This window comes from Pseudomonas extremorientalis (assembly GCF_024584605.1).
Classification (GTDB): domain Bacteria; phylum Pseudomonadota; class Gammaproteobacteria; order Pseudomonadales; family Pseudomonadaceae; genus Aquipseudomonas; species Aquipseudomonas extremorientalis.
This window is the reverse complement of sequence record NZ_CP089519.1, coordinates 5740001-5796236: the sequence shown is the minus strand read 5'-3', so window position 1 is coordinate 5796236 and position 56236 is coordinate 5740001. Positions and strand designations below refer to the sequence as shown.

At 60.7% G+C, this 56236-nt stretch carries 53 protein-coding genes and 1 tRNA gene (2 of these 54 cut by a window edge); 24 read left to right on the top strand and 30 right to left on the bottom strand.

The features are described 5' to 3' along the window. From LUU92_RS26345 to LUU92_RS26335, 3 genes are all read right to left on the bottom strand, one after another. Positions 1 to 661, bottom strand: partial view of a flavin monoamine oxidase family protein gene (locus LUU92_RS26345; protein ID WP_071490480.1) — the start only. The gene continues 1022 nt to the left of window position 1, outside the view; 661 of the gene's 1683 nt are visible here — the first part of the coding sequence; it begins with the start codon at positions 659 to 661; its stop codon lies beyond the left edge, outside the window. A 167-nt stretch (positions 662 to 828) separates the two neighbouring features. Further along, entirely contained in the window at positions 829 to 1275 is a 447-nt protein-coding gene (locus tag LUU92_RS26340; RefSeq protein ID WP_010206997.1) for an Lrp/AsnC family transcriptional regulator, read from the bottom strand. Between the two features lie 37 nt (positions 1276 to 1312). After that, positions 1313 to 2182, bottom strand: a complete 870-nt coding sequence (locus LUU92_RS26335) for a LysR family transcriptional regulator (RefSeq protein WP_257102849.1) — start codon at positions 2180 to 2182, stop codon at positions 1313 to 1315. 112 nt (positions 2183 to 2294) lie between these two features. Between LUU92_RS26335 and LUU92_RS26330 the strand changes: the two genes are divergently transcribed. After that, on the top strand, positions 2295 to 2720 hold the full coding sequence (locus LUU92_RS26330; protein ID WP_257102848.1) for a VOC family protein: 426 nt from the start codon (positions 2295 to 2297) through the stop codon (positions 2718 to 2720). A 44-nt stretch (positions 2721 to 2764) separates the two neighbouring features. Here the strand turns inward: LUU92_RS26330 and LUU92_RS26325 are convergent. From LUU92_RS26325 to rpsU, 5 genes are all read right to left on the bottom strand, one after another. Beyond that, positions 2765 to 2841, bottom strand: a tRNA-Ile gene (locus tag LUU92_RS26325). A 16-nt stretch (positions 2842 to 2857) separates the two neighbouring features. After that, positions 2858 to 6601: an EAL domain-containing protein gene (locus LUU92_RS26320; RefSeq protein ID WP_257102847.1), complete on the bottom strand. Its 3744-nt coding sequence runs from the start codon at positions 6599 to 6601 to the stop codon at positions 2858 to 2860. Between the two features lie 121 nt (positions 6602 to 6722). Then, complete coding sequence (gene rpoD / locus LUU92_RS26315) at positions 6723 to 8573, bottom strand: RNA polymerase sigma factor RpoD (protein ID WP_071490246.1); 1851 nt, start codon at positions 8571 to 8573, stop codon at positions 6723 to 6725. A 67-nt stretch (positions 8574 to 8640) separates the two neighbouring features. Then, the gene (dnaG, locus tag LUU92_RS26310) at positions 8641 to 10614 is read right to left on the bottom strand and encodes a DNA primase (RefSeq protein ID WP_071490245.1); all 1974 of its coding nucleotides are present in this window, start codon (positions 10612 to 10614) and stop codon (positions 8641 to 8643) included. A 445-nt stretch (positions 10615 to 11059) separates the two neighbouring features. Further along, a complete protein-coding gene (gene rpsU, locus LUU92_RS26305; RefSeq protein WP_002551877.1) occupies positions 11060 to 11275 on the bottom strand; it encodes a 30S ribosomal protein S21 in 216 nt (71 codons plus the stop codon). Positions 11276 to 11477: 202 nt separating this feature from the next. Here rpsU and tsaD point away from each other — a divergent pair, with 202 nt between their 5' ends. Further along, positions 11478 to 12503 carry a tRNA (adenosine(37)-N6)-threonylcarbamoyltransferase complex transferase subunit TsaD gene (tsaD, locus tag LUU92_RS26300; protein WP_257102846.1) on the top strand — a complete coding sequence of 342 codons (1026 nt, stop codon included), beginning with the start codon at positions 11478 to 11480 and terminating at the stop codon, positions 12501 to 12503. A 24-nt stretch (positions 12504 to 12527) separates the two neighbouring features. On the opposite strand, the gene plsY is transcribed toward tsaD, so the two are convergent. Beyond that, the gene (gene plsY, locus LUU92_RS26295; protein ID WP_038843023.1) at positions 12528 to 13097 is read right to left on the bottom strand and encodes a glycerol-3-phosphate 1-O-acyltransferase PlsY; all 570 of its coding nucleotides are present in this window, start codon (positions 13095 to 13097) and stop codon (positions 12528 to 12530) included. 74 nt (positions 13098 to 13171) lie between these two features. Between plsY and folB the strand changes: the two genes are divergently transcribed. Continuing rightward, positions 13172 to 13525 carry a dihydroneopterin aldolase gene (gene folB / locus LUU92_RS26290; RefSeq protein WP_071490243.1) on the top strand — a complete coding sequence of 118 codons (354 nt, stop codon included), beginning with the start codon at positions 13172 to 13174 and terminating at the stop codon, positions 13523 to 13525. Then, a complete protein-coding gene (gene folK / locus LUU92_RS26285; RefSeq protein WP_071490242.1) occupies positions 13516 to 14034 on the top strand; it encodes a 2-amino-4-hydroxy-6-hydroxymethyldihydropteridine diphosphokinase in 519 nt (172 codons plus the stop codon). The genes folB and folK overlap by 10 nt, the downstream gene beginning before the upstream one ends. A gap of 72 nt (positions 14035 to 14106) precedes the next feature. On the opposite strand, the gene LUU92_RS26280 is transcribed toward folK, so the two are convergent. From LUU92_RS26280 to LUU92_RS26230, 11 genes are all read right to left on the bottom strand, one after another. Then, positions 14107 to 15339 carry a multifunctional CCA addition/repair protein gene (locus LUU92_RS26280; RefSeq protein ID WP_092242295.1) on the bottom strand — a complete coding sequence of 411 codons (1233 nt, stop codon included), beginning with the start codon at positions 15337 to 15339 and terminating at the stop codon, positions 14107 to 14109. Positions 15340 to 15402: 63 nt separating this feature from the next. Beyond that, positions 15403 to 16968: a SpoVR family protein gene (locus LUU92_RS26275; protein ID WP_071490240.1), complete on the bottom strand. Its 1566-nt coding sequence runs from the start codon at positions 16966 to 16968 to the stop codon at positions 15403 to 15405. Then, entirely contained in the window at positions 16965 to 18236 is a 1272-nt protein-coding gene (locus LUU92_RS26270; protein ID WP_257102845.1) for a YeaH/YhbH family protein, read from the bottom strand. Before LUU92_RS26270 ends, LUU92_RS26275 begins: the two co-directional genes overlap by 4 nt. 113 nt (positions 18237 to 18349) lie before the next feature. Beyond that, positions 18350 to 20272 (bottom strand): PrkA family serine protein kinase, encoded by a 1923-nt coding sequence (locus tag LUU92_RS26265; protein WP_071490239.1) that lies wholly within the window; start codon positions 20270 to 20272, stop codon positions 18350 to 18352. A gap of 285 nt (positions 20273 to 20557) precedes the next feature. Next, positions 20558 to 20887 (bottom strand): thiosulfate sulfurtransferase GlpE, encoded by a 330-nt coding sequence (gene glpE / locus LUU92_RS26260; RefSeq protein ID WP_092242303.1) that lies wholly within the window; start codon positions 20885 to 20887, stop codon positions 20558 to 20560. Positions 20888 to 20896: 9 nt separating this feature from the next. Next, positions 20897 to 21748: a symmetrical bis(5'-nucleosyl)-tetraphosphatase gene (locus tag LUU92_RS26255; protein ID WP_222540526.1), complete on the bottom strand. Its 852-nt coding sequence runs from the start codon at positions 21746 to 21748 to the stop codon at positions 20897 to 20899. Next, positions 21748 to 22128 (bottom strand): Co2+/Mg2+ efflux facilitator ApaG/CorD, encoded by a 381-nt coding sequence (gene apaG, locus LUU92_RS26250; RefSeq protein ID WP_034109652.1) that lies wholly within the window; start codon positions 22126 to 22128, stop codon positions 21748 to 21750. Before apaG ends, LUU92_RS26255 begins: the two co-directional genes overlap by 1 nt. A gap of 100 nt (positions 22129 to 22228) precedes the next feature. Continuing rightward, positions 22229 to 23041, bottom strand: coding sequence for a 16S rRNA (adenine(1518)-N(6)/adenine(1519)-N(6))-dimethyltransferase RsmA (rsmA, locus tag LUU92_RS26245; protein ID WP_071490236.1), 813 nt, complete (start codon positions 23039 to 23041; stop codon positions 22229 to 22231). Then, positions 23038 to 24027, bottom strand: a complete 990-nt coding sequence (gene pdxA, locus LUU92_RS26240) for a 4-hydroxythreonine-4-phosphate dehydrogenase PdxA (RefSeq protein WP_257102844.1) — start codon at positions 24025 to 24027, stop codon at positions 23038 to 23040. Before pdxA ends, rsmA begins: the two co-directional genes overlap by 4 nt. Beyond that, on the bottom strand, positions 24024 to 25352 hold the full coding sequence (locus tag LUU92_RS26235; protein WP_071490234.1) for a peptidylprolyl isomerase: 1329 nt from the start codon (positions 25350 to 25352) through the stop codon (positions 24024 to 24026). The genes pdxA and LUU92_RS26235 overlap by 4 nt, the downstream gene beginning before the upstream one ends. After that, the gene (locus LUU92_RS26230; protein WP_257102843.1) at positions 25327 to 28104 is read right to left on the bottom strand and encodes an LPS-assembly protein LptD; all 2778 of its coding nucleotides are present in this window, start codon (positions 28102 to 28104) and stop codon (positions 25327 to 25329) included. Before LUU92_RS26230 ends, LUU92_RS26235 begins: the two co-directional genes overlap by 26 nt. A gap of 130 nt (positions 28105 to 28234) precedes the next feature. Here LUU92_RS26230 and LUU92_RS26225 point away from each other — a divergent pair, with 130 nt between their 5' ends. The 3 genes from LUU92_RS26225 to LUU92_RS26215 are packed head-to-tail and all read left to right on the top strand — an operon-like array spanning position 28235 to position 30700. Then, complete coding sequence (locus LUU92_RS26225; RefSeq protein ID WP_071490232.1) at positions 28235 to 29260, top strand: aminoglycoside phosphotransferase family protein; 1026 nt, start codon at positions 28235 to 28237, stop codon at positions 29258 to 29260. Continuing rightward, positions 29257 to 29931, top strand: coding sequence for an N-acetylmuramate alpha-1-phosphate uridylyltransferase MurU (murU, locus tag LUU92_RS26220; protein ID WP_071490231.1), 675 nt, complete (start codon positions 29257 to 29259; stop codon positions 29929 to 29931). Before LUU92_RS26225 ends, murU begins: the two co-directional genes overlap by 4 nt. Position 29932: 1 nt before the next feature. Then, positions 29933 to 30700 carry a TerB family tellurite resistance protein gene (locus LUU92_RS26215; protein ID WP_257102842.1) on the top strand — a complete coding sequence of 256 codons (768 nt, stop codon included), beginning with the start codon at positions 29933 to 29935 and terminating at the stop codon, positions 30698 to 30700. Positions 30701 to 30703: 3 nt separating this feature from the next. On the opposite strand, the gene LUU92_RS26210 is transcribed toward LUU92_RS26215, so the two are convergent. Further along, positions 30704 to 31678, bottom strand: a complete 975-nt coding sequence (locus tag LUU92_RS26210) for an alpha/beta hydrolase family protein (RefSeq protein WP_257102841.1) — start codon at positions 31676 to 31678, stop codon at positions 30704 to 30706. 77 nt (positions 31679 to 31755) lie between these two features. Between LUU92_RS26210 and LUU92_RS26205 the strand changes: the two genes are divergently transcribed. The 14 genes from LUU92_RS26205 to LUU92_RS26140 all read left to right on the top strand — a co-directional run bounded on the left by LUU92_RS26205 (position 31756) and on the right by LUU92_RS26140 (position 46597). Next, positions 31756 to 33750, top strand: a complete 1995-nt coding sequence (locus LUU92_RS26205; RefSeq protein ID WP_071490228.1) for a PAS domain-containing sensor histidine kinase — start codon at positions 31756 to 31758, stop codon at positions 33748 to 33750. An 18-nt stretch (positions 33751 to 33768) separates the two neighbouring features. Then, complete coding sequence (locus LUU92_RS26200) at positions 33769 to 34398, top strand: response regulator (protein ID WP_071490227.1); 630 nt, start codon at positions 33769 to 33771, stop codon at positions 34396 to 34398. A gap of 225 nt (positions 34399 to 34623) precedes the next feature. After that, complete coding sequence (locus LUU92_RS26195; RefSeq protein ID WP_058424775.1) at positions 34624 to 35736, top strand: ABC transporter ATP-binding protein; 1113 nt, start codon at positions 34624 to 34626, stop codon at positions 35734 to 35736. Positions 35737 to 35779: 43 nt separating this feature from the next. Continuing rightward, positions 35780 to 36820: an ABC transporter substrate-binding protein gene (locus tag LUU92_RS26190; protein WP_071490226.1), complete on the top strand. Its 1041-nt coding sequence runs from the start codon at positions 35780 to 35782 to the stop codon at positions 36818 to 36820. Positions 36821 to 36889: 69 nt separating this feature from the next. Continuing rightward, positions 36890 to 38137: an ABC transporter permease gene (locus tag LUU92_RS26185; RefSeq protein ID WP_257102840.1), complete on the top strand. Its 1248-nt coding sequence runs from the start codon at positions 36890 to 36892 to the stop codon at positions 38135 to 38137. A 12-nt stretch (positions 38138 to 38149) separates the two neighbouring features. Then, positions 38150 to 38974 (top strand): ABC transporter permease, encoded by an 825-nt coding sequence (locus LUU92_RS26180; RefSeq protein WP_015886162.1) that lies wholly within the window; start codon positions 38150 to 38152, stop codon positions 38972 to 38974. Positions 38975 to 39129: 155 nt separating this feature from the next. Further along, positions 39130 to 40278, top strand: a complete 1149-nt coding sequence (locus LUU92_RS26175; RefSeq protein ID WP_257102839.1) for an iron-containing alcohol dehydrogenase — start codon at positions 39130 to 39132, stop codon at positions 40276 to 40278. A gap of 84 nt (positions 40279 to 40362) precedes the next feature. Next, positions 40363 to 41037: a ribulose-phosphate 3-epimerase gene (gene rpe, locus LUU92_RS26170; protein ID WP_071490223.1), complete on the top strand. Its 675-nt coding sequence runs from the start codon at positions 40363 to 40365 to the stop codon at positions 41035 to 41037. Next, positions 41034 to 41852, top strand: coding sequence for a phosphoglycolate phosphatase (locus LUU92_RS26165; protein WP_071490222.1), 819 nt, complete (start codon positions 41034 to 41036; stop codon positions 41850 to 41852). The genes rpe and LUU92_RS26165 overlap by 4 nt, the downstream gene beginning before the upstream one ends. 70 nt (positions 41853 to 41922) lie before the next feature. Beyond that, positions 41923 to 43404, top strand: a complete 1482-nt coding sequence (gene trpE, locus LUU92_RS26160; protein ID WP_071490221.1) for an anthranilate synthase component I — start codon at positions 41923 to 41925, stop codon at positions 43402 to 43404. Positions 43405 to 43413: 9 nt separating this feature from the next. Beyond that, positions 43414 to 44007, top strand: a complete 594-nt coding sequence (locus LUU92_RS26155; protein WP_071490220.1) for an aminodeoxychorismate/anthranilate synthase component II — start codon at positions 43414 to 43416, stop codon at positions 44005 to 44007. Positions 44008 to 44016: 9 nt separating this feature from the next. Next, on the top strand, positions 44017 to 45066 hold the full coding sequence (gene trpD, locus LUU92_RS26150) for an anthranilate phosphoribosyltransferase (protein WP_071490219.1): 1050 nt from the start codon (positions 44017 to 44019) through the stop codon (positions 45064 to 45066). Beyond that, positions 45063 to 45899, top strand: coding sequence for an indole-3-glycerol phosphate synthase TrpC (gene trpC / locus LUU92_RS26145; protein ID WP_071490218.1), 837 nt, complete (start codon positions 45063 to 45065; stop codon positions 45897 to 45899). The genes trpD and trpC overlap by 4 nt, the downstream gene beginning before the upstream one ends. After that, entirely contained in the window at positions 45899 to 46597 is a 699-nt protein-coding gene (locus tag LUU92_RS26140) for a lipoate--protein ligase family protein (RefSeq protein WP_222540515.1), read from the top strand. The genes trpC and LUU92_RS26140 overlap by 1 nt, the downstream gene beginning before the upstream one ends. Here LUU92_RS26140 and crp read toward each other — a convergent pair. Further along, positions 46594 to 47238: a cAMP-activated global transcriptional regulator CRP gene (crp, locus tag LUU92_RS26135; protein ID WP_071490216.1), complete on the bottom strand. Its 645-nt coding sequence runs from the start codon at positions 47236 to 47238 to the stop codon at positions 46594 to 46596. The genes LUU92_RS26140 and crp overlap by 4 nt on opposite strands. 247 nt (positions 47239 to 47485) lie before the next feature. Between crp and LUU92_RS26130 the strand changes: the two genes are divergently transcribed. Further along, complete coding sequence (locus LUU92_RS26130) at positions 47486 to 47908, top strand: OsmC family protein (protein WP_003210947.1); 423 nt, start codon at positions 47486 to 47488, stop codon at positions 47906 to 47908. A 55-nt stretch (positions 47909 to 47963) separates the two neighbouring features. Here the strand turns inward: LUU92_RS26130 and coq7 are convergent, their stop codons facing one another. From coq7 to hemJ, 6 genes are all read right to left on the bottom strand, one after another. After that, a complete protein-coding gene (gene coq7, locus LUU92_RS26125) occupies positions 47964 to 48611 on the bottom strand; it encodes a 2-polyprenyl-3-methyl-6-methoxy-1,4-benzoquinone monooxygenase (protein ID WP_015886151.1) in 648 nt (215 codons plus the stop codon). Positions 48612 to 48727: 116 nt separating this feature from the next. Further along, positions 48728 to 49066: a histidine triad nucleotide-binding protein gene (locus tag LUU92_RS26120; RefSeq protein WP_071490214.1), complete on the bottom strand. Its 339-nt coding sequence runs from the start codon at positions 49064 to 49066 to the stop codon at positions 48728 to 48730. Positions 49067 to 49112: 46 nt separating this feature from the next. After that, positions 49113 to 49901: an SDR family NAD(P)-dependent oxidoreductase gene (locus tag LUU92_RS26115; RefSeq protein ID WP_071490213.1), complete on the bottom strand. Its 789-nt coding sequence runs from the start codon at positions 49899 to 49901 to the stop codon at positions 49113 to 49115. Between the two features lie 63 nt (positions 49902 to 49964). Beyond that, complete coding sequence (locus LUU92_RS26110; protein WP_257102838.1) at positions 49965 to 50927, bottom strand: DUF805 domain-containing protein; 963 nt, start codon at positions 50925 to 50927, stop codon at positions 49965 to 49967. A 69-nt stretch (positions 50928 to 50996) separates the two neighbouring features. Next, positions 50997 to 51959, bottom strand: coding sequence for an NAD(P)H-dependent flavin oxidoreductase (locus tag LUU92_RS26105; protein WP_257102837.1), 963 nt, complete (start codon positions 51957 to 51959; stop codon positions 50997 to 50999). A gap of 24 nt (positions 51960 to 51983) precedes the next feature. Beyond that, positions 51984 to 52412, bottom strand: a complete 429-nt coding sequence (gene hemJ, locus LUU92_RS26100; RefSeq protein WP_071490210.1) for a protoporphyrinogen oxidase HemJ — start codon at positions 52410 to 52412, stop codon at positions 51984 to 51986. 136 nt (positions 52413 to 52548) lie between these two features. Between hemJ and argC the strand changes: the two genes are divergently transcribed. Together argC and erpA are read left to right on the top strand one after the other, a co-directional pair. Then, entirely contained in the window at positions 52549 to 53583 is a 1035-nt protein-coding gene (gene argC, locus LUU92_RS26095; RefSeq protein ID WP_071490209.1) for an N-acetyl-gamma-glutamyl-phosphate reductase, read from the top strand. A gap of 165 nt (positions 53584 to 53748) precedes the next feature. Then, entirely contained in the window at positions 53749 to 54099 is a 351-nt protein-coding gene (erpA, locus tag LUU92_RS26090; protein WP_003176443.1) for an iron-sulfur cluster insertion protein ErpA, read from the top strand. Between the two features lie 67 nt (positions 54100 to 54166). Here the strand turns inward: erpA and LUU92_RS26085 are convergent, their stop codons facing one another. Continuing rightward, positions 54167 to 55258, bottom strand: coding sequence for an anhydro-N-acetylmuramic acid kinase (locus LUU92_RS26085; RefSeq protein WP_222540512.1), 1092 nt, complete (start codon positions 55256 to 55258; stop codon positions 54167 to 54169). Positions 55259 to 55260: 2 nt separating this feature from the next. Then, positions 55261 to 56236 carry the 3' portion of a peptidoglycan DD-metalloendopeptidase family protein gene (locus LUU92_RS26080; RefSeq protein ID WP_222540511.1) on the bottom strand. Its footprint extends 443 nt past the window's final position, so 976 of the gene's 1419 nt are visible here — the last part of the coding sequence; its start codon lies off the right edge, out of view; the stop codon is at positions 55261 to 55263.

Here is a 56236-nt window from a genome sequence, read left to right as displayed (position 1 = left end):
GCAGGAACGACAACTTGGCGAACGCCTTGGAGGTGGCGACGAAGTCGTAGAAGGTGCGGTCGTCCCATAGCGGCACCAGCTTGTTCCACAGCTCCTTGAGGCGCGGCACGTCGCGGTCGCGGATGGCCTGCTGGATATCACCGAACTGCGAACCGGCTTCCAGCGCATCGGCCCAGGCGTCCGCGACTTCCTGGAACAGTACCGGCAAGTCGGAGAGCTTTTGCGCGTAGTGGGTCTGGCCTTCAAGGTCGATGACCGTGCTGCCGGAGGCCGGGGTCAGCGGGTTGGGGAAAGGTTTGGTTTCCAGGCCGAGCTTGTCCACATAGTGGTAGAACGCCGTCGACGACACCGGAAAGCGCATGCCGCCCAACTCGGCGATGATACCTTCGGCGCCTTCAAAGGCCTGAGAGCGCAGGCGGCCGCCCATTTTCGAGGCTTCGTACACCACCGGCTTGAGGCCCAGCTTCATCAGTTCGTAGGCGGCCACCAGACCCGCGATGCCGGCGCCGACGATCGCCACTTCGGCGCCGTGGTGGGCGGCGGGGATGCTGCCCAGGCCCGCGGGATGTTCGATCCAGTCATCGAAGGCGAACGGAAAGTCCGGGCCAAAGATAGTGATGGGTTTCTTGCCGTCGGCGGGGTGGCGATTGGTCTTGCTGATGGTGCTGGACGGAATGCTCATGGCTGACCCTTACTGGCGACCTGGCGGGCGTGACCCGCTGAGTATAGGAAAAGATGGCAGCCAGTTTAGGGAGCGTAGCGTTCGTTAATAAGACGCAATGTGTCGTCGGATTGATCTGTTTTTAGTCGAAATGACGAACCTTTTGATCAGATTGGTTGACCGCGATCCAATTTGTTACTCAGGATGATCGACGTAGTGGTTTTCTCCACCCCGTCCACACTGCCGATCTGGTCCAGCAATTGGTCCAACTGTTCGGGCGAATCCGTGCGCAGCCAAGCCACGTAATCGAACTCTCCACTCACCGCGCACAACTGCTGCACCTGGGCCATGGCACTCAACCGGCGCAACACTTCCTTGCCCGAGCGCGCTTGTACGGTGATCCCGACGTAAGCCTGCAAACCACCATCAACCACGCGTTGCCCAAGGCGCACGCCATAACCGGTGATCACCTGGGTTTTCTCCAGGCGTGCCAGGCGCGACGTCACCGTGGTGCGCGCGATGCCCAACTGCCGGGCTAGCATGGCCACGCTTTCGCGGGCGTTGATCTGCAGGGCGGCGATCAGTTGGCGGTCGATTTCATCTAGGGCGGGCAAGGCGAGGGCTCCGATAGGCGGGCAATGGGTTGGCATCTTACAGGTTGGCGTCGGCGAGCAGGCAGCGCGTGAACAGTTGCGGTACGGGCAGGTGGCGTTGACTGTAGCGGCTCAGCAGGATGATTTCGCGGTAAAAGGTCCGGCTGCCCAATGGGATGATTCGCACGTTGGGCGAGCGTTCCAGCCACAACCCGGCCTGAGGAATCAGCGATACACCCAGGCCGCACTCGACCATCTTGACGATGGCCTCCAGCTCATCCAGCTCCAATGCTACCTGCACGTCAAGTTTATGTTCCTTGAGGAATCGGCTGACCAGGCGACCGCCAAATGAAGTGCGGTCATAGCGCACATGGGGCTGCGTCGCCAGCAACTGCAACGGGTCATCACCCGCCAACGTGTGAGGCACGATCAGCGCGAACGGCTCCTTGCGCAGCACCTGCACGTGCAGTTCCTTGGGCAGGTCGAAGGGCGGGCGGATGATGATCGCCGAGTCCAGCTCACCGGCGTCCACCTGGCTCAACAACTCCAGGGACACGCCCGGTATCAACTTGCACTCCACCGTCGGTGCCGCCTGACGCAAACGCACCAGTGCCTGGGGCAACAAACCGGTTTGTGCAGTGGTGATGGCGCCCACCTTCAACTCACCCCGGTACTCATTGGCATCCACCGGCACCGCCATGCGGTTGAAGGTCTCCAGGATCTCTCTCGCCAGTGGCAAGGCGCGCAGTCCCGCCGCATTCAACGTGGCCTGGCGCCCGGTACGGTCGAACAGCGGCACACCGAGCGCCTGCTCCAACTGACGAATCTGCGCACTCACCGCCGACTGCGTCAGCCCGATATGCATACCGGCCGCCGCGAATGTGCCGTGACGGGTTACTGCGATAAAGGTCTTCAGTTCACGCAGCATGGGCGTCTCGATTGATCGAAATAATTTGAGCTCGGCGCAAAAACTATCGTCTTTTCATCGTTGGCAGCAAGGCTAAAATCGAGGCACTTAACGCCCATAGAGGTTTGACCTGATGACACTTGCACCTTTCCACCTGGCAATCCCGGTATACGACCTCGCCGCTGCGCGGAACTTCTACGGTGACGTCTTTGGCCTCGAAGAAGGACGCTCAAGCGATCATTGGGTCGACTTCAACTTCTTCGGCCACCAACTGGTGATCCACGAACACCCCAAGACCGCCTCCCAGGAATCAGCCCACACCAACGCAGTCGACGGCCACAACGTACCCGTGCCGCATTTTGGCGTGGTGCTGGGTTGGGAAGATTGGCACGCCTTGGCGCAGCGGCTGCAGGCCAGGGAAACTCGGTTTGTGCTGGAACCACATATTCGGTTCAAGGGGCAGGTGGGGGAGCAGGCGACGTTGTTTCTGTTTGATCCGTGTGGGAACGCGCTGGAGTTCAAGGCGTTCAAGGATATTGGGCAGTTGTTTGCGAAGTGAGGCGGCCAGACACACGAAAGCCGCGCAATGCGCGGCTTTCGAATTGGTGGGCCCAGTAGGACTTGAACCTACGACCAATGGATTATGAGTCCACTGCTCTAACCAACTGAGCTATAGGCCCTGTAACAGGTCGCGGATTATAACGATGGTTTCCCCGCTGTGCCATCCGAAAAATCCTCAATGCTTATACGAAGAAACGTAGCAGCAAAAAGCTCCGGCGGTAGCGGCAGGCTGACGATGTAGCCTTGCATCTGTTCGCAGCCTTCCGCAGCGAGGAAGGCCTGCTGTGCGGGGTTCTCCACGCCTTCGGCGATGATGGTGAATTGCATGCTGTGGCCCAGGGCGATGATGGCGCGCACGATGGCGGCGTCGTGGGGGTCGTCGGGCAGGCCGCGGACGAAGGATTGGTCGATCTTCAGGTAATCCAGGGGCAGGCGCTTGAGGTAGCTGAGGGAGGAGTAGCCGGTACCGAAGTCATCGATTGCCAGTTGTACGCCGAGGTCTTTGAGTTGGTGCAGCACCTCCAGCGCTTCTTCGGCCTGGCTCATGATGAAGTTTTCGGTGATCTCCAGTTGCAGGCAGCCCGGGTCGAGTTGGTAGTCGCGCAATAGCTGTTCGATGCGCGCCAGCAAGCCGGGGTGACGCAGTTGGGCGCCGGCCAGGTTCACCGACAGTGGGCCGAACTCGTCGAAGGTGCCTTGCCAGGCGTGCAGTTGTCGGCAGGCCTGTTCCAGCACCCAATCACCGATCTGCAGGATCATGCCGTTCTCTTCGGCGAGGGCGATGAAGTGTTCGGGCGGTACGTCGCCAAACGTGGGGTGATGCCAGCGGATCAATGCTTCGGCACCGATCAGTTCCTGGGTGATCAGGCTCCGTTTCGGCTGGTAGTACAGGGTCAGTTCGTTGCGCTCGATGGCGCGGCGCAGTTCATGTTCCAGCGCCACGCGCTCGTTGGCCTGGGCGGTGAGGTCGCGGGTGTAGCTTTCGACCCGGTTGCGCCCCTTGGCCTTGGAGCGATACATCGCGGCGTCGGCATTCTTGACCAGGGTGGCGACGTCGGTGCCGTCCTGCGGGTACAGGCTGGTGCCGATGCTGGCGCTGATAAAGAACTCGTGCTCGCCGGCCTGGAACGGCGGTGTAAAGCAGGCCAACAGCTTATTCGCCAGGTATTCGGCGTCACTCGCGTGTTGCAGGCCTGGGAGCAGGATGATGAATTCGTCGCCGCCGAGGCGTGCCACGGTGTCGATGTCGCGCAGTTGTTCCTTGAGGCGGACGGCGATGTCTTTGAGCAGCAGGTCGCCGATCGGATGGCCGAGGCTGTCGTTGATGTGTTTGAAGCGGTCCAGGTCAAGAAACAGCACGGCGCCCTGTTTGCCGGTTTCCTGGTGACCGTTGAGGGCGGCCTGCAGTCGGCTTTCGAACAGCGTGCGGTTGGGCAGGCCGGTCAATGGGTCGTGATGCGCCTGGTAGTCGAGGCGGGCCTGGGCCAGTTTGAGGCTGGAGATGTCGGCGAACACCGCGACGAAGTGCGTGATCAACTGGTCGCGGTTGCGCACGGCACTGATGGTCAGCCAACTGGGGTACAACTCGCCGTTCTTGCGACGGTTGGAAATCTCGCCTTGCCAATGTCCGTGGGCGGTCAATTGATGCCACATCGCCGCATAAAACGCGCTGTCATGCAGCCCGGAAGCGAGTAGGCGCGGGGTATTGCCGAGGGCTTCGGCCTCGCTGTAGCCGGTGATTTCACTGAAGGCACGGTTGACGGCGCTGATGTTCTGCCGGGTGTCGGTGATCAACACACCTTCGGCTGTGCTCTCGAACACGGTGGCAGCTTGTTGCAGTTTTTCCTGCATCAGTTGGCGTTCGGTGATGTCTCGGGCGATGGTCAGCATGCAGTCGTCATCGCCAATCGGCAGTGGGCGGCTGGATAGCTCGCACAAGCGAATCTGACCATCGCTGCGGCGTATGTGGCAGATGAAGTCGCGCACAAAGCCATCGCGCTGCATCAGTTCGAGCATGTGTTTGCGTTCGTTGAGGTCGACCCAGATGCCCAGGTCCAAGGTGGACTGATCGACGGAGGCGGCGCTGTTGAAACCTGTGATCCGGCTGAAACCATCGTTCACTTCTATCAGCAGGCCATCGCGCTGGCGGCTCAACAGCAAGCCGTCGGGGGAGGCGTGGAAGGCCTTGGCGAATTTCTCCTCGGAGGTTTGCAGCTGTTGCTGGGTTTCCTTGAGTTGGGTGATGTCGCGCACCACCACCACGATGGCCTCTGTAGTGTCGAGTTGAAACGGTTCGGCGGAAATCAGACCGGTGAAGGCCTGGCCATTGCTGCGCAGGAAGGGCATTTCCAGGTTGCGGATGCTGGTGGTCTGCAACCGCTGCAGCAGATCGGGGCCTGCGCCCTGGATGCCCCAGATGTTCAGCTCGGTAGCGGTTTTACCCACGACATGTTCGGCTGTCAGCCCGACCTGGTCCTCGAACGCTTTGTTCACCTCCAGCAGGCAGCCGTCGGACAGCCGTGCAATCACCAGGATGTCCGGGCATTGCTGGAACACCGAGGCGAACTTCTGCTCAGACAGTTGCAGGGCCTCTTCGGTGCGCTTTGCCTCACTGATGTCGATCATCAAGCCGCGCAGCACGGGCTCATGGCCGTGCTCGATCAGGCTGACGATATCACGCACCCACAAGCAACGGTTGTCAGCGGTGATGACCCGGTAATCAACGCTGTGGTCACGGTTGGCGCGGGTTTCGCGTTGGCAGTAGGATTCGGTGCGAATCAGGTCGGCGGGGTGAATGATGTTGCGCCAGAAGCCCGGAATCAGCCAGTGGGCCCGTGGGTAACCCAACAGTTCCTCAGCGTGGGGTGATACATAGCTGTAGGTGAAGTCGGTGACGCTGGCTTCCCAGGCAATCGCGGACAAGCTCTCCACCAGGCCGCGATAGTGGTACTCGCTGCTGCGCAGTTCCTGTTCGAGGGCTACGCGGCGGGAGATTTCCGAACTGAGCCGGCGATTGATCCGGATTACCACGGCCAGTACGGTGCTCAGCAGCAACACGGCGGGCAGGCCGTAAGTCAGCAAGTCGGTCCAGAAGGTGCGATGGTCGGTAAAGCTGCCGACCCAATGTTGCTGGATCGCGTCGGTTTCCTGCGGGCCAAGGTCGGCCAGTACCTTGTCGAGGATGCCCACCAGCATTTTGTTGTCGCGTGGTACGCCCATCGCCAACTGATAGCGGTAGGGCGTTTCGCCGCTGACGTACAAACCGTCGAGCTTGAGTTGGCGCAGGCTCCAGACGCTTGAGGCGAGGTCGCCGACGACCGCATCCACTTCGTCCGTGGCCAAGGCTTGCAGCGTCGAACTCACATTCGGCATGGCCACCAGGTTGAGGTCGGGATGGTGCGTGCGCAGCAGTTCATGGGGCGCGTAGTTTTCCACCACGGCAATCTTCAGCCCGTAGAGATCCTTCAGGTTGCGCGGTCTGGCCCCGCCTTCGTGGGCCAGGATGACGATGGGGAAATCCAGGTACGGGCGAGTGAACGCCATGTAGCCCTGGCGTTCGGGTGTGGACATGATGCCGGGCAGCAGGTCGAGCTGGTTGTTGCGGGCCAGCTCCAGCACCGCGCTCCAGTTCACCGGTTCGATCAGCTTGACCCGTATGCCCAGGCGATCCTGGATCAGGCGCACGTAATCCGCCGCCAAACCTTGGTAGCGACCTTCTTCGTCACGGTACTCAAAGGGTGGCCATGACGCGTCCACCCCCAGGCGCAGCTCCTGATGGTCCGCCAACCAGCCACGCTCATCATCAGTGAGAGTCAACGCGCCAGCCGTTGCGGTCCAGGTCAGCAGCGACAGCAGTAACACAGTCGGCAATCTGGGCATAACGGTCTCGTTATGGCACGGGGAATGTTTCGAGTGTAGACGGGCATTGCGGGGGAGGGGCGTTGCGAGGGATTTTATCTATACAAAACAAAACCCCCGGCCTGGGCCGGGGGTTCTGGTGTCACTCGTCGAGGAAGGAGCGCAGATGCTCGCTTCGCGTCGGGTGGCGCAACTTGCGCAGCGCCTTGGCTTCGATCTGACGGATCCGCTCGCGGGTCACGTCAAACTGCTTACCGACTTCCTCAAGGGTGTGGTCGGTATTCATGTCGATGCCGAAACGCATGCGCAGTACCTTGGCTTCACGGGCAGTGAGGCCGGACAGTACGTCGCGAGTCGCTTCTTTAAGACTCTCAACGGTGGCGACATCGATTGGCGACTGCATGGTCGAGTCTTCGATGAAGTCACCCAAGTGGGAGTCTTCGTCATCACCGATCGGGGTTTCCATGGAGATCGGCTCTTTAGCGATCTTCAATACCTTACGGATTTTATCCTCAGGCATTTCCATGCGTTCGCCCAGCTCTTCCGGGGTCGGTTCGCGACCCATTTCCTGCAACATCTGCCGGGAAATACGGTTGAGCTTGTTGATCGTCTCGATCATGTGCACCGGAATACGGATGGTGCGGGCCTGGTCGGCGATCGAGCGAGTGATCGCCTGACGGATCCACCAGGTGGCATAAGTCGAGAACTTGTAGCCGCGACGGTATTCGAACTTGTCCACAGCCTTCATCAAGCCGATGTTGCCTTCCTGGATCAGGTCGAGGAATTGCAGGCCACGGTTGGTGTACTTCTTCGCGATGGAGATCACCAGACGCAGGTTGGCTTCAACCATCTCTTTCTTCGCGCGGCGGGCCTTGGCCTCGCCGATCGACATGCGACGGTTGATGTCCTTGATCTCGGCTATCGTCAGACCGGTTTCGGTCTCAAGCGCAGTCAGCTTCTGCTGGCAACGGATGATGTCCGGCTGCAGGCGACCGATGGCTTCAGCGTATTTCGCCTTGCCTTTGGCCAGTGCGTCGGTCCAGCTTTCGTCTACTTCGTTGCCCGGGAACTGGCGCAGGAAGTCGGCACGCGGCATGCGGGCATCACGCACGCACAGTTGCATGATTGCGCGCTCTTGGGCACGCAGACGCTCCAGGGCACTTCGAACACGCTCAACCAGGCCTTCGAATTGCTTCGGCACCAGCTTGATCGGCATGAACAGCTCTGCCAGGGCCACCAACTCGGCAATTGCCTGCTTGTTGGCGCGACCGTGCTTTTTCAGGGCCTTGCGGGTGATTTCCATTTGATCGGAAACCGCACCGAAACGCTGGGCAGCGATGATCGGGTCCGGACCGCTTTCGACTTCGTCTTCATCGTCGCCGCTGGCTTCAGCGTCGTCGTCTTCGGAATCGTCGTCCGCTTTCGCAGCCTTGGCATCGACAGGCGGCGGTACTTCGGCGGCAGGCGGCGCAATGCCGTCATCCGGGTCGATATAACCGCTCAGGACGTCGGACAGGCGACCACCTTCGGTGGTGACGCGGGTGTACTCGGAGAGAATGTGGTCAACCGTGCCTGGGAAGTGCGCGATTGCGCCCATCACTTCACGGATACCCTCTTCGATACGCTTGGCGATTTCGATTTCGCCTTCGCGTGTCAGCAGCTCGACGGTACCCATTTCACGCATATACATGCGCACAGGGTCGGTGGTACGACCGATATCGGTCTCCACAGCAGCCAGCGCGGCAGCCGCTTCTTCTGCGGCAGCCTCGTCGGTATCGGCGTCCGCCAGCATAAGGGAATCCTTATCTGGCGCAGCTTCGAATACGTTGATCCCCATGTCGTTAATCATGCGGATGATGTCTTCCACCTGCTCTGGATCTGAAATATCCTCAGGCAGGTGGTCGTTGACCTCCGCGTAAGTCAGGTAACCCTGCTCACGACCGAGAACGATCAACTCTTTGATACGTGACTGCTGTTGCGCTTTTCCGGACATAACACCCTATCCACTGAAGGTCTTGGCGGGCAAAAAACAAGCCGAGGATTATACCCGAGCTATGACCTCACACGCCAGCTGAGGTCGGGTTTGATGCGGAAACATTCTGTTTTAAGAGGTCGCGCATCTGTTTTGCTATCTGAATTTGCTCTTCAGCCGACAATCCCGGCTGCCTTGCTCTCTTGATGAGTTCATCGAGGGTCTGCGTGTGCTGACCCGCAGATAACCTAGTAATGGTGTCTAAAAACTGTTGTTCAAGGTTGTCACCGTCAATTAGCCACTCCTTTTCCGCGAGCGCTTTGAGCAAGCGGCCTTGTTCGGTGCCATGCCAGCGAGCCATCAATTGAATTGAGTTTAGCTTAGGATTTTTCTGTACCGCCTCGATCAGGGCGATCAGTACCTGGGCGTAGGTGTTGCTCTCGTTGGCAAAGTGATCGGCGCTCTCGACCTTCTCCGCCAGATGCGGGTGGTGGATGAGCGTGCGCAGGGCAATCAGCGTCGGCGCTTCCACGGCAACCGGGGTGCGCGGGGCGTAGGCCTCATCGCCGTCACCGCGCTTGCCGTTCTTGCTCCAGGGTTTCTTGTCCCATTTCTTGCCGCCGGCACCGGGTTTCTTCGGCGTCCATTCCTGTTGGGGCGCGTAGGCCTCCTGGGGTTGGTGGAAGTCGGAGTAGTCCGGCATGGCGTCGTAATCCATGCCTGGGTCGTAGGCCGGTGGCGCTGCGTCATGCGGTGCGTTATGCACCAGCTGGCTGACGGCTTCGCCACTGAGCCCAGTGATTTCCAGCAGGCGCATGCGCATCAGGGACTTCAGGTTGGCGCCTGGGACCTTATCAATCAACGGTGCCGCGAGGGTAGCCATGTGGGCCTTGCCTTCGAGGGAGCGTGGATCTGCTTCTTCGGTCAGTTGCTGGAAGAAGTAGTCGGCCAACGGCTGCGCATGTTGATTGATGCGCGCGCGAAATGCGTCGGTGCCTTCGGAGCGCACCAGGGTGTCCGGGTCTTCGCCTTCGGGCAGGAACAGGAAGCGCGCACGGCGTCCATCCTGCAGGCTCGACAGCGTGGCTTCGAGCGCGCGCCATGCGGCATTGCGGCCAGCCTGGTCGCCGTCGAAGCAGAACAGCACGCTGGGCACCACGCGAAACAGGCGTTTCATGTGTTCTTCGCTGGTGGCGGTGCCCAGGGTGGCGACCGCGTTGCGCAAGCCTTGTTGGGCGAGCGCAATCACGTCCATATAGCCTTCAACCACGATGATCTCGTCGAGGTTGCGGTTGTTCTTGCGCGCCTCGAACAGGCCGTAGAGTTCCTGGCCTTTGTGGAACACCGGGGTTTCCGGGGAGTTCAGGTACTTGGGCTTGTCGTCTCCCAGCACCCGGCCACCAAAGGCGATGATGCGGCCGCGGCTGTCGCGGATCGGGAACATCACGCGGTCGCGGAAGCGGTCATAGCGTTTGCCGGTCTCGGCGTTCTCCACCAGCAGGCCGGCGTCGATCATGGCTTTTTGCTGGAGGGTGTCACTGCTCAGGTGCTTGTACAGGTTGTCCCAGCCGGGCGGGGCGAACCCCAGGCCGAAGTCGCGGGCGATTTCGCCGGTGAGGCCGCGTCCCTTGAGGTAGTCGACGGCGGCCTTGCGCTGCGGATGGCTTTTAAGCGCCTGACGGTAGAAGTCGGCAGCGGCGGTCAGCAGCGGGTACAGCGGCGAATCGGTGGGTTGCCGCGGTTTGTGCGGGCGGCCGCTTTCTTCGCGAGGGATTTCCATGCCGGCGGCTTTTGCCAGTTCCTCGACGGCCTGGGGGAAGTCCAGGTTGTCGTGGTCCATGATGAAGCCGAGGGCATTGCCGCCCGCGCCGCAGCCAAAGCAGTAGTAGAACTGCTTGTCCGGGCTGACGCTGAACGACGGAGTCTTTTCCTTATGGAACGGGCAGCAAGCGGTGTAGTTCTTGCCGGCCTTCTTCATTTGCACGCGCGAGCTGACCACATCGACGATGTCGGTGCGGTTCAGAAGGTCGTCAATAAAGCTCTGGGGAATCAGCCCGGCCATGGCGTTCTCGTCATCACTGCGTGTAAATGAGGGCCCGTGAGGTGTTCAAGCGCACGTATCGAGTGCTCGAGCATCCAGCGACTGCATGGGGTGTACGGAAGTGTATCTGCCGAATATTCACTGACGTTAGTTTCTGATCAGTCTTCGGTGTGGAAATGTTGCCCCGGCGCCCGGTCTTGGCCGGTGACGGGCCTCGGAAACGCCTCGTTGGGCGCAGTCGACACGGTTGGTCGGCTGTTTACAGAATGAGTGTGCTCGTCAGTAGCCTTGATAGGCTCGTCAGAAGAGACGTGCACCGCTGGCAAAAGAGCCAGTCCTGACGTGTGAAGCAGTTGTCTCGGTCGCATGTGCGGCGTCAACGGTGAAGCATCAAGCGATATCCGCAAATGCCATTAGCCCGGCTGAGGGCCGGGCTTGGCAGAAGCTTGCTACGAACGTCTGTGTATTAGTACAGACGAACGGCGCGGCGCTGTTCGCGCTGAACTTTCTTGGCGTGACGCTTAACAGCGGCTGCTGCTTTACGCTTACGCTCAGAAGTTGGCTTCTCGTAAAATTCGCGGCTACGAACTTCAGCCAGTACACCGGCTTTTTCGCAGGAGCGCTTGAAACGACGCAGAGCTACGTCGAAGGGTTCGTTCTCTTTAACTTTGACGGCTGGCATCCAGAGCTACCTTCTTTCATTACCGGGATCAACGTTCTCGTCGCAAAAAATTCGCGGCTGAGGTCGTCGGTTTTTAAGGGTTGCGGATGTTAACCCCTCATTGCCCGGAATGCAAAGCCTCTGATCGAAAACCGCTAGTCGGGAGGGGGAGTGGCGACTATTATGCGCGCCTTCGAATTCAGCCTCTACAAGGCGCAAACCCATGCTAGTACTGGGACTTGAAACCTCCTGCGACGAAACCGGTGTCGCACTTTACGACAGTGAACGCGGGCTCCTGGCCGATGCGCTGTTCAGCCAGATCGACCTGCACCGTGCCTATGGCGGCGTGGTGCCGGAGCTGGCCAGCCGTGATCACGTCAAGCGCATGCTGCCCCTGATCCGCCAGGTGCTGGACGAGGCCGGCTGCGTGCCGACCGAGATCGACGCTATCGCCTACACGGCCGGCCCCGGATTGGTCGGGGCCCTGCTGGTTGGGGCCTCTTGCGCCCAGGCGCTGGCGTTTGCCTGGGGCATTCCGGCGCTCGGCGTGCACCATATGGAAGGCCATTTGTTGGCTCCGATGCTGGAGAAAACCCCGCCACAGTTCCCGTTCGTCGCTTTGTTGGTTTCGGGCGGCCATACGCAGTTGGTTCAGGTGGATGGCATTGGCCAATACACCCTTTTGGGTGAATCCCTGGATGACGCCGCCGGTGAGGCGTTCGACAAGACCGCGAAGATGATGGGCCTCAATTATCCGGGTGGCCCGGAAATCGCACGCCTCGCCGAAAAGGGTGTTGCATGTCGCTACACCTTCCCGCGCCCGATGTGTGATCGCCCAGGCCTGATGTTCAGCTTCAGCGGCTTGAAAACCTCCGCGCTGAACACCTGGCAGCAGAGCGTCAGCGCCGGGGACGACAGTGAGCAAGCCCGTTGCGACATCGCGCTGGCGTTCCAGCAGGCCGTGGTGGAGACTTTGACCATCAAGTGCAAGCGCGCCCTGAAACAGGCGGGCATGAAGCGCCTGGTGATTGCCGGCGGCGTCAGTGCCAACAAGGCTTTGCGCACTTCGCTGGAAAAAATGCTCAGCGATATGAAGGGCGATGTGTTCTACGCACGTCCGGAGTTCTGCACCGACAACGGCGCGATGATCGCCTACGCCGGTTGCCAGCGCCTGCAGGCCGGGCAGCATGAAAACCTGGCGATCAGTGTGCAGGCGCGTTGGCCGATGGAGCAGTTGTCGCCGCTGTAACACCGCAACCTGAATTGACGGTATTTAAAAATGCCGTTCGCGCCCGGCAAACAGGTCGCGTAAATTGCCACGGTGGCGCCAGACGATCAGCAGTGTCAGCACGCTCATCGGCAGCAGCGCCGCCGGTTCTTGCCAAGCCAGTAGCGGCAGGGTGAGCGGGGTGGCGATCAGTGCGGCGAGTGAGCTGGTGCGGGTCAGGTAGAACGTCAACAGCCAGGCAAGTACAGCCAGTAATGCTGCCGGTGGGTAGATCCCCAGCAACATGCCGGCCGCCGTGGCGACGCCTTTGCCGCCACGAAAGCGGAAGTACAGCGGAAACAGATGGCCCAGGACCGCGCAGACGCCGATCCAGGCCTGTTGTTGCAGGGGCAGGCCGGCGAGGCTGGCGATCAGCACGGGCAACAAGCCCTTGCACAGATCGCCCAGTAGCGTCAGTACGGCGAGTTTCTTGCCGGCCAGGCGCAACATATTGGTGGCGCCGGCATTGCCTGAGCCACTCATTCGCGGATCGGGATTTCCCGTCAGGCGGCTGAGCAAAATGGCGAAGGACAGCGAGCCGAGCAGGTAGGCGAAGATCGCCAGTGACCAAAACATGCTAACTATTCCGGGCGAGGACGCCCTGATTCTAACGGGGCATCGCGCCCTTGTCGTGCTGCGGAGAAGAGTGCTTGGACAGAGTGTTTATCGAAGGCCTGGAAGTCGACACCGTCATCGGGGCCTACGACTGGGAGCGCGGAATCCGCCAATGCCTGCGCCTGGACCTGAGCTTTGCCTGGGACAACCGCCCGGCTGCGGCCGGTGACGACCTGACCCTTGCGCTGGATTACGCCAGCGTGTCCGCGCGCATCCAGGCCTTTGCCGAGCAATCCCAGTACCAACTGGTGGAAACCTTTGCCGAACGCCTCGCGCAAGTGTTGATGAATGAATTCCAGATTCCCTGGCTGCACCTCAAGCTGACCAAGCCTGGTGCCGTGCCGGCTGCCAAAGGCGTGGGCGTGGAGATCGAGCGCGGATGTCGCTAACTCAGGTTTACCTTGGCCTAGGCAGCAATATCGAGCGCGAGTCTCACCTGTGCGCCGGCTTGGATGCGCTGGCGAGTTTCTTGACCGATATGCGTTGCTCGGCGGTGTTCGAAAGCCAGCCGGTGGGCATCAAGAGTGGGCCGTTCTTCAATCTGGTGGTGTCGGCGTATACCGATCTGCCGTTGATGGAACTGGATCGCCGGTTGAAATTCATCGAGGCCGACAACGGTCGTTATGCGCCGGACCGCAAAGGGCTGCCGTTGGATATCGACGTGTTGTTGTATGGCGATCTGGTGGGCAATTTCGATGGTTTGGTTTTGCCGCGTGCGGAAATCCTGAAAAACGCCTTTGTGTTGTGGCCGCTATCGCTGATGGCGCCGGAACGCGTGCATCCTGAGGTGGGCAAGACGCTGGCCGATTTGTGGCGCGATACGCAGATCGACCAAGTGCTGGCGCCTGTCGCGTTTGAATGGCAGGGCCGACAACTGACGCCGGGCGCTCTCCTGTAGGAGCCGGGCTTGCTCGCGAAAAACCGGAGAGCGCTGCGTTATCGTTGACGTTCTTCGCGAGCAAGCTCGCTCCTAAATGAGTGCGTGTTGTTCCTTGTAGGTTTTTAGTGCCTTGAGCCGTTCGCGCTTGAGCGCCTCACCCAGCTCCGGGCCTTTGAAGCCTTTCTCCAGCAGGGGGGCCACCGCAACCTCGCGAGCTGCTTTTGCCGCTCCGCGCAAATAATCCGCCTGTGGATAACTTCTTTGCTCCAGACCCTTGCGGCCTCGGGCGTCCATCTCGCAGGCGACCACGAACTCTTCAAAGCGCTGTGGCCGCCGGTACACGTCGAAGCTTTGCAGCAACTCCAGCAATGTCGAGGCCTTCAGCTCCAGAGCGCGATGGCCGTGGGTGTGATATTGGCCCACCAGCAGTGCTAATTCCTGGCAATCCCTCGGCACCTTGAAGCGTTCGTTGACCGCCTTGATCAGCTTCAAGCCCCGGTGTTCGTGGGCGATGTGCTGCGGCAACTTATCCACAGGCGTCGTACCCTTGCCCAAGTCGTGGAGCAGGCAGGCCCAGCGCACAGTCAGTGGCTGTTGATGCAAAGCGGCTTGTTCTAGCACGCTGAGGGTGTGCACGCCGGTGTCGATTTCCGGGTGATGGGCTTCGGGTTGTGGCACGCCGAACAGTGCATCGACTTCGGGCATCAAGGTTTTCAGGGCCTGGCAGTCACGCAGTACCTGAATAAACACCTGAGGTTGATCTTCCATCAGCGCCCGGGAGATTTCTTTCCAGCTGCGCTCCGGCGTCAGGGCTTCCAGTTCGCCGGATTCGCTGAGTTGGCGCATCAGCTCCAGTGTTTCCGGCGCGACGGTGAACCCCAGGGGCGCATAACGTGCAGCAAATCGTGCCACTCGCAGTACGCGCAGGGGATCTTCGGCGAACGCCGGGGAAACGTGGCGCAGAATGCGCGCTTGAAGATCGCGTTGGCCGTGATAAGGGTCGATCAAGTTACCGTCATCGTCTTGCGCCATGGCGTTGATGGTCAGGTCGCGACGGATCAGGTCTTCTTCCAGCGTCACTTCGGGGCTCGCGTGAAACACAAAGCCGCCGTAACCCCGGCCACTCTTGCGTTCGGTGCGGGCGAGGGCGTACTCGTCGCCGTTCGTTGGATCGAGGAACACTGGGAAGTCTGCGCCCACCGGCTTATAGCCCTTGGCGAGCATCTCTTCGGCAGTCGCGCCCACCACGACGCGGTCAATATCGGTGACCGGGATGCCCAAGAGGCGATCCCGTACCGCACCGCCGACTTTATAGGTTTTCATGAAAAAGCCTCCGTTAGCGGCACAGGATACCGCCTGTGCCTGACCAATGGAGGCTTTGCTGTTTCAGAGATGAACGACAGCCAGGTCCAGGCGCCCGTAGTCGTTGTCGTTGTGATCGCTGCGCGGTGGCACATGGTGGGTCTTCATCACCTGATCGCCTTGCAGGGTTTCCAGGTGAATATCGAAGCCCCACAGCCGATGCAGGTGCTTGAGTACTTCCTCGGTGGATTCTCCCAAAGGTTTGCGATCGTGCTGCTGGTGCCGCAGGGTCAGCGAGCGGTCGCCGCGCACGTCGATACTGTAGATCTGCACGTTGGGCTCGCGGTTGCCCAGGTTGTACTGCGCCGCCAGGGTTTCACGGATGGTGCGATAGCCAGGCTCGTCGTGGATGGCCGGCACCACCAGGTCATCCTTGAGGTCGTCGTCGAGGATGCTGAACAGCTTGAGGTCGCGGATCACCTGAGGTGACAGGTACTGCAGGATAAAACTCTCGTCCTTGAAGCTGCTCATGGCGAACTTGATGGTGGAGAGCCAGTCGCTGCCGGCGATTTCCGGGAACCAGCGGCGGTCTTCTTCGGTGGGGTGCTCGCACATGCGGCGGATATCGCGGTACATCGCAAAGCCCAGCGCATAAGGGTTGATGCCATTGTAGTAAGGGCTGTCGAAGCCGGGTTGGAAGACCACGCTGGTGTGGGAGGTGAGGAATTCCATCATGAAGCCGTCGGTGACCAGGCCTTCGTCGTACAGGTCATTCATCAGTGTGTAGTGCCAGAACGTGGCCCAGCCTTCGTTCATCACCTGGGTCTGGCGCTGTGGATAAAAATACTGCGCGATCTTGCGCACGATCCGCACGATTTCCCGCTGCCAGGGCTCCAGCAACGGTGCGTGTTTTTCCAGGAAATAGAGGATGTTTTCCTGAGGTTCGGCGGGGAAGCGTGCGTTGTCCTTGTCGCTGTTCTTGCCTGTTTTTTTAGGAATGGTGCGCCACAGGTCATTGATCTGCTTCTGCAGGTGTTCTTCGCGCTCCTTCTGGCGCAGGCGTTCTTCCTCGGCGGAAATCGGGTAGGGACGCTTGTAGCGGTCGACACCGTAGTTCATCAGCGCGTGGCAGGAGTCGAGCAGGTCCTCTACCGCATCGATGCCGTGGCGCTCCTCGCACTGCATGATGTACTGCTTGGCAAACACCAGGTAATCGATGATCGAACTGGCGTCGGTCCAGGTGCGGAACAGGTAGTTGCCCTTGAAGAAGCTGTTATGCCCGTAGCAGGCGTGGGCCACCACCAGTGCCTGCATGCAGATGGTGTTTTCTTCCATCAGGTAGGCGATGCACGGGTCAGAGTTGATCACGATCTCGTAGGCCAGGCCCATCTGGCCGCGGGTGTAGGACTTTTCGGTGCTGAGGAAGTGCTTGCCGTAGGACCAGTGGTGATAGCCCAGCGGCATGCCCACCGAGGCGTAGGCATCCATCATCTGTTCGGCGGTAATCACTTCGATCTGGTTGGGGTAGGTGTCCAGGGCATACCCCGCGGCGATGCGGCTGATTTCCCGGTCATAAGCCTGGATCAGTTCAAAGGTCCACTCTGACCCCGTGGAGATGGGTTGGCGTTTTTGCTCTTTTTTGGCGGTCATGTCACTAACCTGCGCTGGAAGAGTTCACGGAAGACCGGGTAGATATCGCCGGCCGAGACCAGTTGCTGCTGGGCGAACGTGTCGGCGAAGGCTTCGCCGATGCGCTCGTATTCGAACCACAGCGCCTGGTGCTCACGGGGGGTAATTTCGACATACGTGTAGTACTGCACGAACGGCATGATCTGGTTGATCAGGATGTCGCGGCAGATGGGTGAGTCGTCGTTCCAGTTGTCACCGTCCGAGGCTTGCGCGGCGTAGATGTTCCACTCATTGGCCGGGTAGCGCTCGGCCATGATCTCCTGCATCAGCTTCAAGGCGCTGGAGACGATGGTGCCGCCGGTTTCCCGTGAATAAAAGAACTCCTCTTCGTCGACTTCCCGGGCGCTGGTGTGATGGCGGATAAATACCACGTCGATCTTGTCGTAGTTCCGCTTGAGGAACAGATACAGCAGGATGAAGAAGCGCTTGGCGATGTCCTTGGTGGCCTGGGTCATGGAGCCGGACACGTCCATCAGGCAGAACATCACGGCTTTGGAGCTGGGGTTGGGTTGCTTGACCAGCAGGTTGTATTTCAAGTCAAAGGTATCGAGGAACGGCACGCGGTGAATGCGCGCGCTGAGCTTCTCGATTTCTGCCTCTATTTGCTGGATATCGCCGAAGTTGTCCGGTTCTTCACGCTTCAAGCGCGCCAACTCTGCCTTGGCCTCCTTCAGTTTGGCGCGGCTGCTGCCCGACAGTGCGATACGCCGGGCATGGGCCGAGCGCAGGGTACGGATGATGTTGATGCGCGAGGGGTTGCCCTCGTTGCTGATACCCGCGCGTACGGTCTTGAAGGTGTCGGTGCCGGTCAGGTTGCGCTTGACCAGGTTGGGCAGTTCCAGGTCCTCGAACATGAATTCGAGGAATTCTTCCTGGGTGATCTGGAACACGAACTCGTCCATGCCTTCGCCGGAGTTGCCCGCCTTGCCCGGACCTTTGCCGCCGCCACCCCCTTGGGGACGCTGGATATGCTCGCCGGTGGTGAACTCCTTGTTGCCGGGGTGCACGACGGTCTGTTTACCGCCCCGGCCGTGGTGCAGTACCGGTTCGTCAATGTCCCGTCCGGGAATGCTGATTTGTTCGCCATGCTCCATGTCCGTGATGGAGCGGCGACTGACGGCCTCTTCTACGGCCTTTTTGATGTGGTCACGGTAACGCCGCAGGAAACGCTGGCGGTTTACCGTGCTCTTGTTCTTGCCATTGAGGCGTCGGTCGATCACATAGCTCATGGGGAGCCCTCCGGGCAGCTTCACGTTACAAGCTTCAAGCGGCGAGCTGGAAGCTTAGAGACAAGCGGTCGGCTGCCAGGCCAGAAGCCCGGCAGCGCACGCCTGTCGCTGCCTTACTGCGATTTGCGCACCCGCAGGTACCACTCGGACAGCAGCCGTACCTGTTTGTCGGTGTAGCCGCGCTCGACCATTCGTGTGACGAAGTCGTTGTGTTTTTGCTGATCCTCCTTGCTGGCCTTGGCGTTGAAGCTGATGACCGGCAGCAAGTCCTCGGTGTTGGAGAACATTTTCTTCTCGATGACCACCCGCAGCTTCTCGTAGCTGAGCCAGGTCGGGTTCTTGCCATTGTTGTTGGCGCGGGCGCGCAGCACGAAGTTGACGATTTCGTTGCGGAAATCCTTCGGATTGCTGATGCCGGCGGGTTTTTCGATCTTTTCCAGTTCCTCGTTGAGGGCGACCCGGTTGAGGATCTCGCCGGTTTCCGGGTCGCGGTATTCCTGGTCCTGGATCCAGAAGTCGGCGTACAGCACGTAGCGGTCGAAGATGTTCTGGCCGTACTCGCTGTAGGACTCCAGGTACGCAGTCTGGATTTCCTTGCCGATGAACTCGATGTAGCGCGGCGCCAGGTATTCCTTGAGGAAGCGCAGATAGCGTTCGCGGGTTTCCGCCTGGAATTGCTCCTGTTCGATCTGCTGTTCCAGCACATAGAGCAAGTGCACTGGGTTGGCGGCAATTTCGTGGGGGTCGAAGTTGAAGACCTTGGACAGGATCTTGAACGCAAAGCGCGTCGACAGGCCGTTCATGCCCTCATCCACACCGGCCGTGTCGCGATACTCCTGTATCGACTTGGCCTTGGGGTCGGTGTCCTTGAGGTTTTCGCCGTCGTACACGCGCATCTTCGAGTAAATATTCGAGTTTTCCGGCTCCTTGAGGCGTGACAGCACGGTGAACTGGGCAAGCATCTTCAAGGTGTCGGGTGCGCAATGCGCCTTGGACAGGGAACTGTTGAACAGCAGCTTGTCGTAGATCTTGATTTCATCGCTGACCCGCAGGCAGTAAGGCACCTTGACGATATAGATCCGGTCGATGAAGGCTTCGTTGTTCTTGTTGTTGCGGAAGGTGTGCCACTCCGATTCGTTGGAGTGGGCCAGCAGGATCCCGGTAAACGGAATCGCACCGAGGCCTTCGGTACTGTTGTAGTTGCCTTCCTGGGTGGCGGTAAGCAGTGGGTGCAGCACCTTGATCGGTGCCTTGAACATCTCCACGAACTCCATCAGGCCCTGGTTGGCCCGGCACAATGCGCCAGAATAGCTGTAGGCGTCGGCGTCGTTCTGCGGGAATTCCTCGAGTTTGCGGATATCGACCTTACCCACGAGGGCCGAGATGTCCTGGTTGTTCTCATCGCCCGGTTCGGTCTTGGCCACGCCGATCTGATTGAGGATGGACGGGTAGAGCTTGACCACGCGGAACTGGCTGATGTCACCGCCGAACTCGGCCAGGCGCTTGGTGGCCCAGGGCGACATGATGGTGTTGAGGTAGCGGCGCGGGATGCCGAAGTCTTCTTCGAGGATCGCGCCATCTTCCGTGGCGTTGAACAGGCCCAGGGGCGACTCGAAGACCGGCGAGCCCTTGATGGCGTAGAAGGGCACCTTCTCGATCAGTTGTTTGAGCTTCTCGGCCAGGGACGACTTGCCGCCGCCGACGGGGCCGAGCAAGTAGAGGATCTGTTTCTTCTCTTCCAGGCCTTGGGCGGCATGGCGGAAGTAGGAGACGATCTGGTCGATGCATTCTTCCATCCCATGGAAGTCTTCAAAGGCCGGGTAGCGACGGATCACCTTGTTGGAGAATATTCGCGACAGCCGCGAATTGTTCGAGGTGTCTATCAGTTGCGGCTCGCCTATCGCCAGCAGCAAACGTTCGGCGGCAGACGCATAGGTGCTGCGATCCTGTTTGCACAGCTCGAGATACTCTTGCAGCGTGAGTTCTTCCTGCTGTGTGGATTCGAAGCGGTTTTTGAAGTGGCTAAAAATACTCATGACGTCGTCACCTCGCTCGATACGTGGAGCCGACGCCGGATCAATCAGTCGATGCTGGCAGACATTGGCAGACGCCAATGGCTGTTTTCCCCCCAGAACACCCTGAAACGCTACCGATGACCCGCACGCCGGTGTACCGGCTCTCCCCTGATTCGGATGGCCTGCGCTTAAGGATAGTTCGGAATCGGAGAGGTCAAGGCGCGATACGCAATTAGTTTGGCTGCGCCGTTCGTCAGAAACGGCGCAAGCCCAAGCGTCACGCGGGGTAGCGGGGTGTGAAAAAAATTATTGCGAATCGCCCGAGGAAATTTCCGCAGGATAGGTCGTACGCCACAGCTCAAAGCCGCCGTCCAGGCTGTAGACGTCGGAGAAGCCCTGGCTGATCAGGTAGGCCGCCGCGCTCTGGCTGGAGTTGCCGTGGTAGCAGGCCACGATTACCGGTGCGTCAAGGTCTGCGGCGCGGATGAAGTCGGCGATGTTGACGTTGTCCAGGTGCCTGGCACCGGTGATGTGCGCGGCGTTGTAGGTCGGCTGGTCGCGGATATCGACCACCACGGCACCTTGCTCGCGCAGGGCCTGGGCTTGTTCGGGAGGGATACGTTTGAATTCGCTCATGGATGGCTCCTAGGGCCTGGCGGTAGCCGGCAATGTAACGGGCGGGGGGGATTCGCACTGGCAGCTATAACGCTCGCCGGTGTCGACGTTCATCAGCGTCATGGCGCCGCCCCACACGCAACCGGTGTCGAGGGCGAATACGCCAGGCTCATCGCACTTGCCTTCAAGTGCAGCCCAGTGACCGAAAATGATCCTGGTGTCACGGGTCTTGCGTTCTTTGTGGGCGAACCAAGGCTTATAGCCGGGAAGCGCGGTGTCGGCGCCTTCCTTGCTCTTGAGGTCCAGCTTGCCCTCGGCGGTGCAGAAGCGCATGCGCGTGAAGTAGTTGGTGATAACTCGCAGGCGTGCGACGCCGGTCAGGTCGTTGTCCCACTTCACCGGCTCGTTGCCGTACATCCCGTCGAGGTAGGCGGTGTACAGATTGTCATCGGCCAGGGCGCTCTCGACTTCAGCGGCGCACTTGAGTGCTTTCTTCAATGACCATTGGGGCGGGATGCCTGCATGGACCAGGGCTACGTTACGGCCTTCGTCGTAATGCATGATTTTCTGGCGGCGCAACCAGTCGAGCAACGCGGCGCGATCGGGCGCTTCGAGGATTTCCCGCAAGGTATCGCCCTTTTTCAGGCGCTCGATGTTGTTGCCGGCCGCCAGCAGGTGCAGGTCGTGGTTGCCCAATACGCACACCAGGGAATCGCGCAGGCTATATAAGTAGCGCAGCGTCTCCAGGGACTGCGGGCCGCGATTGACCAGGTCACCGACCAACCACAGGCGGTCACTTGCCGGATCGAAGGCTACGCGCTCAAGCAGGCACTTGAGCGGCTCCAGGCAACCTTGCAGGTCGCCGACCGCATACGTCGTCATCAGTGCAGGGCTCCCGGCACGGCAAGACGGAACGGCGCGATGATGGCGTCGAACAGTTGGCCGTCGGTGGCCTTCATTTGATACGAGCCTTGCATGGTGCCGACCTTGGAGGTCATCACCGTGCCGCTGCTGTAGGTGTGGCTGGCGCCGCTTTCGATCAGTGGCTGCTGGCCGACCACGCCTGCGCCGCGCACTTCTTCGACCTGGCCGTCACCGTCGGTGATCACCCAGTGGCGTGACAGCAACTTGGCCGGTACCAGCCCGTTGTTTTTCACCGTGATGGTGTAGGCAAAGGCGAAGCGGTTCTGTTCAGGTTGCGATTGGTCCGCCAGGAAGCGGGTGACGACGCTGACGTCGATCTGGTAGCGAGGATCGGACATGCAAGAGGCCTTAAAAGCAGAGGACAGCAGATGCGGGTCAGTCTAGGCCAAGAGGTGGGCACTAGGCCAGACATGCTGTCTGGCCTATCCCCGGGATGCTCTATTGCGCTGCGGGCGCAGGCTGGATGGCCAACTGGTCGGCCAGGCGTACGAACGCGGCCAGGTCCAGTTGCTCGGGACGCAGGCTGCCATCGACGCCGGCAGCTTCGATCTCGGCATTGCTCAGCAAGGCCTTGAGCGTGTTGCGCAGGGTCTTGCGGCGCTGGTTGAACGCTTCGCGTACGACGCGTTCCAGCAGGCGATGGTCCTTGGCCGGGTGCGGCAGTACCGCGTGGGGCACCAGGCGCACAATCGCCGAATCGACCTTCGGCGGCGGGTTGAAGGCACCCGGACCGACGTTGAACAGGTGTTCGACGCGGCAGTGGTACTGAACCATGATCGACAGGCGACCCCAATCACCACCGCCAGGGCCTGCCGCGAGTCGTTCGACCACTTCCTTTTGCAGCATGAAGTGCATGTCGCGGATGATCCCGGCGTTGTTCAGCAGGTGGAAAATCAGCGGCGTGGAGATGTTGTACGGCAGGTTACCCACCACGCGCAGGCTGTTGGGCGCGGCATTGAGGGTGTTGAAGTCGAACTTCAGCGCATCACCCTGATGCAGGTTGAAGTTGGGCTTGCCGGCGAACTGTTGGTTGAGAATCGGGATCAGGTCCTTGTCCAGCTCCACCACATCCAGTTGGCCGCCGCTGGCCAGCAGGCCTTGGGTCAGCGCGCCCTGGCCTGGGCCGATTTCCAGCAGACGGTCTTCGGGCTTGGCATGGATGGAGCGCAGGATGCGGTCGATCACCCCAGCGTCGTGCAGGAAGTTTTGCCCGAAGCGCTTGCGCGCCCGGTGTTGGTAATGCTCAGTCATATACGGGTCTCGGCCATCTGATAGGCGGTTTCCAGGGCCACGTGCAGGCTACCGGTATCGATCCTGCCGCTGCCCGCCAGGTCCAGGGCGGTGCCATGGTCGACGGAGGTGCGGATGATCGGCAAGCCCAATGTCACGTTGACGGCGGCGCCGAAGCCTTTGTATTTAAGCACCGGCAGTCCCTGGTCGTGGTACATCGCCAGCACTGCATCGCAGTGCTCCAGATATTTGGGGGTAAACAGAGTGTCTGCAGGCAGCGGGCCGCGCAGGTCCATGCCTTCTTGGCGCAGACGCTCCAGAGTGGGTTCGATGATGTCGATTTCTTCGTGGCCCAAGTGGCCGCCTTCACCGGCGTGGGGGTTAAGCCCACAGACCAGGATGCGCGGTTGGGCGATGCCGAACTTCTGTTGCAGGTCGGCGTGCAGGATGCGTGTCACGCGCTCCAGTCGCTCGACGGTGATGGCATCGGCAATGTCGCGCAGTGGCAGGTGCGTGGTCACCAGGGCGACCCGCAGGCCGCGCGTGGCCAGCATCATCACCACTTGCTCAGTGTGGGTCAGTTCGGCAAGGAATTCGGTGTGGCCGGAAAAGGCGATGCCGGATTCGTTGATCACGCCCTTGTGCACGGGTGCGGTGATCATGCCGGCGAAGTCGCCGTCGATGCAGCCTTGCCCGGCGCGGGTCAGGGTTTCGAGTACGAACACCGCGTTGGCCTTGTCCAGTTGCCCGGCGACGACTTTGGCCTGCAGTGGGGTGTCCCACACATACAGGCTGCCGGCGGGGGAGGGCAGGTCCGGCCAGTTGCCCGGTGCCACGTCAAGCAAAGTGACTGCCACACCCAGTTGCGCGGCCCGCTCAAGGAGCAGGTCACGGCTGGTAATGGCGATCAGGGGGTGTGGCTGGGGTTGCGAGGCGAGCAGCAGGCACAGGTCAGGACCAATGCCGGCCGGCTCGCCGGGTGTCACCGCGAAACGCTGGGGTTTCACTGCTCGGTGCCTGCCGGGGCGCCTGGTAGCTTGATTTCAACGTAGGCTTCGTCACGGATCTGACGCAGCCAGGTCTGCAGTTCTTCATCGTATTTGCGGTTACGCAGTACGTTCAGCGCTTGTTGCTCGCGGGCCTGGCTGGTGTTGTCGGTGGCGCGACGGCCAAGGACTTCCAGCACATGCCAGCCATATTGGGTCTTGAACGGCTTGGACAACACGCCCTGCGGCGTATCGGCCATCACCTGCTGGAACTCCGGCACCAGGGCTTTCGGGTCGATCCAGTTCAGGTCGCCGCCGTTGAGGGCTGAGCCCGGGTCTTCCGAGAAACTCTTGGCCAGGGTGGCGAAGTCTTCACCGCTTTCGATGCGGTCGTAGATCTTCTGGGCCAGTTCCTTGGTTTGCGCTTCGGTGCGGATTTCGCTTGGTTTGACCAGGATATGACGAACATGCACTTCGTCTTTAAGCGAGGTCTCGCCACCGCGACGCTCCAGCAACTTCAGGATGATGAAACCACCTGGGGTGCGTGCTGGATTGGTGATATCACCCACGGCCATGGCGCTCAGTTCACGGTCGAACGGAGGTGGCAACTGAGCGGCTTTACGCCAGCCCATGTCGCCGCCCTCGAGGGCGTTGTCGCTACCGGATTGGGCAATGGCCATCTGGGCGAAATCAGCACCGGCCTTGAGGCGATCATAGATAGCCTGGGTCTTGGCGGCGGCGGCATTGAGCTGCTCGGAGTTGGCGCTGTCCGGTGTCGGGATCAGGATATTGGCCAGGTGCAGTTCTTCGGAGAGTTGCATCTTGCCAAGGTCCGATGCCAGGAAGTTCTTCACTTCCTGCTCGGACACCTGGACCCGCTCGGCAACACGGCGCTGACGCACACGGCTGATGATCATTTCACGACGGATCTGGTCACGGGCGTCTTCATACGAAAGGCCATCGTGGGCCAGCGCCGCGCGGAATTGATCGATACTCATGTTGTTGCGCTGGGCAATGGTGCCAACGGCCTGGTTCAGTTCTTCGTCCGAAATACGGATGCCGGAACGATCGCCGATCTGCAGTTGCAGGTTCTCGACGATCAGGCGTTCCAGTACCTGCTGGTCCAGGACACTGGTCGGCGGCACACCACCGCCACGCTTGGCGATGGTTTGCTGGACTTCCTTGACGCGCTGGTCCAGTTGGCTCTGCATGATCACGTCGTTATCGACGATGGCCACGACCTTATCCAGTTCTTGAACCGCAGCGTGCACAGATGCGGCACCCAGGAACAGCGCGCCCAGCACTAGCGGGCGCAGACAATCAGAAAGCTTGGTCTTCACGTTCACGATAACCTTCAATGCCTTTGTCGAGGAAGCTCTCTACCTTGGCGCCGGTCAGGCCGCCGAGTCCTTTGAGGACGATCTGGAAGAAGAGCCCGTGGTCACCCTTTTCGTTAAGCGGGGCGATCTGGCTGTATTCGTCGTTATCCACCCAATAACGGTTGATGACACGCAGTTTCCAGCAGCAGTTGTCGTACTCGAAACCACCGAAGGCTTCCAGGGTACGGTTGCGGGCATAGTCATACTGCCAGCGGGAGATCAGGTTCCACTGGGGAATGATCGGCCACATGATTGAGAAGTCGTGTTGCTGGATCTTGTAGTAATCCTTCACGAAGTTCGGATCACCTGGCTGCCCGTAGTCGCCGCCGAACTGCCATTTGCCGGTCAACTGGTTGTAGACGACCTGGTCGTTACGATAGCGATAACCGACGTTGATGATCTTGTTCGGGTTGTCTTCCGGCTGGTAGTGCAGCATCGCGCTACCGGAACGAGGGCTGTGTTCCTCTGTGTCCCAGTTGTAGTCGGCAGTGGCACGCCAGTCACGGTTGAAGCGGAATTCGTACTCCAAGGCGATGGGCGACACATCGGACTGTGCATCGGCGCGGTCAGCCGCCAGTACGCCCGGCAATTGAACTTCGCGGTCCTTAAAGTAAACGGCCTGGCCGACGCTGACACGTTGACGCTCGAAGCCGTTCTCTTCGATCCAGCGACTGGTTACACCCAGAGACAACTTGTTCTCGTCACCGATGCGGTCCGAGCCACTGAAACGGTTGTCCCGGAACAGGGACGCATAGCTGAACGAGTATTCGCTGGTGTCGAAGACCGGAATATCACTCTGGTCTTTATTCGGCACATACAGGTAGAACGCGCGCGGTTCGAGGGTCTGGCGATAGCCTTTGCCGAACCAGTTGGTGTCGCGATCAAAGAACAGGCCGCTATCGACGCTGGCAATCGGGACGGCGCGATCTTGGGAACTCTTGAACTCATCTCCCGCAGCCAGCGAGTTCTTACCGATGGTGTCGAGGTCGAGATCGTACTTGGTGTAAACATATTTGAGCTTCGGAGTGATGAAGCCATATGTCCAGTTAAGCGGCAGTTCAACGCTCGGCGCCAGGTTCAGGCGAGTACCGTTGGCACGGGTCAGGCCTCTGACGTTGGTGTCCAGACGAGGAGTGGTGGTGACCCCGTCCTTGTCAGTGAAAGTGCCGTTTTCAAGGTCACGATCAAAGCGTACGGCTTCCGTCTCGTAGGCAAATCTCAATCCGCCAGGATTGTAGGGCAGCGCGCCATTGAAGGTGATCTGCGGCAGGCGGTCATACGGCGTGATCTGCGAAATCGTTGCCAGTTGATAGGCCTGGACGTTCAAACGGGCCTGATAGGAATCACCGCGATAGGTGACCGAACCCTGTTGATTGAGGAAGTCCCGAGACTCCACGCCGATCTGGTTGCTCTTCAAGTCTTGGAAGTAATAAGGATCGCTGATCTTGGTGTAGTCAACTTGAGTGGCTACACGCGAATCCAACCCGCCCTGATGCTGCCAGTTGAGCATATACCGAGTCTTTTCGTAGTCGGTCTGCTTCTTGCGCTCGTCGCTGTCATCGTTCAGGTACGCCCCGCCGAACTGGCCTTCACTGGACTTGGTGAGGTAGCGGAATTCGCCTTCCATCAACAGGCCGCGCTTGGTCATGTATTGCGGGTACAACGTGGCGTCATAGTTCGGCGCCAGGTTGAAGTAGTACGGCGTGTTCAACGTAAAGCCAGTCTCGCTGCCTGTGCTGAAGCTTGGCGGCAGGAAGCCGGATTGACGACGATCGTCGATCGGGAAATAGATATAAGGGGTGTACAGGATCGGGATGTTCTTGATCCGCAACGTCGCGTTGGTGGCCGTACCGAAACCGGTGGCCGGGTTCAACGTGATGTTGTTGCCCTTGAGCTGCCAGGCGTTGCTGTCTGGCTCGCAGGTGGTGTACGTACCGTCCTTGAGACGGATGATCGCGTTCTCGGCACGCTTGGCGTACAGCGCGTTACCGCGGATACGCGATTTGTGCATCACATATTCGGCGTTGTCGATCTGGGCGGCGCCAGTGTCCAGCTGGACTTCGGCGTGATCGCCGACGATCAATGCGCCGTTGTCGCGTAAACGAACGTTGCCGTTCAGCTCGCCACGGTTCTCGGCCTGGTACAGGCTGGCTTCCTCGGATTCCAGTTGCATGCTGCCCTGGCGCATGACGACGTCACCGGCCAGGGTTGCCACCTGTTGTTCCTGCTCGTAACGAGAGGCCTTGGCACCGATGAAGGTGGGCGCATCGCTCTTGTTCGTCTTGTCGTTCATGCCAGGACGCGTCGGCTCGATGTACGCACCGCCGCAGTAAGGGCCGGTTTCGGCCAACTGTGCTGCGGTCAGCTTGTCGCGGGGCACCCAGTCCAGGTGGCTGTAGTCGGCGCTGCGCGAACGCAGGCCACGGCCCTTGGCCTCGGTGACCAGAGCGGTCTTGGGCTCGGCCTCGGCGTTGCCGCCAGCATCGGCCTGCGCCGTGCTGTTGGCGGAGCTGACGGCTGCACCGTCATGCACCGGGCGTGGTGGTAGTGGGGTTGCGGCGGTTTTTGGCGCGCAATCCCAGGCACCCGAAGCAGAGACTGAGCAGTCATACTGTTCCGCGGCGACCACGAATGAAGTGGCGAAGGGTTGCAGGGCCAGCAGACTGCCGGTTACCAGCAACGGAAATTTTCTACGAAACGCGGGGGATTTCAATGCCATCTTATTAGTCCGGGCTTCCTGCGTGCCATCTGCCCGCGGTTTGGGCCGCACGCCTCTCGATGGTCTGAAAAAGATGCGTGATAATAAAGCATGCCCCGCTTGACGGCTAGCGCCGTCGGAGACCCTTGTAATGCCCGAGCAAGATCTACGTTTACAACAGCTGGAAGCCTGGCTGGAAGAGCAGTTGCCGATCCTTTTCAACACTCAAGGCTGGGGCGCCGTCCCCCCGGCCACATTGACCGCGGCCAGCAGCGACGCGAGTTTCAGGCGCTACTTCCGTTGGGAAGGGGGGGGCCGGACCTTTGTCGTAATGGACGCTCCACCCCCCCAGGAAAACTGCAAACCTTTCGTCGATATCGCTCATTTGCTGGCGAAGTCGGGCATAAATGTTCCAAAAATTTATGCAGAAGATTTGCCGCGAGGCTTTCTTTTGCTCAATGACCTGGGCAAAAAAACCTACCTGGACGTGATTGACGACAAAAATGCCGATCACTTGTTTGCCGATGCCATCGACGCCTTGCTGGCTTTCCAGCAGTTGCCGATGGACGCGCCGCTGCCCAGCTATGACGTCGCCTTGCTGCGCCGCGAGCTGGAATTGTTTCCCGAGTGGTACGTCCGCCGGCACCTGGGTATCGAGTTGGATACACAGCAACAAGCGCTTTGGCAGCGCGTCAGTGACCACCTGATCGACAGCGCCCTGGCGCAGCCGAACGTGCTGGTGCACCGCGACTACATGCCGCGCAACCTGATGATCAGCGAGCCGAACCCGGGCGTGCTGGATTTCCAGGATGCGGTCTACGGGCCGGTCACCTATGACATCACGTGCCTGTTCAAGGACGCGTTCCTCAGTTGGCCCAAGGCCCGCGTGCGGGACTGGCAGCGCGGCTATTGGGAGCGTGCCGCGAAACTGGGCATCCCGGTGCAGGCGGACTTCGAAGACTTCCTGCGTGCCAGCGACCTGATGGGCGTGCAGCGCCACCTCAAGGTCATCGGCATCTTCGCGCGGATCTGCCATCGCGATGGCAAGCCACGTTACCTGGCCGATGTGCCGCGCTTCTTTGCGTATATAGAAGCGGTGCTCGCCGACCGCCCGGAGCTGAGCGAACTGGGTGAATTGCTCGCCAGCCTGCGCCAGCCCGCCGAGGCAAGCGTATGAAGGCGATGATCCTGGCGGCCGGCAAAGGTGAGCGGATGCGGCCGCTCACCTTGCATACGCCCAAGCCACTGGTGCAGGCCGGTGGCAAGCGCCTGATCGAGTATCACCTGGAGGCTCTGGCCAAGGCGGGCTTCACCGATATCGTGATCAATCACGCCTGGCTCGGCCAACAGATCGAGAGTTACCTGGGGGACGGTGCACAGTTTGGCGTGCGCATCCGTTACTCAGCCGAAGGCGAACCGCTGGAAACCGGCGGCGGTATTTTCCAGGCGCTGCCGTTGCTGGGCGACGAACCGTTCCTGGTGGTCAACGGCGACATCTGGACCGATTACGACTTCACCCGGCTCAAGCAACCGCTCAAGGGCCTGGCCCATCTGGTGATGGTCGATAACCCGGCGCATCACCCTTCGGGTGGCGATTTCTACCTGGATCAGGGTTTGCTTCATGATGCGGCGGCCGGTGCCGATAACCTGACCTTCAGTGGCATTTCCGTGCTCGACCCCAGGCTGTTCGCGGGGTGCAGCGCGGGTGCCTTCAAGCTGGCGCCGCTGTTGCGGGCAGCCATGGCCAAAGGTCTGGTAACGGGGGAACACATGGCGGGACGCTGGATTGATGTCGGCACGCTGGAGCGCCTGGCGCAGGTCGAAACCCTGCTGGCAGCGGGGCAGTAGCATGCTGTGGCCAGGGACGCTGATCGGCGCGTGGGCTGGCTTTGCCATTGCCAGTATTCCGGGGGCCATGTTGGGTGCACTGTTGGGGCAGGCGCTGGACCGCCGCCTGCAACTGCACAGTTGGGCCCAATTGCGCGAGCGCCTGGGCGGGCGCCCGGCGTTGCGCAATGACGAGTTGTTGTTTGTGTTGCTGGGGCGCCTGGCCAAGAGCAATGGGCGCGTGGTGGATGGGCATATCCAGCAGGCGCGCCAGGAGATGCGTTCGTTGGACATGACCGAGTCGGCCCAGCGCCGTGCGATAGCGGCGTTCAATCGCGGCAAGTCCGGCGCTGACCGGATGCGCAGCTACCTGCGTGTGCTCAAGGCCCAGCCCCACGCCGCCGAAGGTGTCTTGCGCGCGTGCTGGCGTATGGCGTGGGCCGATGGCAAGGCGGATGACGCCGAACGCGACCTGATCGACCTGTGGGGCAAATGGCTGGGCTGGACGCCACAACAGCTCCAGGCATTGGCCGCTGACTTCAAGCCTGAGCACAGGCCATTGGTCAGTCGCGGCGTCACTTATCAGGAGGCGTTGCGCTTGCTGGGGGTGACGGCCACCACCGAGCCATCGGCAATCAAGCGTGCTTATCGCCGCCTGCTCAGTCGCCATCACCCGGACAAGATTGCCGGCACGGGTGCCAGCCCCGCGCAGGTGCGTGAGGCGACCGAGCGTACCCGTGAATTGCACAACGCCTATACGTTGATTCGCGAGCGCCGGGATTTCCGCTAGGTTTCAGTCGACACTGGCCTGCGGGCTCAACCAGCCGCGAACCCTGCGATACAACTGCTCCTGCCCGGCATCACTGTTGCCGGGCAGGGCTTTCAACGACACCTGTTTATAGCCATCATTCTTCAAACGCTTGGCCGCCTGGGCACGGGCCAGTGCGTTTTTGCGTGATTGAGCGCTGTCTTGATAGAACACATCGGCGGTCGGCAACTTCAGGCCCGGGGCCAGTTGTTGCAAATCCGGGTGACGACCGGTGGGCGTCTGCGCTGCGACCATGACGAACTTCTGCACCTGGGACGGCTGCTTCTCGCTCAAATAACGTGCGGCCCACCAGGCGCCGGTGCCATGGCCGAGCAGCACCACGCTGCGTGCGCTCTGGGTCTGGGCGAAGGCCACGGCGGCGTCGATGCGCGCGAGAATGCGCGTAGCGTCGGTCTTGTCCTGTTCATCGGCGCCAGGCACCACGGCCGGGTCGGTGCCTTCGGCTTCGGCGCTGGCGGCTTGTTCGATAGGTTTGTCGGCGGTGCTCGCTTCCTTGCTGCTGGTGTCGACGGTAGCCTTGGGCGCTTCCATCACACGTGGTGGCAGCGTATCCACGCTCACATCCGGCAGCGACAGGCTGAGGGAGCCCCAATTGGCATCCGGCAATTTGTGCCGCAACGGGCTGATTGCTTGCGGCCAGTCAGCACTTTCGCCGGCGCCCGGTACGATAATCACCACACCTTCGGGCTCGGCGCTGTTGGCCGGTTTCCACAGGGCCAGGAATGAATCGCTGCCGGCCTGCAATTGTTGCTGTTCCTGTTGCGGGATTTTGCGCTCCAGTGCACTGGCTTCCTCCTGGCTACGCTCGGGTAAAGGCTGGCGCTCGACCGGTTTTTCGGCGGCAGGTGCGGGGGCGTCAGCGGCCTGCACGGAAAAGGCACTGGTAATAAGTAGCGACAGGCACAATGCTGGCAGTGCCGAACGGTGAACAAAGGGCATCGTAAATTCCCGGCCAGAAGTGATTCCGGCAGCCTAATGGGTTGGTCAGTATTTGTCAGTGATGTGAGACGTCAATCATGGTTTTTCGCTGTCTGCTGGTTATCGGCTGTTGCTGCCTTGCCTTGATCGCAAATGCCGCCCCTGCGCCCGCCACTCCCCAGGCGCAGCTCAATGTGCAGCAACGCGAGTGGCTGGCCCAGCACCCGGAACTGCGGGTGGGCCTGGTATTGCAGGCACCGTACGCGCAATACGACCGGCGTTTGCAGCGATTGTCCGGGGCGAATGTCGACTTGATGCAGTGGTTGGCCAAGGCGCTGAACATCGAGCTGACCTGGCGCAACTTCCCCAACCAGGAGCAACTGGAAGCCGCTGTGCGCGAGGGCGAGGTGGACATCGCCCCCGGCCTGCAACAAACCCCGGCCGGTTTACGCCTGTGGTTGTTCACCGACCCTTACATGCGTGTGCCGCAGCACATTGTCGGCATCCGCGAGGGCGGCGGCGCGGTGGAGTTGGAGAAACTCGATGAGCAATCCCGCGTTGCCGTGCGCATGCCCAGCGCCGTGGCGGATTACCTGCGCAGTACCTACCCCGGCCTCAACCTGCAAGGCGTGCCAATGGAGCGCCAGGCCCTGCAGCTACTGGTGAGCCAGCAGGCACGCTATGCGGTGGTGGACGAGGCGCAATTGAGTCGCTTGTCCGGCGAGGCGGAGTTCGCCGGGCTGGCGGTAGTGGGGGATATTGGCCTGCCACAGTTGTTGCGGGTGGCCACGCGCCGGGAGTGGCCGGAGCTGGCCGGCATCATGGAAAGCGCCTTGCGCGCCATCCCCGCCCGCGACCTGGACCAATTGCATAGCCACTGGCTGCAACCCAAGTATCCACGCCTGACGGAAACCCCAGGCCTGTGGCAAAACCTCAGCCTGTTGCTGGGCCTGTTTTTGCTCGCCAGCCTGGTTGTCGTGTTCTGGCAGCGCCGCCAGCAACGGGTGCTCGAGCAAGGGTTATTGGCCGCCCGCGAAGAAAGCGCCGCCCGCGCTGCGGGGGCCGAAGCCTTGCGGCTGACGCAGTTTTCCATTGATCAGAGCACCGTGGGCATCTTGTGGGTCAACTGGGACAGCCATGTGCGCTACGCCAACCGTGCCGCCGAAAGCATGCTCGGCTATAGCCCCGGTGCACTGATCGAGCGGCCATTGGCTGACCTGGATCCAAGCCTGGATATGGACCGCTGGCTCAACCTGTGGAAACGCGCGCGGGCCAGCGAAGACGGCCCGCAGAACTTTGCCACCGATTGCCGACGTGCCGATGGCAGCATCCTGCCGACCAACGTGTCCTTGAGTTTTCTGCGGTTTGCCGAGGCCGAGTACCTGGTGGTCTACCTCAACGACGTCACCGAGCTGCGCCGGACGTTGGCCGCGTTGCTGCAAAGTGAAGCGCAGTTGCGCGAACTCTCTGCCCACCTGGAAACCGTGCGCGAGGAAGAAAAGGCCCGTATCGCCCGTGAAGTGCACGACGAACTCGGGCAGATGCTCACAGTGCTCAAGCTTGAAACCTCGATGTGCGAGCTGGCTTATGCGCAACTCGACCCCGGTTTGCACGAGCGCTTGAACAGCATGAAGCGCCTGATCGCCCAGTTATTCCAATTGGTACGCGATGTGGCGACCGCGCTGCGCCCGCCGATTCTGGATGCCGGCATTGCCTCTGCCATCGAATGGCAGGCGCGGCGTTTTGAGGCGCGCACGCACATCCCTTGCCTGGTCCAGGTGCCGGATAACCTGCCGACCTTGAGCGATGCCAAGGCCATCGGCCTGTTCCGCATCCTGCAGGAGGCGCTGACCAATGTGATGCGCCATGCCCAGGCGCATACTGTCGAACTGACCCTGGCAGTGGAAGGCACGCATCTGCGGCTGACCATCAGTGATGACGGCGTCGGTTTCGTCCAGGCCCAGGGCCGTCCGGTATCGTTCGGTCTGGTAGGCATGCGCGAGCGAGTGCTGATCATGGGCGGGCAATTGAGTCTGGACAGCGAGTTGGGGGAGGGCACCACCCTGAGCGTCACGGTGCCGTTGGATGCATAACACCAAGAGGAAGCCCCTGTGATCCGTGTACTGGTAGCCGAAGACCACACCATTGTTCGTGAAGGCATCAAGCAGTTGATCGGCCTGGCCAAGGATTTGCTGGTGGTGGGTGAGGCCGGCAATGGCGAGCAGTTGCTGGAGACCTTGCGTCACGTGCCTTGCGAGGTGGTGTTGCTGGACATCTCGATGCCCGGCGTCAATGGCCTGGAAGCGATTGCGCGCATCCGTGCGCTGAACAATCCGCCGGCGATCCTGGTGTTGTCGATGCACGACGAAGCGCAAATGGCCGCCCGCGCCTTGAAGGTTGGCGCCGCCGGGTATGCCACCAAGGACAGTGACCCGGCGCTGTTGCTCACGGCGATCCGCAAGGTGGCGGCCGGTGGGCGCTACATCGACCCGGACCTGGCCGACCGCATGGTCTTCGAAGTCGGCCTCACCGATACCCGGCCGCTGCATTCGTTGCTTTCCGAGCGCGAATTCTCGGTGTTCGAACGCCTGGCCCAGGGTGCCAACGTCAATGACATCGCCCAGCAACTGGCGCTGAGCAGCAAGACCATCAGCACGCACAAGGCGCGGTTGATGCAAAAGCTCAATATCACCTCCCTGGCTGAGCTGGTGAAATACGCCATGGAGCACAAGCTCCTCTAGCGACGTATCTAATAACGACACCCCCAAAACACCGTCAAACCCATTCTTGCCGCTTGCAGCTCGCCCCTTGCGGCTGTGCTGTCCCGTACGCGCCATCCCTGTAGGGCAATCCCTACCCCCAACCTTCCATCCGGCCGATGCAATTCTCTCCTGGCCCCCGATTTCCGGGGGCTGGCGCCTGGACTACGCTTGTTCCACAGCAGTCCAAAACAAAAAGGTGCGGGTATGAGCGAGGTGGATTCAAATGATGTGCTGGTCAGCTTTCGTGGCGTGCAGAAGAGCTACGACGGCGAGAACCTGATCGTCAAAGACCTCAACCTGGAGATTCGCAAGGGCGAGTTCCTCACCCTGCTCGGGCCTTCCGGTTCGGGCAAGACCACCAGCCTGATGATGCTCGCCGGCTTCGAGACGCCGACCGCCGGTGAAATCCAGCTGGCCGGGCGGTCCATCAACAACGTGCCACCGCACAAGCGCGATATCGGCATGGTGTTCCAGAACTACGCCTTGTTCCCGCACATGACCGTCGCCGAGAACCTGGCGTTCCCGCTGTCGGTGCGGGGCTTGAGCAAGACCGATATCAGCGAGCGGGTCAAACGCGTGTTGAGCATGGTCCAGCTCGATGCCTTCGCCCAGCGTTACCCGGCACAACTCTCCGGCGGCCAGCAGCAGCGCGTAGCGCTGGCCCGGGCGCTGGTGTTCGAACCGCAATTGGTGCTGATGGACGAACCCCTCGGCGCCCTCGACAAGCAACTGCGCGAACACATGCAGATGGAGATCAAGCACCTGCACCAACGCCTCGGCGTGACTGTGGTGTACGTGACCCATGACCAGGGCGAAGCGCTGACCATGTCTGACCGCGTGGCGGTATTCCATCAAGGCGAGATCCAGCAGATCGCCGCGCCGCGCACCTTGTACGAAGAGCCGAAGAACACCTTTGTCGCCAACTTCATCGGTGAGAACAACCGCCTCAATGGTCGCCTGCACAGCCACACCGGCGAGCGCTGCGTGGTGGAGCTGGCACGGGGCGAGAAGGTCGAGGCACTGGCGGTGAATGTCGGCCAGGTCGGTGGCCCGGTGACCCTGTCGGTGCGCCCGGAGCGCGTCAGCCTCAACGGTTCCAGCGAGAGCTGCGTCAACCGTTTCTCGGGGCGGGTGGCGGAATTCATCTACCTGGGCGACCACGTGCGCGTGCGCCTGGAAGTCTGCGGCAAGACCGATTTTTTCGTGAAACAACCGATTGCCGAGCTGGACCCAGCCCTGGCGGTCGGCGACGTGGTACCGATTGGCTGGCAAGTCGAGCACGTTCGCGCACTCGACCCACTTCTAGAGGCGAATTGATCGCCCCCTGGCTTCACCAACCCTGCACGTGGAGAGAACAACAATGTTGAGATCCCTTAAGTATTCGGCGCTGGCCATTGGCTTGATCGGCGCAACCCAGGCCATGGCAGGCCCGGACCTGACGGTCGTGTCCTTCGGTGGCGCGAACAAGGCGGCCCAGGTCAAGGCGTTCTACGCACCTTGGGAAAGCGCGGGCAATGGCAAGATCGTCGCCGGTGAGTACAACGGTGAAATGGCCAAGGTGAAAGCCATGGTCGACACCAAGAGCGTGTCCTGGGACCTGGTGGAAGTGGAATCGCCGGAACTCTCCCGTGGCTGTGACGAAGACATGTTCGAGCCGCTGGACCCGAAACTGTTCGGCAACACCGCCGACTACGTGAAGGGCGCGATCCAGCCATGTGGCGTGGGCTTCTTCGTGTGGTCGACCGTGCTCGCCTACAACGCCGACAAACTCACCTCCGCCCCCACCAGTTGGGCAGATTTCTGGGACACCAAGAAATTCCCGGGCAAGCGCGGCCTGCGTAAAGGCGCCAAGTACACCTTGGAGTTCGCCCTGATGGCCGACGGTGTGGCGCCGAAAGACGTGTACAAAGTGCTGGCCGGCAAAGATGGCCAGGACCGTGCATTCAAGAAACTCGATGAACTCAAGCCGTCGATCCAGTGGTGGGAAGCCGGCGCACAGCCGCCGCAGTACCTCGCTTCCGGTGACGTCGTGATGAGCTCGGCCTACAACGGCCGCATCGCCGCCGTACAGAAAGAAAGCAACCTCAAAGTGGTGTGGAACGGCGGCATCTACGACTTCGACGCCTGGGCCATCCCTAAAGGCCTGGCCAAGGACCGTGCCGAAGCGGCGAAGAAATTCATCGCTTTCTCAGTACAGCCTCAGCAGCAGAAGACGTACTCGGAAAACATCGCCTACGGCCCGGCCAACACCCAAGCTGTGCCATTGCTGGCCAAGGACATCCTCAAGGACATGCCGACCACCCCGGAAAACATCGCCAACCAGGTGCAGATCGATGTGAGCTTCTGGGCGGATAACGGCGAGCAACTGGAGCAACGCTTCAATTCCTGGGCGGCCAAGTAACTCATGTGGGAGGGGGCTTGCCCCCTCCCACAGGGGGTCTGTATTTATCTTTAAGATTCGGAGTCAGCCATGGCCATCGCCGTTCCCTCGAACGAGGTCAACAGCCCCACCCTCAAGCAGCGCCTGGCGCGTGCCGAGCGGCTCAATCGCTGGAAGGCCCAGGCCTTGATTGCGCCGCTGGTGCTGTTCTTGCTGCTGGTGTTCCTGGTGCCGATCGTTGCTTTGCTGTTCAAGAGCGTCGGCAATCCGGAAGTGGTGGGCGGCTTGCCGCGTACCGTGGTCGCGGTGACGGCCTGGGACGGCCGTGGCTTGCCGGGTGAACCGGTGTACCAGGCCCTCAGCGAGGACCTGCGCGAAGCGCGCAAAAACCAGACCCTGGGCGATCTGTCCAAACGCTTGAACATGGAACTGGCCGGCTACCGTAGCCTGCTGACCAAAACCGCGCGGGCGCTGCCGTTCAGTGAAGCGCCCGGCTCTTATAAAGAAGCGTTGGAAAACCTCGACGAACGCTGGGGCGACCCGGCGTACTGGCAGGCGATCCGGCGCAATACCAGCAGCCTGACACCGTTCTACCTCCTGGCGGCCGTCGATCATCGCATCGACGACCTCGGCGAAATCGCGCCGGCCACACCTGACCAGGCAATCTACCTGGACATCTTCGCCCGTACCTTCTGGATGGGCCTGGTAATCACTGCCATCTGCTTGCTGCTGGCCTATCCCCTGGCCTATCTGCTGGCCAACCTGCCGGCACGCAAGAGTAACTTGCTGATGATTCTGGTGTTGCTGCCGTTCTGGACCTCGATCCTGGTGCGGGTGGCGGCGTGGATCGTGTTGCTGCAGTCCGGCGGCCTGATCAACAGCGCCTTGATGGGCATGGGCTTGATCGATAAACCCTTGGAGCTGGTGTTCAACCGCACCGGGGTCTACATCTCGATGGTGCACATCCTGCTGCCATTCATGATCCTGCCGATCTACAGCGTGATGAAGGGCATTTCGCCCACCTACATGCGTGCGGCGATTTCCCTGGGTTGCCACCCGTTCACCAGCTTCTGGCGCGTGTACTTCCCGCAGACCTATGCCGGCGTCGGCGCCGGTTGCCTGCTGGTGTTCATCCTGGCGATTGGTTACTACATCACCCCGGCGCTGCTGGGCAGCCCGAACGACCAGATGGTCAGCTACTTCGTGGCGTTCTACACCAACACCAGTATCAACTGGGGCATGGCGACGGCACTGGGTGGCTTGCTGCTGCTGGCCACCGTGGTGCTGTACCTGATCTACAACCGGCTGGTGGGCGCCAGTCGCCTGCGCCTGAGCTGAGGAGACCTTGCGATGCTGAGCCCTTACATGTCGCCCGTTGAACGGGTCTGGTTCTACAGCTTGCGGATCCTCTGCGGCTTGATCCTGTTGTTCTTGATCCTGCCGGTGCTGGTGATCATTCCGCTGTCGTTCAACAGCGGCAGTTTCCTGGTGTACCCGCTGCAAGGCTTTTCGCTGCACTGGTACCAGGACTTCTTTGCCTCGGCCGAGTGGATGCGTGCACTCAAGAACAGCATCATCGTCGCCCCGGCGGCCACGGTGCTGGCGATGGTGTTCGGCACCCTGGCGGCCATCGGCCTGACCCGTGGCAACTTCCCCGGCAAGGCGCTGGTGATGGCACTGGTGATTTCACCGATGGTGGTGCCGGTGGTGATCATCGGTGTGGCCAGCTACCTGTTCTTTGCACCGCTGGGACTGGGTAACAGCTTCTTCTCGTTGATCGTGGTGCATGCGGTGCTGGGCGTGCCGTTTGTGATCATCACGGTGTCGGCCACGTTGCAGGGGTTTAACCATAACCTGGTGCGGGCGGCGGCGAGCCTCGGGGCTTCGCCGTTGACGGCGTTTCGCCGAGTGACCTTGCCATTGATTGCGCCGGGGGTGATTTCCGGGGCGCTGTTTGCTTTCGCCACGTCGTTCGATGAAGTGGTGGTGACGCTGTTCCTCGCCGGCCCTGAGCAAGCGACGCTGCCGCGTCAGATGTTCAGCGGCATCCGTGAGAACCTCAGCCCGACGATTGCGGCGGCGGCAACCTTGTTGATTGCCTTCTCGGTATTGCTGTTGCTGACTCTGGAATGGCTGCGCGGGCGTAGCGAGAAACTGCGCACCGCGGCAGTCTAACGGCCTGCTGGAGATTCAAGTGTGGGAGGGGGCAAGCCCTCTCCCACATGGTTTTGTGTTGTGTTGGAAATCACCATTCAGCCTCTGAATGCTAGGCAACCCAGGTTTCCGAGCTACTCTTGTGCCAGCCCATCACTTAATAAGAGGCCGCGCACATGAGTACTTCCTCATTCAAGATCGCCCACAAACTGCTGACCGGCGCTGGCGCCATCGAACAACTGGCCTTTGAACTCACGCGCCTGGATGTGGACAACCCGCTGATCGTCACCGACGCCGCGCTGGTCAAGTCCGGCACCGTGGCGCTGGCCCTCGAACACTTGGGCGAGCGCGCCTACGAGATTTTCGACCGCGTACTGCCCGACCCGGAAATCGCCATCGTCGAGGACTGTATGCGCGTTTACCGCGAGGGCGGGCATGACGGCCTGATCGGTCTGGGCGGCGGCAGCGCCATCGATATCGCCAAAAGCGTAGCCGCCTATGCCGGTTACCACGGTGCGCTGGCGGACCTCTTTGGCGTCGACCAGGTGCCGCGCAAGGGCCCGCCGTTGATCGCCATCCCGACCACGGCCGGCACCGGTTCGGAGGTGACCAATGTGGCGATCCTCTCCGACAAGGCCGCACAGCTGAAAAAAGGCATCGTCAGCGACTACCTGCTGCCGGATGTGGCCTTGATCAGCCCGCAAATGACCCTCACCTGCCCGCGCAGCGTTACCGCCGCCAGTGGTGTGGATGCGCTGGTGCACGCCATCGAGTCCTACTTGTCGCTGAATGCCTCGCCGATCACTGATGCGCTGGCCATCGGCGCGATCAAGTTGATTGCCAAGGCGCTGCCCAAGGCCTACGCCAACCCGGCCAACCTGCAGGCACGTGACGACATGGCCACCGCCAGCCTGATGGCCGGCATGGCGTTCGGTAACGCCGGGGTCGGCGCGGTGCATGCGTTGGCGTACCCGTTGGGTGGGCGTTTCAACATTGCCCATGGGGTGAGCAACGCGCTGTTGCTGCCCTATGTGATGCACTGGAACAAATTGGCCTGTGTGGAACGCATGCAGGAGATTGCACAGGCCATGGGCGTGAATGTCACCGGCTTGAGCGTCAACGATGCGGCCGATCAGGCAGTGGACGCGATGACGCGACTGTGTGCCGCCGTCGAGATTCCGGCAGGCCTGCGCAGTTTCGGCGTGCCCGAGGACGCGATCCCGGCGATGGCGGTTGAGGCGGCAGGCATTGAGCGGCTGATGCGTAACAATCCGCGCAAGCTCAGCGCCGCCGATATCGAGAAAATCTACCGGGCGGCTTACTAGCCGTTGAGCCAGGTCACGGTGCGCGCGGCAAAGCATGAGGTATACAATGCGCGCCATCGTGATTTAGCTCAAAAAAGGTGCGTCATGCAGCCCTTCGTTATTGCTCCATCGATTCTCTCCGCCGATTTCGCCCGCCTGGGTGAGGAAGTGGACAAGGTGTTGGCCGCCGGTGCCGATTTCGTGCACTTCGACGTCATGGACAACCACTACGTGCCCAACCTGACCATCGGCCCGATGGTGTGTGCAGCGCTGCGCAAGTACGGCATCACCGCGCCGATCGATGCGCACCTGATGGTCAGCCCGGTAGATCGCATCATCGGCGACTTCGTGGAAGCCGGCGCGACCTACATCACCTTCCACCCGGAAGCCTCGCTGCACGTCGACCGCACCCTGCAACTGATCCGCGAAGGCGGCTGCAAGGCGGGCCTGGTGTTCAACCCGGCCACGCCGTTGAGTGTGCTTGAGTACGTGATGGACAAGGTCGACATGGTCCTGCTGATGAGCGTCAACCCAGGCTTCGGCGGCCAGAAGTTCATCCCGGGCACCCTGAACAAGCTGCGTGAAGCTCGCGCGCTGATCGATGCTTCCGGTCGCGACATCCGCCTCGAGATCGACGGCGGGGTCAACGTCAACAACATCCGCGAAATCGCCGCAGCGGGCGCCGACACCTTCGTGGCCGGCTCGGCGATCTTCAACGCGCCGGACTATCAGGAAGTCATCGACAAGATGCGTGCCGAACTGGCGCTGGCACGTCCATGAGCGGCTTTGAGCAGCTGTTCCCCGGCAAACTGCCACGGCTGGTGATGTTCGATCTGGACGGTACCTTGATCGACTCGGTGCCCGACCTGGCGGCGGCGGTGGACGAGATGCTGCTCAAGCTGGGGCGCAAACCGGCCGGGATCGAGTCGGTGCGTGAGTGGGTCGGCAACGGTGCGCAGATGCTGGTGCGCCGCGCCCTGGCTAATAATATCGACGCCGAAGGCGTGGATGACGTCGAGGCTGAACACGCCCTGGAGCTGTTCAACGCTGCCTATGAAGACGGCCATGAACTGACCGTGGTCTACCCCGGCGTACGTGACACCCTCAAATGGCTGAGCAAGCAGGGCGTGGAAATGGCCCTGATCACCAACAAGCCGGAACGCTTCGTCGCGCCGCTGCTGGACCAGATGAAAATCGGTCGGTATTTCCGCTGGATCATCGGTGGCGACACCCTGCCGCAGAAAAAACCCGACCCGGCGGCGCTGTTTTTCGTGATGAAAATGGCCAATATCCCGGCCTCCCAGTCGTTGTTTGTCGGCGATTCACGCAGTGATGTGCAGGCGGCGAAGGCCGCGGGCGTGCAGTGCGTGGCCCTCAGCTACGGCTATAACCATGGTCGGCCGATCGCCGAAGAGTCGCCGTCGATGGTGATTGATGACCTGCGCCTGTTAATCCCCGGTTGCTTGGGAGCGGGCGCTGAGATAACGTTGCCCGACACCGATCCGTCCCCTTCTGGAAATTCCATCGTGGTGGTCACTCGCAAACTCTGGATGAAAGTCATCAAGGCCCTGGCCCGCTGGCGTTGGCGCGCCTGACTGTTCCTGGCCGCGCCCTGCGGCACGTTTGCATACCTGACTGTTAGACCCTCAAGCCACGAGGCATATCATGACCCGCGAAGAATTCCTGCGTTTGGCCGCTGCCGGCTACAACCGCATTCCCCTGGCCTGCGAAACCCTGGCCGACTTCGACACGCCGCTGTCGATCTACCTGAAACTGGCCGATGAGCCTAACTCCTACCTGCTCGAGTCCGTACAGGGCGGCGAGAAGTGGGGGCGTTACTCGATCATCGGCCTGCCGTGCCGCACGGTGCTGCGGGTACATGACCATCATGTGAGCATTACCCATGATGGCGTCGAGATCGAAAACCATGATGTCGAAGACCCGTTGGCGTTCGTCGAAGCCTTCAAGGCGCGCTACAACGTGCCGACCATTGCCGGCCTGCCGCGCTTCAACGGCGGCCTGGTGGGTTACTTCGGTTATGACTGCGTGCGTTATGTGGAAAAACGTTTGGGCCAATGCCCGAACCCGGACCCGTTGGGCGTGCCGGACATTCTGCTGATGGTCTCCGATGCGGTCGTGGTGTTCGACAACCTCGCCGGCAAGATGCACGCGATCGTGCTGGCCGACCCGTCCCAGGCCGATGCGTTCGAGCAAGGCCGGGCCAGCCTCGAAGCCCTGCTGGAAAAACTGCGCCAGCCGATCACCCCGCGTCGCGGCCTGGACCTCAGCCGTCCGCCGGCGGCCGACCCGATCTTTCGTTCAAGCTTTACCCAGGATGACTACGAGCGGGCCGTCGATACCATCAAGGAATACATCCTCGCCGGCGACTGCATGCAGGTGGTGCCGTCGCAGCGTATGTCCATCGACTTCAAGGCCGCGCCGATCGATCTGTACCGGGCGCTGCGTTGCTTCAACCCGACGCCGTACATGTACTTCTTCAACTTTGGTGACTTCCACGTGGTGGGCAGTTCGCCGGAAGTGCTGGTGCGCGTCGAAGACAACCTGATCACCGTGCGCCCGATCGCCGGCACGCGCCCACGGGGTGCAACCGAAGAAGCTGACCTGGCGCTGGAAGAAGACCTGCTGAGCGACGACAAGGAAATCGCCGAGCACTTGATGCTCATCGACCTGGGTCGTAATGACACCGGGCGTGTCTCGGAAATCGGTTCGGTGAAGCTCACCGAGAAGATGGTGATCGAGCGTTATTCCAACGTGATGCATATCGTGTCCAACGTTACCGGCGAGCTGAAGGCTGGCCTGACGGCGATGGATGCGTTGCGCGCGATTCTGCCGGCGGGCACCTTGTCGGGTGCGCCGAAGATCCGCGCGATGGAAATCATCGACGAGCTGGAGCCGGTCAAGCGTGGGGTCTACGGTGGTGCCGTGGGTTATTTCGCCTGGAACGGCAACATGGACACGGCCATTGCGATCCGCACCGCCGTGATCAAGGACGGGGAGCTGCACGTGCAGGCCGGTGGCGGGATTGTCGCCGACTCGGTGCCGGCCCTCGAATGGGAAGAAACCCTGAACAAGCGCCGCGCGATGTTCCGCGCCGTTGCGCTGGCTGAACAGACCCCCAATTCCTGAGGTTCCCCCATGTTGCTGATGATTGATAACTACGATTCCTTTACCTACAACGTTGTGCAGTACCTGGGCGAGTTGGGTGCCGAGGTCAAGGTAGTGCGCAATGACGAACTGACCGTCGCCGAGATCGCCGCCCTGAACCCGGAGCGCATCGTGGTTTCGCCAGGCCCGTGCACGCCGACCGAGGCGGGTATTTCCCTGGAGGCGATCCAGTATTTCGCCGGCAAGCTGCCGATCCTGGGCGTATGCCTGGGCCACCAGTCCATCGGCCAGGCCTTTGGCGGTGACGTGGTGCGTGCACGCCAGGTGATGCACGGCAAGACCAGTCCGGTATTCCATCATGATCAGGGCGTGTTCCATGGGCTTAACTTGCCGGTGACCGTGACCCGCTACCATTCGTTGGTGGTCAAGCGCGAAACCCTTCCGGATTGCCTGGAACTGACCGCCTGGACCCAACTGGAGGACGGCTCGGTCGACGAGATCATGGGCCTGCGCCACAAGACACTGAATATCGAAGGGGTGCAATTTCACCCCGAATCGATCCTGACCGAGCAGGGCTACGAGCTGTTCGCCAATTTTCTCAAGCAGAGCGGCGGCACGCGCTAAGGACTTTCCATGGATATCAAGACTGCCCTGAGCCGTATCGTCGGCCACCTGGACCTGAGCACTGCTGAAATGAGCGATGTGATGCGCGAGATCATGACCGGCCAATGCACCGACGCGCAGATCGGCGCGTTCATGATGGCCATGCGCATGAAGAGCGAGAGCATCGACGAAATCGTCGGCGCCGTGTCGGTCATGCGCGAGCTGGCGGACAAGGTCGAGCTCAAGACCCTCGATGGTGTGGTCGACGTGGTCGGCACCGGCGGTGACGGTGCGAACATCTTCAACGTGTCGACGGCTTCTTCGTTTGTGGTGGCGGCGGCGGGTTGCACCGTGGCCAAGCACGGTAACCGCGCGGTCTCCGGCAAGAGTGGCAGCGCCGACTTGCTGGAAGCGGCGGGGATCTACCTGAACCTGACCCCGATCCAAGTGGCGCGCTGTATCGACAATGTCGGTATTGGGTTCATGTTTGCTCAATCCCACCACGGTGCGATGAAGCATGCCGCCGGCCCGCGCAAGGATCTCGGCCTTCGTACCCTGTTCAACATGCTCGGCCCGCTTACGAATCCGGCCGGTGTGAAACACCAGGTCGTGGGTGTGTTCAGCCAGGCGCTGTGCCGGCCATTGGCCGAAGTACTGCAACGCCTGGGCAGCAAGCATGTGCTGGTGGTGCATTCCAAGGACGGCCTGGACGAATTCAGCCTGGCGGCACCGACCTTCGTGGCGGAGCTGAAAAATGACCAGGTCACTGAGTATTGGGTCGAGCCGGAAGACCTGGGCATGAAGAGCCAGAGCCTGCACGGCCTGGCGGTGGAAAGCCCGGCGGCCTCCCTGGAACTGATTCGTGATGCCTTGGGCCGTCGCAAGACCGAGAACGGTCAGAAAGCCGCCGAGATGATTGTTTTGAATGCTGGCGCGGCACTTTATGCAGCCGACCACGCCTATAGTCTTAAGGAGGGTGTTGCCTTGGCCCACGATGCGCTGCACACCGGTCTGGCTCGTGAGAAGCTCGAAGAGCTGGGAGCATTCACCGCAGTATTCAAGATGGAGAATGAAGGATGAGTGTGCCGACCGTTCTGGAAAAAATCCTGGCCCGCAAGGCTGAAGAAGTTGCCGAGCGGCGCGCCCGCGTGAGCCTGGCCGAGCTGGAAGCCCAGGCAAAGATCGCCGATGCACCGCGCGGTTTCGCCAATGCACTGATCGCCCAGGCCAAGCAGAAGCAACCGGCCGTGATCGCCGAGGTCAAGAAAGCCTCGCCGAGCAAAGGCGTGATCCGCGAACACTTTGTGCCATCGGAAATCGCCGTCAGCTATGAGAAGGGAGGGGCGACTTGCCTGTCCGTGCTGACCGATATCGACTACTTCCAGGGTTCCGACCTGTTCCTGCAGCAGGCCCGCGCCGCGTGCAAGTTGCCGGTGATCCGCAAGGACTTCATGGTCGACCCGTATCAGATCGTCGAAGCCCGTGCCCTGGGCGCCGACTGCGTGCTGCTGATCGTTTCCGCGCTGGATGACGTGAAGATGGCCGAGTTGGCTGCCGTCGCCAAAAGCGTCGGCCTCGACGTGCTGGTGGAAGTGCATGACGGCGATGAGCTGGAACGCGCCTTGAAAACCCTCGACACACCGCTGGTGGGGGTCAACAACCGTAACCTGCACACCTTCGAAGTCAGCCTGGAAAACACCCTCGACCTGTTGCCGCGGATTCCGCGTGACCGTCTGGTGATCACCGAGAGTGGCATCGTCAACCGTGCCGATGTGGAGTTGATGGAGATCAGTGGCGTGTACTCGTTCCTGGTGGGCGAGACCTTCATGCGTGCCGAGAACCCGGGGGCTGAATTGCAGCGCCTGTTCTTCCCGGAGCGGGGCATGGCGGTCAGCGGTTCGACGCTGGATTGATGATGACGCAGCCGGTGGCGATGACCGTCGAAGCAGGACTTGCCGCCGAGCAAGACCTGCTGGCGGCTGTTTGCGCAGGTGAGCGGGAGTATGGGTTGTTGTTCTGGCAACCCAGCGATCAGGCTTTGGTCATGCCGCGTCGGTTGAGCCGCTTGCCGGCCTTTGAAACCGCCAGCCAGGTTTCAGCCGATGCGGGTTGGCCGGTGCTGCTGCGTGAGACCGGCGGTGAGCCGGTGCCGCAGTCGAGTGCCACAGTCAACATCGCCCTGGTCTACGCCCCGCCGCGCAGTGAGGGCGACCAGAATCGTATCGAAACCGGTTACCTGCGTTTATGTCAGCCGATCTGCGACTTGCTGATCGAGTTGGGCGGCGATGCGTCTGTCGGCGAGGTCGACGGCGCATTTTGCGACGGTCGCTACAACGTCAATCTCAATGGCCGGAAAATGGTTGGCACTGCCCAGCGCTGGCGTCAAAGCGGGGGGCGCCCGGTGGGCCTGGTGCACGGTGCACTGTTGCTGGAAAACGATCGCGAAGACCTGATCGCGGCGGTCAACCGCTTCAATGAAGCCTGCGGTCTTGAACAGCGGGTGCGTGCCGACAGCCATATCGCCCTGCACGAAGCCTTCCCGGCGCCCGATGCGATCAGCCGGCTGGACACCTTGTACCGCCAGATGTTGGCCAGCTTCCTGCCGGTTTAACGGGTACCGAACACCACCATCGTCTTGCCTTTGACGTGCACCAGGTTGCGTTCTTCCAGGTCTTTGAGCACGCGTCCGACCATCTCCCGTGAACAGCCGACAATGCGCCCGATTTCCTGGCGCGTGACCTTGATCTGCATGCCATCGGGGTGGGTCATGGCGTCCGGTTGCTTGCACAGGTCAAGCAGGCAGCGCGCAACACGGCCGGTGACGTCGAAGAATGCCAGGTCGCCGACTTTGCGCGTGGTGTCCCGCAGGCGTTGCGCAATCTGGCCGCTGAGGACATAAAGGATGTCGGGATCTTGTTGGGCCAGTTCGCGGAATTTGGCGTAGCTGATCTCGGCCACTTCGCACTCGACCTTGGCACGCACCCAGGCGCTGCGTTCCTGTTCCTTGCCGGCTTGTTCGAACAACCCCAACTCCCCAAAAAAATCCCCGGTGTTCAGGTAGGCGATGATCATTTCGCGGCCGTCTTCATCCTCGATCAGGATGGTGACCGAGCCTTTGATAATGAAGAACAGGGTTTCGGAGCGTTCGCCGGCGCAGATGATGTTGTGCTTGGCCGGGTAGCGGCGGCGCTGGCAATGCATCAACAGTTTGTCGAGATTCTTGATTTTGGGTATGGGAGTAAGGGCAACCATGGTTGTATCCCGAAAAGACTGCGCTAAATAGTTGGAGTTGTTGTATTCATCGGGTATCGGCATTGATACGCGCTGTATAAAGGGTGGCATTACGCCATCGATTTGGCGTCAGCTTAACAGACACATTCTGACTCGATTAGCCAATTTTCCGCGCAAAGCCTGCTTTTGATCGCTTTTGTTGCAAACGCTGACGCAGGTGGGCCCTGTGCTAAGCTGGCGACCCTTTTTTAGCAGTGGAGTCTGGGCGATGAAGGCACGCATCCAATGGGCGGGCGAAGCCATGTTCCTCGGTGAGTCGGGCAGTGGCCATGTGGTGGTCATGGATGGCCCGCCGGAAGCCGGTGGCCGTAACCTGGGCGTACGCCCGATGGAAATGCTCCTGCTGGGCGTAGGCGGTTGCAGCAATTTCGACGTGGTCAGCATCCTGAAGAAATCCCGCCAGGCCGTGGAAAGCTGCGAAGCTTTCCTGGAGGCCGAGCGTGCCACTGAAGACCCCAAGGTATTCACCAGGATCCACATGCATTTCGTGGTGAAGGGCCGGGCGCTGAAAGAGGCGCAGGTGAAGCGCGCTATCGAACTGTCGGCGGAGAAGTATTGCTCGGCGTCGATCATGCTGGGCGCGGCCGGGGTGGCCATTACCCATGATTACGAGATAATTGAGTTGGGTTGATCGCTCAATCGGCGGGCAAAAAGAAAGGGCGCTGTGATAGCGCCCTTCTTTTGGCTCAGATTCGGTACGTGCTTTTAGTCATGACCTTGGCCAATAGGCTCATGCCAAACCGCACTGGCGCCGGGAAGCGAAAACCACCGGCATCCAGCGCGCTTTCTGCGTGATGTTCTTCATCAATGCGCATCTGCTCAAGAATGGCACGGGACTTTTCGTCTTCGGCCGGCAGTTGTTCCAGATGTTCGTCCAGGTGTTTGCACACCTGATGTTCAGTCGCTGCGACAAAACCCAGGCTGACCTTGTCGCTGATCAGGCCGGCCGCGGCGCCGATCCCAAACGATAAACCGTAAAACAGCGGGTTCAACACGCTCGGGTGACTGCCCAACTGGCGGATGCGTTGCTCGCACCAGGCCAGGTGATCGATTTCTTCCTCGGCGGCATGCTCCATGGCTGCGCGCACCTGCGGCAGCTTGGCGGTCAGCGCCTGGCCCTGGTACAGCGCCTGGGCGCAGACTTCGCCGGTATGGTTGATGCGCATCAAGCCGGCGACGTGGCGGGTCTCGGTCTCGCTCATCTGCGCGTCGGGCTGCACGATGGCGGGCGAGGGGCGATACGGCTGGCCGCTGAAGGGCAGCAGCGTACGCATGGCCATGTCGGCTTGCAGCAACAGACGGTCAATCGGCGAGTAGTGACGTTGGGTAGTCATGCTGACCTCCGGGAAGAATCTCGGCGGCCAGTTTACCGCAAGAGAGGGGCAAGCGTTTGCGTTGCGTCAAGGGCATGGGGTCGCAGGCTGGGCTGCGACCTTTGCTGAAAGGCTGATCAGCCCGGCGGCCAGTTCATCTGGCGCTGACCCAGCACGTGCATATGGATGTGATAAACGGTCTGCCCGCCTTTCGGGTTGCAGTTCATCACCACCCGGAAACCTTCTTCACACCCTTGTTCTACAGCCAGGCGCTGGGCGGTGAACAGGATATGACCGGCCAGGGCTTTATCTTCTTCAGTCAGGTCATTGAGCGTGGGGATGTGTTTCTTGGGAATGACCAGGAAATGCACGGGCGCCGCCGGATAGATGTCCTTGAACGCCAGGACTTGATCATCTTCGTAGATGATATCCGCGGGTATTTCTCTGTTGATGATCTTGGTGAACAGAGTATCCACAGCTGTTTCTCCATTATGAAAGTGCAGGATGAGTGTACCCAGCCCGTCAGCGTGGGCAATAGGCCTTGTTGATGGCGCCGGCGATCTTGCGGGTCAGCCAGCGTGGGCTGAAACGCGGGCTGAAGGCGATCCAGCGGTTGCGACGGCCGGGGATGATGATGGCTTTGTTCTTTTCAAGTGCGCGTACGGTGTAGAGCGCCACTTCTTCGGGGCTCATCAGCTGTTGACTGCGGTCGAGCCTGGCGGTGTCCATCTGCGCGGTGCCGAAGAACGCGGTGCGTGTCGGGCCGGGGCAGAGCACCGAGACCTTGATGCCGCAGGTTTTCAGTTCTTCGCGCAAGCCTTCGGAGAAATGCAGCACATAGGCCTTGCTGGCGTAATAAGTGCTCATCCACGGGCCGGGCTGGAACGCCGCGATGGACGCCACATTGAGAATCTGCCCGCCGCCGTGCAGCGCCATGGCATTGCCGAGTGCGTGGCACATTCGGGTCAGGGCCAGGATGTTGACCTCCATCAGGTCCTGTTCGGTCATCCAGTCCTGGGCCAGGAACGGCCCGCTGGTGCCGATGCCGGCGCAGTTCACCAGCAGGTCGATCTGCCGCTCGCCTTCTTCAAGCTCCAGCAGGAACCCGGACAAGCGCAGTGGCTCGCCCAGGTCGCAGGCCCGGAACAGCACTTCGACGCCAAAGCGTTGGGTCAATTCGATTGCAATGCTTTCCAACTGATCACGCTGGCGAGCCACTAGAATCAAGCTGCGGCCGCGACGGGCGAGTGCTTCGGCCAGGGCCAGGCCGATGCCGCTGGAGGCGCCGGTGATCAGAGTGTAACGGGTCATGCCTTTCTCCATCGCAACGCCGCCGCGCCTGTGACAGAGGCATCACAGGCCGGGGGCGTTTCTTCACTGTTCTGGAGAGTCTACAGGTTCGCCCGCTTCGTCAGCACTCTGCGCTTCGTCTTCTTCGACGGTTGCCGCCTGGTCGGCGTCTTCGTCGGAGGTGATGGAGCTGCTTTCGTAGCTGCTGTCCACGTTGGCTTCGAGCTGATCCAGGTAACCGTTCATGCCCAAGGTCACCACGATGGCAAGCATGACTGGAATAAACGCCAACCACAGCGTGGCCAGGACTTTTACCGCGGTGGAGTTACGTGGCGGTGGCGCACCATACTGGTTGGCGCCTGCATTGCCCGGCAGTACCAGCAACAGGATCGGGAATACACTGTTCACCAATGGCACCAGGTTGAGTAGGTACAACCAGCCCGACCAACCCAGGTCATGCAGGCGCTGCACGCCGATTTGTACACTGACCCATACCAGCGCCACAAACAGCGCGATACCCAGCAGTACTCCGATGATGGTGCCCGCAATCGGCGAGGCGGTAGCCACGGCAAAGCTGACGGTGCTGATGATGCCACCCGCAACCAGCATCGCCAGGGTCAACACCAGGGTCCATGCCAGGTAGCGCAGGCGGCCGATCCGCCCATGGATAGTGAAGACTTTGAGGGTGGCGTACTCGGGCAAGTCATCACCCACCGCCGCGCGTGGAGGCGCATAAGGCGAGGCATCCGGACGCGCGAAACCAGAAGGGCCGGAATCCGTCTCGTGAGTTTCAGCCAGGCTGAAGGCCACAGGCTGTTCGGGCTCAATGCGCGCGTCGACACCGGCGTTTTTCAGCGCGGTGAGGTAGGTTTCCGCATCCGGGCGAGACAGGTCGCGCTTGAGCGCAACCGGGCGGCCGGTAAAGAGCTTTTCGATGGCTTCGACTTCACTTTTGAACAGCTCGGCCAGGTTCAGTTTGGCCGTGGTGCTTTCGACACCCGGGAGCAAGGCTCCATCAAACACAATCTTGAAACGGTTGTCGCTCATGCGGGCTTCCTTGTCACTTGTTCAGGGAGGTAGTGCAGGCCCGTCTAATCAGCAGGCCTGGCAGTTGGGTCAACGTGGCCAGCGCAGTTGTGCCGCCTGTTCGCGTGCCTTGCGGTATTCGGCATCCAGGCGCGCAACGAGTTCATCGACGCTGGGCAAATCATCAATCTCACCGACGCCTTGGCCAGCAGACCATACAGTCTTCCAGGCTTTGGCCTCGTCGCTCAACGGCTTGAGCTTGGAGCCGAAGTTGACCTCGCCTTTGCCTTGCAGGGCGGCGAGGTCGAAACCGGCGTTTTCCAGGCTCTGGCGCATAAAGCTGGCGGGCACGCCGGAGACAGCGGGAGTGTGCACGATGTCGGCGGCGCGCGATGTGAGCAGCATCTCTTTATACGCATCCGGTGCCTGGCTTTCGGTAGTGCCGATAAAGCGCGTGCCGAAATAGGCCAGGTCTGCACCGAGCAGTTGGGCGGCGAGAATCTCGTGCCCGTGATTGAGGCAGCCGGCTAGCAGCAGGGTTTTGTCGAAGAACTGGCGGATCTCGGCAATCAGTGAGAATGGGCTCCAGGTGCCGGCATGGCCACCGGCGCCGGCGGCTACGGCGATCAGGCCGTCCACACCGGCCTCGGCAGCCTTCTCGGCATGGCGACGGGTGGTGACATCGTGGAACACCAGGCCACCGTAGCTGTGCACCGCGTCCACCAGCTCTTTGACGGCACCCAGGCTGGTAATGACGATGGGCACTTTATGCTCAACGCAAATCGCCAGGTCTGCCTCCAGGCGGGGATTGCTGTTGTGCACGATCAGGTTGACGGCATAGGGCGCGGGGTTGTCCAGCAGCGCCAGGCCCGCTTCGATTTCCTCCAGCCAGGCCTTGAACCCGCTGCTATCGCGTTGGTTAAGCGCCGGGAAACTCCCGATCACCCCATTGCGGCAGCACGCCAGGACCAGTTGCGGGTTGGAAATCAGGAACATCGGCGCCGCCACGACGGGCAGGCGCAGACGTTGTTCAAGCAGAGCGGACAGCGGCATTGGAGGTACCCCAACTAATTGAAGTTAGAACGGTTTGACCACGACCAAAATTACGATAGCCAGCAATATCAGAACGGGCACTTCATTGAACCAGCGATAAAAGACATGGCTGCGGGTGTTTTCGCCACGGGCAAAGCGTTTTACCTGCGCGCCGCACATATGGTGGTAGCCAATGAGCAGTACGACGAGGGTCAGCTTGGCGTGAATCCACCCGCCCGAATGAAAGATGCCTGGGTTCAGATAGATCAGCCAGCCGCCGAAAATCAACGTGGCGATCATCGCCGGCCCCATGATGCCGCGATACAACTTGCGCTCCATGACGCTGAAACGCTCTTTGCTGACGGTGTCCTCGCTTTGGGCGTGGTAGACGAACAGGCGTGGCAGGTAGAACAGCCCGGCAAACCAGCAGACGACGCTGACGATGTGGAAGGCTTTGATCCATAGATAGAGCATTTCTAGTTATTCCCAGGTTCACGGTAACTGAGGATAGTAGTGGCTCATGCGCCCATACGTCACGTTGGCGGTTGTCGCAGGACGATACGACCCCTATTATCGACGGCTTTCCAGTGGGTTCGTTGAGGGCAGGTTTATGGTCAAGGTCGGTATCGTCGGCGGCACGGGTTACACCGGTGTCGAATTGCTGCGTCTGTTGGCTCAGCATCCGCAAGCTGAGGTGGTGGTCATTACTTCCCGATCCGAGGCCGGGCTGGCCGTGGCCGATATGTACCCGAACCTGCGCGGTCATTACGACGGCCTGGCGTTCAGTGTTCCGGACATCAAGACCCTGGGCGGCTGCGACGTGGTGTTCTTCGCCACCCCGCACGGTGTTGCCCACGCCCTGGCAGGCGAGTTGTTGGCCGCCGGCACCAAGGTGATCGACTTGTCGGCGGACTTCCGTCTGCAGGACGCTGATGAGTGGGCCAAGTGGTATGGCCAGCCGCACGGCGCGCCGCAGCTGTTGGAAGAGGCGGTGTACGGCCTGCCGGAAGTGAATCGTGAACAGATCAAGCAAGCGCGCCTGATTGCTGTACCGGGCTGCTATCCGACGGCTACACAGTTGGGCTTCCTGCCCTTGCTGGAAGCGGGGCTGGCGGACGCTTCGCGCTTGATCGCGGACTGCAAATCGGGCGTCAGCGGTGCCGGTCGTGGTGCGGCGGTTGGTTCGCTGTACTCCGAGACGTCGGAAAGCATGAAGGCCTATTCGGTGAAAGGTCACCGTCACTTGCCAGAAATTCGCCAGGGGCTGCGTCGCGCGGCTGGGAAGGACGTGGGCCTGACCTTCGTCCCACACTTGACCCCAATGATCCGCGGTATTCACTCCACGTTGTACGCCACCGTGGTCGATCGCTCGGTCGACCTGCAGGCGCTGTTCGAAAAGCGCTATGCCAACGAACCGTTCGTCGATGTGATGCCGGCCGGCAGCCACCCGGAAACCCGCAGCGTGCGCGGTGCCAATGTGTGCCGGATTGCTGTGCATCGCCCGCAGGACGGTGACCTGGTCGTGGTGTTGTCGGTGATCGATAACCTGGTCAAGGGCGCGTCCGGCCAGGCGGTGCAGAACATGAACATCCTGTTTGGCCTGGATGAGAAGTTGGGGCTGTCCCACGCGGGCATGCTGCCTTAAGGCGGTTGAGTCGCTAAGCAAAAGGCCCGTTGATCGGGCCTTTTGTGTTTTTAATGGCGACAGCGCAGATTGATATACCGTAACAATAGTTGACCGCTTTTCTAGGAGAAGCGGATAATGCCGACCATTACGCATATGGCGGCGCTACGCCGGGAGATTATCAGCATGAGCGTTGAATCCTTCACCCCCACGGCTTTGCAATTCACCCACGGTGCTGCGCACAAGGTGAAGAGCCTGGTCGATGAAGAGGGTAATGATCGCTTGAAGCTGCGCGTATTCGTTACGGGCGGCGGTTGTTCAGGGTTTCAGTACGGTTTTACCTTCGATGAAGATGTAGCCGATGATGACACCATCGTTGAACGCGAAGGCGTAAGCCTGGTTGTGGACCCGATGAGCTTCCAATACCTGGCCGGTGCCGAGGTGGATTACCAGGAAGGTCTGGAGGGTTCACGCTTTGTGATCAAGAACCCTAACGCTACCACCACCTGTGGTTGCGGGTCTTCGTTCTCGATCTGATCGGCAACGGATGCAAAAACGCCGCTTGGCTGTGATAGGCCAAGCGGCGTTTTGCTGTGCGGAGATTTTAGGTCGGGTAGATGGCGCCCAGTACCCGAAGTCCTCGTGCCCCGGTGACGCTTGGGCGGTTGGCGGCGATACCTTCGAGACAGCAATGGGCCAGCCATGCGAAGGCCATGGCCTCGACCCAGTCGGGGTCTACTCCGTAGGTGGCGGTGCTGCTGACTTGAGTCGATGGTAGCAGGGCGGCCAGGCGGTTCATCAGCGTGGTGTTGCGGGCGCCTCCGCCACACACCAGCAGTGTTTCGGTCTGGGGCTGGGCGGCTTGCAGGGATTCGATGATGGTCAGGGCGGTCAGCTCAAGTAGCGTGGCCTGAACATCCTGAGGCTCGAATGTTGGTAAGCGACCCAGGTGTTGGTGCAGCCATTCCAGATTGAACACTTCGCGGCCGGTGCTCTTGGGGCCCGTGGTCACGAAGAAAGGGTCGCTGAGCAGGGCGTTGAGTAGAGCTGGCTCGACCTTGCCGCTGGCCGCCCACTGGCCATCACGATCAAAGTGTTCACCGCGTTGCTGGTGAATCCACGCATCCAGCAGGACATTGCCTGGGCCGCAGTCGAAGCCGGCTACAGGTTTGCCGGTCTCAATCAGGCTGAGGTTGCTGAAACCTCCCACATTCAATACGGCACGGTTACCGCTGTGCTCGCCAAATAGCGCTTCATGGAACGCAGGGACCAGTGGGGCGCCCTGACCGCCGGCGGCGACGTCGCGGCTACGGAAATCGCTGACCACGGTGATGCCTGTAAGCTCGGTGAGCAAGGCCGGGTTGCCGATCTGTACGGTAAAGCCCCGTGCGGGTTCATGGCGGATGGTCTGGCCATGGCTGCCAATTGCGCGAATGTCCTGGGGCTTGAGGTTTTGTTGGTCGAGTAAAGCGTGAATACCTTGAGCGGCAAGCTTCACCCAGTTCTGCTGGGCGATGGCTGAGCGAGCGATCTCATCCGCCCCGCTGGCGCAAAGAGCAAGCAGCTCAGTGCGCAGGGTATCGGGCATGGGAATGTAGTGTGTAGCGATCAGCTTGATCGCCGGGGACTGCTCGATCAAGGCGATGTCCAGGCCATCAAGGCTGGTCCCGGACATCACACCAATATAGAGCGCCATACTTAACGCTTCGCCGAAGCCAGCAGGGTGGAGCGTTCTTGGTCCATGCGCGCCATCAACGGCTGGCTCTGTTGCATGAAACGGGCACGCTCGGCCTTGGCGATCGGGTCGGCCATAGGCAGCTTCTGGCCCAGTGGGTCGACGTGAACGCCATTGACCTGGAACTCATAGTGCAAGTGTGGGCCGGTGGACAGGCCGGTAGTACCGATATAGCCGATCACCTGGCCTTGTTTCACGGTGCCGCCGGTTTGCACGCCCTTGGCAAAGCCTTGCATGTGGCCATACAGGGTGCGGTAGGTATTGCCGTGCTGGATGATCACGGTATTGCCATAGCCGCCACGACGTCCTGCCAGCAGGACTTTACCGTCGCCGGCTGCCTTGATCGGCGTGCCGCGCGGGGCGGCGTAGTCGACGCCTTTATGGGCGCGGATTTTGTTCAGAATTGGATGCTTGCGACCCATGGAGAAACGCGAGCTAATACGAGCGAAGTCCACTGGGGTGCGGATGAAGGCCTTGCGCATGCTATTGCCATCGGCAGTGTAGTAGCTGCTGTTGCCTTGTTTGTTGGTGTAGCGCACGGCGGTGTAGGTCTTGCCGCGGTTGGTGAAGCGTGCGGAGAGAATGTTGCCGGTGCCCACGACTTTGCCGTTGGCGACTTTCTGCTCGTAGATCACGTCGAATTCGTCGCCCTGGCGGATGTCCTGGGCGAAGTCGATGTCGTAGCCGAACACGCTGGCCATGTCCATGGTCATGCTGTGGGACAGGCCTGCCCGGGCCGCCGACTGTGACAGGGAGCTGTTGATCACCCCGTGTACATAGGCCGAGCGCATGACCGGCTTGGTAGTGATCCGATTGAAGGCAAAGCCTTTGGCGCCCTTTGTCAGGGTAATGCTTTCGAGGTCGCTGACATTGCTGTGCAGGTTGTTCAGTTGTCCATCGGGGGTGAACTCGAATTCGAGCTTCTGGCCGTGCTTGAGC

Excerpts from the sequence above, each read along its gene's own strand:
- LUU92_RS26210 (WP_257102841.1), bottom strand. The coding sequence starts at position 31,678 with ATGCCCTTTGTTCACCGTTCGGCACTGCCAGCATTGTGCCTGTCGCTA.
- LUU92_RS26270 (WP_257102845.1), bottom strand. The coding sequence starts at position 18,236 with ATGAGCTATGTGATCGACCGACGCCTCAATGGCAAGAACAAGAGCACG.
- LUU92_RS26175 (WP_257102839.1), top strand. The coding sequence starts at position 39,130 with ATGAGTACTTCCTCATTCAAGATCGCCCACAAACTGCTGACCGGCGCT.
- argC (WP_071490209.1), top strand. The coding sequence starts at position 52,549 with ATGGTCAAGGTCGGTATCGTCGGCGGCACGGGTTACACCGGTGTCGAA.
- crp (WP_071490216.1), bottom strand. The coding sequence starts at position 47,238 with ATGGTTGCCCTTACTCCCATACCCAAAATCAAGAATCTCGACAAACTG.
- LUU92_RS26140 (WP_222540515.1), top strand. The coding sequence starts at position 45,899 with ATGATGACGCAGCCGGTGGCGATGACCGTCGAAGCAGGACTTGCCGCC.
- LUU92_RS26275 (WP_071490240.1), bottom strand. The coding sequence starts at position 16,968 with ATGACCGCCAAAAAAGAGCAAAAACGCCAACCCATCTCCACGGGGTCA.
- rpsU (WP_002551877.1), bottom strand. The coding sequence starts at position 11,275 with ATGCCAGCCGTCAAAGTTAAAGAGAACGAACCCTTCGACGTAGCTCTG.
- dnaG (WP_071490245.1), bottom strand. The coding sequence starts at position 10,614 with ATGGCCGGGCTGATTCCCCAGAGCTTTATTGACGACCTTCTGAACCGC.
- LUU92_RS26110 (WP_257102838.1), bottom strand. The coding sequence starts at position 50,927 with ATGAGCGACAACCGTTTCAAGATTGTGTTTGATGGAGCCTTGCTCCCG.
- LUU92_RS26255 (WP_222540526.1), bottom strand. The coding sequence starts at position 21,748 with ATGACGACGTATGCGGTCGGCGACCTGCAAGGTTGCCTGGAGCCGCTC.
- LUU92_RS26085 (WP_222540512.1), bottom strand. The coding sequence starts at position 55,258 with ATGGCGCTCTATATTGGTGTGATGTCCGGGACCAGCCTTGATGGCCTG.
- rsmA (WP_071490236.1), bottom strand. The coding sequence starts at position 23,041 with ATGACTGAGCATTACCAACACCGGGCGCGCAAGCGCTTCGGGCAAAAC.
- coq7 (WP_015886151.1), bottom strand. The coding sequence starts at position 48,611 with ATGACTACCCAACGTCACTACTCGCCGATTGACCGTCTGTTGCTGCAA.
- LUU92_RS26130 (WP_003210947.1), top strand. The coding sequence starts at position 47,486 with ATGAAGGCACGCATCCAATGGGCGGGCGAAGCCATGTTCCTCGGTGAG.
- LUU92_RS26165 (WP_071490222.1), top strand. The coding sequence starts at position 41,034 with ATGAGCGGCTTTGAGCAGCTGTTCCCCGGCAAACTGCCACGGCTGGTG.
- LUU92_RS26195 (WP_058424775.1), top strand. The coding sequence starts at position 34,624 with ATGAGCGAGGTGGATTCAAATGATGTGCTGGTCAGCTTTCGTGGCGTG.
- LUU92_RS26155 (WP_071490220.1), top strand. The coding sequence starts at position 43,414 with ATGTTGCTGATGATTGATAACTACGATTCCTTTACCTACAACGTTGTG.
- trpE (WP_071490221.1), top strand. The coding sequence starts at position 41,923 with ATGACCCGCGAAGAATTCCTGCGTTTGGCCGCTGCCGGCTACAACCGC.
- murU (WP_071490231.1), top strand. The coding sequence starts at position 29,257 with ATGAAGGCGATGATCCTGGCGGCCGGCAAAGGTGAGCGGATGCGGCCG.
- LUU92_RS26180 (WP_015886162.1), top strand. The coding sequence starts at position 38,150 with ATGCTGAGCCCTTACATGTCGCCCGTTGAACGGGTCTGGTTCTACAGC.
- glpE (WP_092242303.1), bottom strand. The coding sequence starts at position 20,887 with ATGAGCGAATTCAAACGTATCCCTCCCGAACAAGCCCAGGCCCTGCGC.
- LUU92_RS26115 (WP_071490213.1), bottom strand. The coding sequence starts at position 49,901 with ATGACCCGTTACACTCTGATCACCGGCGCCTCCAGCGGCATCGGCCTG.
- hemJ (WP_071490210.1), bottom strand. The coding sequence starts at position 52,412 with ATGCTCTATCTATGGATCAAAGCCTTCCACATCGTCAGCGTCGTCTGC.
- plsY (WP_038843023.1), bottom strand. The coding sequence starts at position 13,097 with ATGTTTTGGTCACTGGCGATCTTCGCCTACCTGCTCGGCTCGCTGTCC.
- trpD (WP_071490219.1), top strand. The coding sequence starts at position 44,017 with ATGGATATCAAGACTGCCCTGAGCCGTATCGTCGGCCACCTGGACCTG.
- erpA (WP_003176443.1), top strand. The coding sequence starts at position 53,749 with ATGAGCGTTGAATCCTTCACCCCCACGGCTTTGCAATTCACCCACGGT.
- LUU92_RS26230 (WP_257102843.1), bottom strand. The coding sequence starts at position 28,104 with ATGGCATTGAAATCCCCCGCGTTTCGTAGAAAATTTCCGTTGCTGGTA.
- LUU92_RS26190 (WP_071490226.1), top strand. The coding sequence starts at position 35,780 with ATGTTGAGATCCCTTAAGTATTCGGCGCTGGCCATTGGCTTGATCGGC.
- LUU92_RS26265 (WP_071490239.1), bottom strand. The coding sequence starts at position 20,272 with ATGAGTATTTTTAGCCACTTCAAAAACCGCTTCGAATCCACACAGCAG.
- LUU92_RS26330 (WP_257102848.1), top strand. The coding sequence starts at position 2,295 with ATGACACTTGCACCTTTCCACCTGGCAATCCCGGTATACGACCTCGCC.
- LUU92_RS26215 (WP_257102842.1), top strand. The coding sequence starts at position 29,933 with ATGCTGTGGCCAGGGACGCTGATCGGCGCGTGGGCTGGCTTTGCCATT.
- LUU92_RS26280 (WP_092242295.1), bottom strand. The coding sequence starts at position 15,339 with ATGAAAACCTATAAAGTCGGCGGTGCGGTACGGGATCGCCTCTTGGGC.
- LUU92_RS26320 (WP_257102847.1), bottom strand. The coding sequence starts at position 6,601 with ATGCCCAGATTGCCGACTGTGTTACTGCTGTCGCTGCTGACCTGGACC.
- LUU92_RS26105 (WP_257102837.1), bottom strand. The coding sequence starts at position 51,959 with ATGCCGCTGTCCGCTCTGCTTGAACAACGTCTGCGCCTGCCCGTCGTG.
- LUU92_RS26335 (WP_257102849.1), bottom strand. The coding sequence starts at position 2,182 with ATGCTGCGTGAACTGAAGACCTTTATCGCAGTAACCCGTCACGGCACA.
- apaG (WP_034109652.1), bottom strand. The coding sequence starts at position 22,128 with ATGTCCGATCCTCGCTACCAGATCGACGTCAGCGTCGTCACCCGCTTC.
- trpC (WP_071490218.1), top strand. The coding sequence starts at position 45,063 with ATGAGTGTGCCGACCGTTCTGGAAAAAATCCTGGCCCGCAAGGCTGAA.
- LUU92_RS26225 (WP_071490232.1), top strand. The coding sequence starts at position 28,235 with ATGCCCGAGCAAGATCTACGTTTACAACAGCTGGAAGCCTGGCTGGAA.
- LUU92_RS26185 (WP_257102840.1), top strand. The coding sequence starts at position 36,890 with ATGGCCATCGCCGTTCCCTCGAACGAGGTCAACAGCCCCACCCTCAAG.
- rpoD (WP_071490246.1), bottom strand. The coding sequence starts at position 8,573 with ATGTCCGGAAAAGCGCAACAGCAGTCACGTATCAAAGAGTTGATCGTT.
- LUU92_RS26205 (WP_071490228.1), top strand. The coding sequence starts at position 31,756 with ATGGTTTTTCGCTGTCTGCTGGTTATCGGCTGTTGCTGCCTTGCCTTG.
- folK (WP_071490242.1), top strand. The coding sequence starts at position 13,516 with ATGTCGCTAACTCAGGTTTACCTTGGCCTAGGCAGCAATATCGAGCGC.
- tsaD (WP_257102846.1), top strand. The coding sequence starts at position 11,478 with ATGCTAGTACTGGGACTTGAAACCTCCTGCGACGAAACCGGTGTCGCA.
- rpe (WP_071490223.1), top strand. The coding sequence starts at position 40,363 with ATGCAGCCCTTCGTTATTGCTCCATCGATTCTCTCCGCCGATTTCGCC.